The organism is Salinivibrio sharmensis (genome assembly GCF_001995985.1).
Taxonomy (GTDB): Bacteria; Pseudomonadota; Gammaproteobacteria; order Enterobacterales; family Vibrionaceae; genus Salinivibrio; species Salinivibrio sharmensis.
In genome coordinates, this window is sequence record NZ_MUFC01000007.1 from 1 (window position 1) to 57671 (window position 57671).

Genomic DNA, 57671 nt, shown 5'->3' on the forward strand with positions numbered 1-57671 from the left:
CCTGGATGTCAAGAGTAGGTAAGGTTCTTCGCGTTGCATCGAATTAAACCACATGCTCCACCGCTTGTGCGGGCCCCCGTCAATTCATTTGAGTTTTAACCTTGCGGCCGTACTCCCCAGGCGGTCTACTTAATGCGTTAGCGCCGAAAGCCAAAGTCTTAAACCTCAACCTCCAAGTAGACAGCGTTTACGGCGTGGACTACCAGGGTATCTAATCCTGTTTGCTACCCACGCTTTCGCATCTGAGCGTCAGTCTTTGTCCAGGGGGCCGCCTTCGCCACTGGTATTCCTTCAGATCTCTACGCATTTCACCGCTACACCTGAAATTCTACCCCCCTCTACAAGACTCTAGCCTGCCAGTTTCAAATGCGGTTCCGAGGTTGAGCCCCGGGCTTTCACATCTGACTTAACAAACCGCCTGCATGCGCTTTACGCCCAGTAATTCCGATTAACGCTCGCACCCTCCGTATTACCGCGGCTGCTGGCACGGAGTTAGCCGGTGCTTCTTCTGCAGCTAACGTCAAGCAATGCACGTATTAAGTACACCACCTTCCTCACTGCTGAAAGTGCTTTACAACCCGAAGGCCTTCTTCACACACGCGGCATGGCTGCATCAGGGTCTCCCCCATTGTGCAATATTCCCCACTGCTGCCTCCCGTAGGAGTCTGGGCCGTGTCTCAGTCCCAGTGTGGCTGATCATCCTCTCAAACCAGCTAAGGATCGTCGCCTTGGTAAGCCATTACCTTACCAACTAGCTAATCCTAACTGGGCCCATCCCAACGCGATAGCTTACATGTAGAGGCCACCTTTGGTCCGWAGACATTATGCGGTATTAGCCGTCGTTTCCAACGGTTATCCCCCTCGTCAGGGCAGGTTCCCAGCCGTTACTCACCCGTCCGCCGCTCGACGTCCAGCAAATCCACCGAAGCTTCAATGCTGCCGTTTCCGCTCGACTTGCATGTGTTAGGCCTGCCGCCAGCGTTCAATCTGAGCCATGATCAAACTCTTCAATTTAAGTTTGACTTCGTGGTCGGCATTTCGTGACTTGCGTCTCGCTGCCCCGTCAACAGGAAGCGCAGTATAGAGATCTCAGTTTTTACCGCAACCCCAAAATATAAAAAAATGCGCCTCGCTACCTATTTGCTCACAAAACAAGCAAAAGTAGACAAAAGGCGCTTTTCTTGGTGGAGAGCGCATAAGGTGGCTGGTTCTTATGCACACTCGTGTTCTCAATCGTTAGTGCGAGTGTGATTGCCGTTTTTCTTCCGCGCGCTCTTTAGCTCGGCAGTAGCGCACTGAGCCCCACGCCATAAGCAGAAGAACAAAAGGGATCGCACCGGCTGTCCATTGTGCCCACGTATAATAGGCGAGTGTTTCTATGATGATGACATGGCCAAGGATCAATAAAGCCGCGCAAATTATAGCAACGACCATCATACTGAGTTCTGATTTCATCCTTTCCCCCTATATATTGTGTGCGTACTGAGTTTATCGAGAGGGAGAGGGTGGGGATTAGCACAGATAGCTCAATATTCAGTTGTGACAGTTGAGTGCACAGATAAAGCTGAGAGCGAAGTCGCAATCTGTTTGAGCCCCTCCAAGCTTGGACGATTATCTAGCGCCCCTGTTTTTTGCCTACCCACAACCGACACATTAAGTCGAAAACAATGATTGAAACGTCCATCACTGGCAAACAACGCACCCGGTGCGATAGTGACACCATATGGCCTCAAAACGTGAAACAGTGCGAGCGTATCGATGCGCTTATCGAGCTCAACCCATAAAAAGTAACCACCTTTAGGCTGACTAATCCGTGTAGAGGCCGGTAGTAGTGCCTTAAGTTCTGCTCGAATCAACGCTTGACGGGCAAACAAGGTTTCGCGCAATCGCCGCAGATGCGAATCATAACCACCTTGCTTTAAATAGTCAGCAATCGCCAATTGGTTGGGCGCGCCAACAGCCAAACTCGAGACAGACTGACGCTTCTCTATTTGCATCGCATAACACCCTGCCGCTATCCAACCAACACGGAACCCTGGTGCCAGCTGTTTCGAAAACGAGCCACAGTGTAGTACGCCGCCCTGTGTATCATACGCTTTCAGTGGCATCGGCCTGATTTCGGCGAAGAAAAGCTCCCCATAGACGTCATCTTCTATTAACGGCACTTGATACGTTGCCAATAAGTTGACCACATCAGGCCTACGTTGGGCGGGTATCGATGCCCCGGTGGGATTGTGGAAGTTGCTCATCAACCAACACGCACTGATCGAGTGAGACGCAAGCGCATGTTCCAGTGCTTGGATATCAACCCCTGTTTCAGGTTCAACCGTAACGGGAACCGCTTCAAGCTGTAAACGTTCGAGTGTCTGCAGCACCCCGTAGAAGGCGGGGGCTTCAATAATTACCTTATCGCCTGGCTCGGTCACTGCCGCTAAAGACAGACTCAATGCCTCTATCGCCCCGTTAGTGATAATGATTTCATCAATACCGACTCTAATTCCCTGACGGAGGTAACGCTGAGCTATCAGTCGACGCAAACCACTATCGCCCGGCGGTAAAATGGTAAAGTGGTCAGGATGAGAGGACTGGCGTAGCACGCGTGCCATCGCACGACCCAGGGCTTGCATAGGAAATAGCAGAGGATCAGGAAAAGCGGAGCCAAATGGATAATACGCACCTTTATGGCTAGCACTGATCACATCAAACACATCTTGATGGGTGTCAAGCCATTGAGATTGCGCTTGTGGCCGCGCCAATGCGTCAACTGCGAGCTTGTTATAATGAGGCCGCACAAAAAAGCCAGAGCGCGGACGTGCCTCAACCCAGCCATCGGCCTCTAGCTGCTCATAAGCTCTCATTACCGTCATTGGGCTAACGTGTTGGAGTCGGCTCATCTCCCTCACCGAAGGGATCCGATCACCGACTTGCCAAACACGCTGCTGAATTTGTGCTTCTATCCAGCTGGCAATGTCTCGATAACGCATTTGCACACTGCTACTCCCTGTTGTTGCCTAGACGGCGATCATACCTTGGCACGTAGCAATTGGCGGGGTGGAATGTAGTGGAGTGTGACCTGATCAGCGCTAATCCTTACTCACAACGAAAAAAGCCCCAGTCTTTCGACTGGGGCTTTTTTGGGATTTGGTGCCGAGAGAGGGACTTGAACCCTCACACCCGTTAAGGCGGCGGATTTTGAATCCGCTGCGTCTACCAATTCCGCCATCTCGGCAAGTGGGGGCAATTATACGTACCGGCCTTTGGAGTGCAAGTAATAAAAATAAAAATCCGCTCGTTCGCACTATTTTTAACCAATTCAAGTCATTCAGCCACATTGATGCTGAATTTGTCCCCAAAAGACATCGCAAAACCGAGGTAGAAGCTTACTCACTGTCAGCCAGTCTATGCTAGGCTAGCTGCGAATTGAGTACTGGGATGTGAACAATCAAATGCAAACTTCTTCTATCGCTTGCCCAACCGCAGGGTTTTTTCGGCGTTTAGCCGCTTGGCTTTACGATCTTCTCGTCGTGGCAGCTTTGCTGATGCTCGCCGGAGGGGGAATGATGGCCATACTCGCTCTGGCGCAAGTGCTCGGCATGTCGGTTGCGCCTTACCAAGACATTAGTGACTTCTTAACCCATCACCCGATAGTCAATCCACTTTATACCGCGTATCTGGCTTGTGTCATCGGTGGTTTTTATGGCTACTTTTGGTGTAAAGCCGGACAAACACTGGGCATGCGCGCGTGGCGGCTTAGATTACAAAATACCGATGGCAGCAACATTCGTCCCACCCAAGCCATTATTCGTTTGGCCACTGCCTGCTTTGGTCTCGGCAATCTGGTTGTCATCTTTGATATCAATAACCGTGCCTTTCAAGACCACTTCGCCGAATGTGACATGATTGTGCTTCCCAAGCCGGTTAAGAACAAAAAAGACTAATCCTCCCTCTAGACTGGGCACCTGCTGCGTGCCCTCTCCTACCGACCAGCTCACCGTTATAAATTGACATAAGACAATAAATGGGTTGATTTCTACCTATTCATCTATCTGGTATTTTCTCGGTTTTATTCATCATACGTAAAGTGACTGATTGACTAAATAGTCAAAGCTTGCACATAAACTCATGATTGATTCAATCTTCAGTACCGTAAAAGAAGTGAATTCAACGTCATTTAATCAATAAAAATCCAAGCAGAAAAAAAAGAGAAAATGATAGCTACGCATAAATAACAGCACTGCATTCATTTTTATTAAAAAAGTCTATTTGTTCATCTATTAGCCACCTCGTCTTTTGTGAGATATCACTAAGAAGTAAAAAGGGAACCACTTTTACAATGAGTGCAAAGCCATGTACCACGGCATAAAAATAATAAATAACGTGAAATTAACGGAGTTACCTCAACACGTGTAGCGCACTTTAGATGCTAATAAGAGGTATGAGGAGAAAGTATGAGTACTCACAGTGTTCCCGAAAAAAAAGGCTGGTTCTCGAACTTAAAGTTCCCGTCCGCCTATACCATTCTATTCATTCTTATCGCTGTCGTCGCCGCCCTTAGCTGGGTGGTGCCCGCCGGTCAGTATGAACGAGAGTATAATGAAGAGCTCGGTAGAGACGTTCCCATCTCAGGAACTTACGAACAGGTTGACAGTAATCCTCAAGGCATCGTCGATGTCCTGCTGGCCCCCATCGACGGTTTTTATAATCATCAAACGTATGAAGCCGCAGCCATCGATGTCTCACTGTTTATTCTGATCATTGGTGGCTTTTTAGGACTGGTCACCAAAACCGGTGCCATCGATGCGGGAATTGAACGCGTCACCAAGCGCCTAGAGGGACGCGAAGAGTGGATGATCCCCATTTTGATGGGTTTATTTGCCGCCGGGGGCACCATTTATGGCATGGCGGAAGAGTCCTTGCCTTTTTATACGCTACTTGTGCCTGTGATGATGGCTGCGCGCTTTGACCCTGTGGTCGCAGCAGCCACGGTACTGCTTGGCGCTGGAATAGGTACCCTAGGCTCAACGATTAACCCCTTTGCGACGGTAATAGCGGCTAACGCAGCCGGGATCCCTTTCACTGATGGTATTCTGCTGCGCCTTGCCATCCTCGTGATCGGTTGGTTTATCTGCGTCGCTTATGTCATGCGCTATGCGCGCAAAGTACAAGCCGATCAGAGCCAATCTATTGTTTATGACCAGTATGAAAGCAATAAAAAGCACTTCCTGGGTGAGCACGACGACAACCAAAGCCTTGACTTTACAGCCACACGCAAAGTGATACTGGCTATCTTTGCCGGCGCCTTTGCAGTGATGATCTATGGTGTTTCATCTCTTGATTGGTGGATGGCAGAGATCTCAGCCGTTTTCCTCGGTGCCGCTATCATCATTGGCCTGATTGCACGCATGAGCGAAGAGGAAATCACCACCAGCTTTATTGATGGGGCAAGAGACCTACTCGGTGTGGCGCTAATCATCGGCATTGCCCGCGGGATCGTGGTGATTATGGATAAAGGCATGATTACCGACACCATCCTTAATAGTGCCGAGAGCTTAGTCAGCGGTTTATCTTCTTTCGTCTTTATTAACGTAATGTATTGGCTGGAAGTGTTACTGTCATTCTTGGTGCCTTCTTCATCTGGCTTGGCAGTGCTCACTATGCCAATTATGGCGCCGTTGGCGGACTTTGCGAACGTTGGGCGTGAATTGGTGGTAACGGCCTATCAATCGGCTTCAGGGCTCGTCAATCTCGTTACACCTACCTCCGGCGTAGTGATGGGTGGCTTGGCCATTGCCCGCGTGCCTTATGCGAAATGGATAAAATGGGTCGCGCCCTTGCTTGGCATTTTGACTATTATGATCATGGCCATGCTTAGCCTTGGCGTCATGTTGTAATACCAGTCATCACTGAGCGTAGAGCGCATTGCTATCAGCAGTGCGCTTTTTTATTTCTCACACGTCCCCTGCTATAACTGCACACTTCTCTACTCCATTCACACCTCTATTACATTGTTAACACAAAGCGATTTAATACCGATCGTCATCACAAATAGAAACAAAAACCGCCCAGCATTTGTTAAAAACTAAGAACAACAAAGATAACCATTCATTTAATCCGCATAAGGCGAAAAACATTCAAAAATAAAAAGGAATAAAAATAAGAACAGCACCGCTAAATGCCCAGCTTTAACAAAATAATCGTGTTAAGCACTCAATAAAAGTGACTAACTATTAAATCTCCATCATAAACACATTCATAAATACCATTAACACAGGGTAAAAAGAGAAAAAGGCAATGTTTTAATTCAATGTGATCTAACTTCAAGTTCAATCAACGCACCACGTTAGAATAAATCTGTACCCAATAATAAACCTGCACTTTTTATTTCCCTTCCGATAAAAAGCCAAGCAGAGATATACGGAGAAAGAAAGATGAACAACTTCTATGTCGGCTCTGAAATTGGTCAATTACGCACCGTGATGTTGCACCGCCCCGAGCGTGCTTTAACCCACCTGACCCCTTCAAACTGTCATGACTTGCTTTTCGACGATGTTCTGTCAGTTGAACGTGCGGGTGAAGAGCATGACAAATTCGCTCAAACCCTACGTGATCAGGGCGTTGAGGTGCTATTGCTGCAAAACCTGCTTGCCGAGACCCTGGATGTTCCCGAAGCCAAAGCCTGGCTGATGAACCTAAAGATCTCGGACTATACCTTTGGCCCGTCATTTGCGAACGATATTCGCTGCTACCTCAATGATCTCCCTCACCACGAGCTCGCATCAATGTTCTTAGGTGGGCTGGCGTACTCCGAGCTACCGATTACCACGACCTCGATGTTGCAAGCGATGCATGCCCCATCGGACTTTATCATTGACCCCTTGCCTAACCACTTATTCACACGCGATACCTCGTGCTGGCTATATGGTGGTGTGTCAATAAACCCAATGGCCAAACCGGCACGTAAGCGTGAAACCAACCACTTGCGCGCGATCTACAAATGGCACCCTCGCTTTGCGAACGGCGACTTTATTACCTACTTCGGTGCGCAAAACATCGACTATGACAATGCCACGATTGAAGGCGGTGACGTCACTGTTTTAGGTAAAGGTGTTGTATTGATTGGCATGTCTGAACGCACCACGCCACAAGGGGTGGAAAACCTCGCGTCCAGCCTGTTCAAACATGGACAAGCCAAGCAAGTGATTGCCATGGAGCTGCCAAAACATCGTTCCTGCATGCACCTCGATACCGTGATGACCCATATGCGGGAAGATACCTTCTCGGTGTACCCCGAAGTGATTCGCAAAGACATCAAATGTTGGAGCCTGACCGGCGACCGCAGCGGCCATCTCAATGTGCGCGAAGAAGATTACTTCCTCACCGCCATCGAAAAGGCCCTCGATGTTGGCCCACTGAACCTTATCACCACGGGCGGCGATAGCTTTGAAGCGGAACGTGAACAGTGGAATGACGCCAACAACGTCTTGACCGTGCGCCCAGGTGTGGTGGTCGGCTACGAGCGTAACACCTATACCAACGAGAAATACGACAAAGCCGGGATCACTGTTTTGTCCATTCCGGGTGATGAGCTAGGTCGCGGCCGCGGTGGCGCACGCTGCATGAGCTGCCCGATTCATCGTGATGGTATTTAATCCTCGTATGGGCTGAGCGCCTGGCTCAGCCCCCACCGACTGTAGAGAGTAAAACTATGAAAAAACCCACTGTCGTCGTGGCACTCGGAGGCAACGCCCTACTCCGTCGAGGCGAACCCTTAGAAGCCGACATTCAACGTGCCAATATCGCCAAAGCGGCCAAAACCATTGCCGCTATCGGCGAACAATACAACGTGGTGCTCGTCCACGGTAATGGCCCTCAAGTTGGCTTACTGGCCCTGCAGGGGCTCGAATACAAATCCGTGACACCTTATCCTTTGGACGTCCTCGGTTCAGAAACCCAAGGCATGATTGGCTATATGCTGATGCAAGAGTTGCATAACTTAGCGCCAGAGCAACACGTGTCTTGCATGCTGACCCAGATGACGGTCGATCCTAACGATCCTGCATTTGCAAATCCCACCAAGCCAATAGGCCCGGTATATGACCAACAAGAGGCCGCCCAGCTGGCCGAAAAGTATGGCTGGGATATTAAGCCGGACGGCCAATATTATCGCCGTGTTGTGCCCAGCCCACAACCTACAGGGATTGTCGAAGACGACGCTATCGCGAGCCTCATCGACCAAGGACACTTAGTGATTTGTACTGGAGGGGGCGGTATCCCTGTGATCCAAGAAGGCACCCAGCTAAAAGGCATCGAGGCTGTGATTGATAAAGATATGTCAGCGGCCTTTCTCGCCCGTCAACTCAATGCCGACGCGCTGCTTATTTTGACCGATGCCGAAGCGGTTTACCTAGATTATGGAGAGCCCAATCAACGCGCACTTGCCGACACAACGCCCGATGATCTCAGCCAATATACCTTCGATGCTGGCTCTATGGGGCCAAAAATCGATGCCTCCTGCGAGTTTATTCGCCAAGGCGGCAAGCTAGTAGGTATTGGTGCCCTCGAAGATGGCCTTGCTATCTTAGCAGGCCAAGCTGGCACACGGATCCGTCCACACTCAGTCAATAACAACAATATTTCTCACGGCCAGCCTAGCCCTGCACAGGCCTGAAACCAATAACAAAGAGGATTACCCACTATGGCTTTTAATCTACGCAACCGTAACTTCCTAAAATTACTGGACTTCACTCCTCGTGAGATCCAACACTTTATCGATATGGCCATCGAGTTGAAAAAAGCCAAATACAATGGCTATGAAACCCCCCGCCTAAAAGGCAAAAACATCGCTCTTATCTTTGAAAAAGCGTCAACACGCACCCGCTGTGCCTTTGAAACCGCCGTCTTTGATCAAGGCGGCCAGGTCAGCTACATCGGCCCAACTGGGTCACAAATTGGCCATAAGGAGTCGATGAAGGACACCGCTCGCGTATTGGGCCGGATGTATGACGGCATTGAGTACCGTGGCTTCGGCCAGGATATTGTCGAAGAGCTGGGTGAGTTCGCAGGGGTACCTGTCTGGAATGGCTTAACCACTGAGTTCCACCCCACCCAAATTTTGGCTGACTTAATGACCATGCTCGAGCACGGACGTGGCAAGCAGTTGCACGAAATGCGCTTTGCATACCTCGGTGATGCCCGCAACAACATGGGCAACTCTCTGATGGTGGGTGCCGCTAAAATGGGGATGGACATCCGCTTAGTGGCTCCCAAAGCATTCTGGCCGGAAGAAGATCTCGTCGCACAATGCCGCGCTATCGCTGAAAAAACCGGCGCACGCATTACCCTGACAGAAGACGTACAAGAAGGTGTGAAAGATTGTGACTTCTTGTACACCGATGTCTGGGTCTCGATGGGGGAATCCAAAGAAGCGTGGGATGAACGCGTTGCGCTCATGAAGCCCTATCAAGTCAATATGGATGTCGTGAAAGCCACTGGCAACCCGCACGTGAAATTCATGCACTGTCTCCCTGCCTTCCACAATAACGAGACCACAGTGGGTGCAGAAATCGAAGAAAAGTATGGGTTAAAAGGCCTAGAAGTCACAGAAGATGTGTTTGAGTCGGACTGCTCAATTGTGTTTGATGAAGCAGAAAACCGCCTCCACACCATCAAAGCGGTGATGGTCGCCACCCTTGGCGATTAACGCCACCGGAGCGAGGGCGCCGAGTGGCGCCCTACTTCTTAATATTGATACCACCCAGTGACACCCATCAAAGTTTCATTTAAAAGCAACTGATAGCATATGCGATTGAATCACGCATTATTAGCTTTATGCGCTGATAATGACGTGAAATGCCGTTTATTATAAGGGGTTGCCCGTGGTTAATGATGCAATTCTATCGGTAGAAACGACCACACCGGAGGACGATATCCTCTCTGCGTGTCGACACCTGCTGCAAACGCAAAGCTTTACCACCCAAGATGCAGTTCGCCAGCAATTGGTTGAACTCGGCTATCTTGATGTCAGCCAGTCGACCGTTTCACGCCTATTATCCAAGCTCGGGGTCGCCAAAGTACCCAATGCGCATGGGCAAAAGGTCTACGCGCTCAGCGGAGACATGGAGCCTGTGTACGCGGTGTCTTCTGTCGGCTCTCAAATCGATGACATCACCTGTAGCCAAGCCATGGTGGTAGTGAAAACCCACCCAGGCGGCGCACAGTTGATCGCTCGCTTATTAGACTTACACCGACATCCTTTAATTTTAGGAACGGTAGGCGGGAACGATACTGTCCTGGTCGCACCACGCCAGCTCAATGAGCTTGCCGCCTGCGAACAAGTGGTTCGAGACCGCCTTGCCCCTGAGTAAACGGCTTTACGTGGCAAGCTAACCGTTGCAGACTATAGGTGTCGCTTTTTTATAACAAAGGAACAGACAATGACCCAAGTACTGCAAACCGAGCAGGCGCCAGAAGCTATCGGTCCGTATTCGCAAGGCGTTGACCTTGGCAACATGGTGCTGACCTCAGGCCAAATTCCTGTTAACCCAGTGACTGGCCAGATCTCTCCTGAAATCACCGCACAAACACGTCAGTCTCTCGACAACGTCAAAGCGGTGGTAGAAGCTGCTGGGCTTAAAGTGAATGACATCGTTAAACTCACCGTGTTTGTCAAAAACATGGAAGACTTTGCGGATGTCAACAAAGTGTATGGTGCGTTCTTTGATGAACACGGTGTGGAAAGCTACCCTGCTCGCTCATGCGTTGAGGTCGCACGCCTGCCCAAAGACGTTGATATCGAAATTGAAGCGATTGCGGTGCGCCAAGCCTAATTGGTAAGCGACGGCAACGAAAAGCTAATGCAAAAGCGGCGCCTCCAGGCGCCGCTTTTTTATGTCTTGATGGCATAGCGCACGCTTATCAACAGCGCACCATCACATCGATACGTGATAAAACGTCAGCAAACCAAGCGGTGAAGCGCTCGGGGGCGTCCACCATCGCCTGCTTGACTTCATCTTCAGACCACCAGCGGCAGTCTGCTACCTCATCTGGATTAGGGATCATCTCGACATGGTTGACTTCACAGGCGATGACTTGATCCAATTCATGCTCTATCAACCCGTTATCCAACTCGGCACGGTATTCAAACCAAGGTCCCATGGTAAAATCAAGTGGGCGCGCTATTCCTAACTCTTCATACAGGCGCCTTTTTGCCGCCGCCGCAACCGGCTCGTCTTGTTTGGGATGCGAGCAGCACGTATTGGTCCATAATCCACCACTATGATACTTATCGAACGCGCGACGCTGTAGCAAGTACTCACGCTCACCCTGCTCATTGCAACGAAACAACATTACTGAGAAGGCCATGTGCCGCCATCCTTGCTGATGAGCCTCCAACTTTTCAGCGATCCCTTGAGGTTCACCGCTCGGTGAGACCAAAACCACATGGTGGCGCTGGGTTGAAGTCATAAGCCTATCCTCAATTAGCGAACGCCTTGGTTGCGTTCCGCGACTTCTGCATCAAGCTGCTCGAGCTTGCTTTTCATTACCTGATGGCAATGCTTAGCCAAGTCACGGACATTATCTTTATCGTAGCCCTCGGGTGAAATCGGCGCCATCACTTCAACAATCACATGGCCGTTGTTCCAGCGATTCGCTTTTAGATGATGCGTCGAGCTACAAACCACAGGGATTAAGGGTACGCCTGCGCCGATAGCAGCATGAAACGCCCCGGTTTTGAAAGGTAACAAACCACGTCCACGTGAGCGTGTCCCTTCTGGGAATAACCATACGCACAGCTGCTTCTCTCGGATCTTTTCTGTCACCTGCGCAATGGTTCCCATGGCTTTACTGCGATTGGCACGATCAATCAATACATTGCCCGTGAGCCAATAAAGCTGACCAAAAATGGGGATCCATAGCAGGCTTTTTTTCCCCACGGTGACCGCGCCAGGCATCAACGCATTCGATAAGGTCACCATATCCCAATTACTTTGGTGGTTAGCGATACACACGCTAGCACCAGGCTCACGAGGTGCCCCTTCAGCGAAGCGCAGTTCAAGGCTAATCCCGAATAAACCAGAGAGGCGTCCAAACCACTTACTGATATGGTAGCAATTACGAGGATTGCGAGGGCTTAACAAGCAATACAAACCACCAAAAATAAACAGCAAAATAGCGACAATCAATAAAGCCAGCAGTCGCACGACAAAAATCATTTCTCTCTCCAAAGAGCAGGCGTGAAAGGCGAGACAGTATACGGATTCAGGGCAAAAATGCACCTACTCCGCCCCTGCGAACAGGGGCGGTGGTGATTTAGCTTTCCGTCAGAATTTCGATTTGATCCACGCGTTGTAGTCCACGTGGTAGCATACTCCCGCGCCGACCTCGTTCACCGCGATAGTGAGCCAGATCATCCGGTTTTAAGGTCAGCTTACGTTTACCTGCATGCAGGGTCACGCCCACATCGGCCGGTACAACGTAGAGCTGGCTTAACACTTCCTCGCGCGACTTGGCGCGTGCGCCGGGAATATTGATGATCTTATTACCTTTTCCTTTACTTAGTTGCGGCAATTCATGCACCGGGAATACCAACATGCGGCCTTCATTGGAAATCGCGACAATCAAATCGCTTTCCAAGTCACCCACCTGGCGCGGTGGCATCACTTCCGCCTGATCAGGCACCGTCAGCAAGGCCTTACCGCTGCGGTTTTTGGAGAGCATATCCGCTTGCTTGCAGACAAAACCATAACCGGCGTCCGAGGCCACCAAGGTAAGCTGCCCCTCATCAGCCATTAATACATGACGAATCGACGAGCCTGGGGTGATATTAATTCGCCCGGTAATCGGCTCACCTTGGCTGCGCGCGGATGGCAAGGTGTGCGACTCTATTGCATAGCTGCGACCATCAGACCCCAGGAAAACCGCGGGTTGGTTACTTTTACCCGGCGCCGCGTCGAGGAACTTGTCGCCTGCTTTGTAGTTAAGGCCAGTAGCATCCACATCATGCCCTTTGGCATGGCGGATCCACCCTTTATCTGAGAGCACCACAGTGATGGGTTCGCTGGGCACCAAGTCACGCTCGGTTAACGCTTTGGCCTCCGCTCGCTCAACAAGCGGTGAACGGCGGTCGTCCCCGTATTTTTCCGCATCCGCGAGGATTTCTTTTTTGATTAAGGTGTTCAAGCGACGATCTGAGCCGAGCAGTTTCTCTAGCTTATCGCGCTCTTTGCTCAACTCATCTTGCTCACCACGGATCTTGATTTCTTCGAGCTTGGCTAACTGACGTAGTTTGATCTCAAGGATCGCTTCAGCCTGTTTCTCGCTCAAACCAAAGCGTGCAATCAGCTCGGCTTTGGGTTCATCCTCACTGCGGATGATTTCAATCACCTCGTCAATGTTCAGGTACGCGGTGAGTAAGCCCTCTAGAATATGCAGGCGAGCGAGGACTTTTTCCAACCGGTGCTCAAGGCGGCGTCTCACCGTCTGGCGGCGGAACGTTAACCACTCAGATAAAATCCCATGTAACCCCTTAACTTGTGGGCGTCCATCAAGGCCAATCATATTAAGGTTAACGCGGTAATTCTTCTCTAGATCGGTCGAGGCAAACAAGTGATCCATCAGTTGATCACAATCGACACGGTTAGAGCGCGGCACAATCACAATCCGGGTGGGATTTTCATGATCCGACTCATCACGTAAATCGTCCACCATCGGCAGCTTTTTCGCCCGCATTTGATTGGCGATTTGCTCTAGCAGCTTAGCGCCCGACACTTGGTGAGGCAGCGCAGTAATCACAATTTCATTGCTTTCTTTATGCCACAGCGCGCGCATTTTGATAGAGCCACGGCCGCTCGCATAGAGCTTTTTCAAATCTGACTTCGGCGTGATCACTTCCGCTTCGGTGGGGTAATCAGGTCCCTGCACATGCTCCAGTACACCGTCTAAGTCTAAGCTCGGCTTGTCGATCATTGCGGCCAAGGCATTGGCAAGCTCACGCGCATTATGTGGCGGAATATCCGTTGCCATCCCCACCGCAATACCAGTGATCCCATTGAGGAGAATATGCGGTAAGCGTGCTGGCAGGGTTTTCGGCTCTTTCATGGTGCCATCAAAATTTGGCCCCCAATCGACGGTCCCTAGTCCCAACTCTTGTAGCAACACTTCAGAAAAACGTGATAAGCGTGATTCGGTGTAACGCATCGCTGCAAACGATTTGGGATCGTCAGGCGCGCCCCAGTTGCCCTGACCATCCACCAGCGGATAACGATAGGAAAACGGCTGAGCCATCAATACCATGGCCTCGTAACATGCCGAGTCCCCATGAGGGTGGTACTTACCCAGTACATCCCCAACAGTACGCGCCGATTTTTTATATTTTGCCGTGGCGGATAGCCCCAGCTCTGACATCGCGTAAATGATCCGGCGCTGCACTGGCTTTAAGCCATCGCCGATAAACGGCAGTGCGCGATCCATGATGACGTACATCGAGTAATTGAGGTATGCGTCCTCAGTGAACTGGCGCAGAGCAAGCTGCTCTACCCCATCATAAGTCACCTCTGTCATGCGAATAAGATCCCGTTATAGTGATTTAGATATCGATAAGCTCGGCCATATCGCCTTTTTGCTGCAGCCAATGACGGCGGTCCTCTGCCCGTTTTTTACCCAGCAGCATGTCCATCAGTTGCTGCGTCTGCTCATCATCATCAATAGTGAGCTGAACCAGGCGACGGGTATTGGGATCCATGGTCGTTTCACGCAGCTGTAACGGGTTCATTTCCCCCAAACCTTTGAAGCGTTGCACATTGATTTTGCCGCGTTTATTACTCAAACGCTCAAGGATCCCTGCTTTTTCATCTTCATCCAAGGCATAAAAGACCTCCTTGCCACAATCAATGCGGTAAAGCGGCGGCATCGCCACATACACATGCCCAACCTGAACCAAGGCTCTAAAGTGTTGCATAAAGAGTGCACATAGCAAGGTCGCAATATGTAAGCCATCGGAGTCCGCATCGGCAAGGATACAGATTTTATCGTAGCGAAGGTTGCCCAAGTCTCCAGAATCAGGGTCAATACCCAGCGCCACTGAAATATCATGCACTTCTTGGGAGGCAAGCACTTGATCGGCAGAGACTTCCCATGTATTGAGGATCTTGCCTCTAAGCGGCATTACCGCTTGAAATTCACGATCTCGTGCCTGTTTAGCTGAGCCACCTGCCGAGTCCCCCTCGACCAAAAAGAGCTCGGTGCGACTCGAGTCTTGCATCGCACAATCTGTGAGTTTTCCAGGTAGCGCTGGGCCGGATGCCACTTTCTTACGCACCACCTTTTTCGCGGCACGCATGCGGCGATGGGCACTGGCAATACACACTTCCGCCAAACGCTCAGCAAGATGTGGGCGCTCATTAAGCCACAAACTAAAGGCATCTTTGACCACCCCAGACACAAACGCCGCACATTGGCGAGAGGACAAGCGTTCTTTGGTTTGCCCCGCAAACTGTGGATCTTGAATCTTGACCGACAGCACGTACGCACAGCGCTCCCAAATATCATCGGCGGTCAGCTTGACCCCGCGAGGAAGAAGGTTACGGAATTCACAGAATTCGCGCATCGCTTCTAGCATCCCTTGGCGCAAGCCATTCACATGCGTGCCACCTTGTGCCGTTGGGATCAGGTTGACATAGCTTTCTGTGGTTAGCTCGCCCCCTTCTGGCAACCAAATGACGGCCCAATCCGCCGCTTCGGTCTGGCCACTGAACTCACCGATAAAAGGTGTTTCCGGCAGGACTTCATAGCCTTTAACACTGTCAGCCAAGTAGTCTTTCAACCCATCTTGGTAACACCAAGACGAAGTCTCATTGGTGTTTTTATCGGTGAGATTGACCGTCAGTCCCGGGCACAGCACTGCCTTGGCTTTTAAAATGGTTTTAAGGCGAGAGAGCGAAAACTTGTCAGAATCAAAAAATTGGCCATCAGGCCAAAAGTGAACGCGCGTACCTCGGTTACGGCGACCACAGGTACCGGTCACGGTTAAGTCTTGAACCTTATCGCCATTTTCAAAGGCAATGTCGTAGACTTGACCATCGCGCTTTACGGTAATTTCAACCCGGTGAGACAATGCGTTGACCACGGAGATCCCCACCCCGTGTAAACCGCCGCTGAACTGGTAGCTTTTGTTGGAAAATTTACCACCTGCGTGCAGTTTGCATAAAATTAGTTCAACACCAGAGACACCCTCTTCAGGGTGAATATCAACTGGCATACCACGGCCATCGTCAATCACTTCCAGTGATTGATCAGCGTGGAGGATCACGTCGATTTTGCTGGCATGGCCGGCAAGGGCTTCATCGACACTGTTATCGATCACTTCCTGCCCGAGGTGATTGGGGCGGCTGGTATCTGTGTACATACCGGGGCGTCGGCGCACGGGCTCGAGCCCATTAAGGACTTCTATCGATCCTGCGTTATAGTTTTGTTCTGTCATAATCGATTGGCTTAATAAATGTGATGACATGGTCAGCAAGGGGGATCCGCTTGTCAAGCGCGGGGCCAGATTGCCACAAGTTTCTGTGAACTGCTATCCGTCTGGTATGACGTTGAAGCCAGAATAGCATGAGCTTGAGCAAGTATGCCCTGGTATTTATGCGTTTAGCGGGTGGAAAACTAGAGTTCGAGAAACTGAAGAATATCCGCGCAGTAACGCTCAAAGCCGACAAAGCTGTGGTCGCCGCCCGGCTCGACGGTCTGTTGACTAGCTCGGAACTTTTCCACCGCTTGGCGGTAGTCCAGCACTTCATCGCCTTCTTGCTGCAATAACCAAAATCGCTCAGGATGAGATAATATCGGCACATCAATCTCACGCAAGGCGTCGATATCGGCGGCCTCGAGGGTGTAGCGTTCCTGGGTGTAAGGATTAACCTGTTCCCCAACATAGTCTTGCAAGAGTTCGTAAGGGCGAACCGCGGGGTTAACCAATACAGCGGGTAGTTGATAACGTTCACTCAGCCAGGTGGCCAAAAAGCCCCCTAACGAACTTCCCACCAAGCCCAACTGATGGGTGTCGCTAAAGCGCATGATCAGTTCATCCAGTAACTGGACGGTGGGCTCAGGGTGACTGGGCAGTTGTGGCACCAACACCTCAATATCAGGACGATGCTGGGCGCAATAGGCTTGCATTTGTCTCGCTTTTAGCGATTGTGGCGAGCTGTTAAAGCCATGAAGATAAAGCAACGCTGATGGCATGATTAATACCCGCTGGAATCGAAGTCGGGCCGAAAATGCTRACCGGTTACACGCGCCACTTGCGTTTCTACGCGCCCGTCGGCATACAGCTCAAGCCAGCGCCAACCTGGATTCTGGTTATCGAGGGCAAAGTCGTGTGAGTCCGGCATAAACTGGATACAGGTGGAAGGCGCCGCTATCACACGGGCACCTTGATAACGCACATCCAATGCCTGATGGATATGCCCACACACCACAATTTTCGCTTGCGGGTGACGCGACATCACTTGCCAGAATGCCTCTCGGTTAGCCAGTTTGTGCTGATCTAACCACGTACTTCCTGCATCCAACGGGTGGTGGTGCAGTAACACCAACGCATGGCGCTCAGGATGCGCGCTTAAGTGGGTATCCAAAAGGTTCAGTTGCGCTTGTGATAATTCGCCGTGCGGTACACCAGCCACCTGACTGTCGAGCAGCACCATTTGCCAATGCTCCCCCAATAGGACTTGCGAGCAAGAGCGAAGGGTATTTGACTGTAATACCGCACTCATTTCTGGCTGATAGTCATGATTGCCCGGCAGCCAAAAGCAAGGTTGCTCCCATCGAGCGATACCGTCGACAAAACGGCGATATGACAAGGCGGAGTGATCTTGGGACAGATCCCCCGTTGCAATAATGGCATCGAAAGTCGGGTCGGTGGCACTGATGGCATCCAACACTGCATGATAGCTTTGCAGCGTATTCACACCCAGCAAGCTACCCTGCTCACTCGCGAACAGGTGTGTGTCGGTGATTTGCAAAAGACGAATACAATCGCCGTCGGCGTTATCTATCTGGCAAGACTGCAACGTTGAAAATACCTTTGCTGGTTTAGTTTAACGGTGATTTATACATGGGATCAGATGCCACCACGCCACGAAGCAGGCAGTGGCCAAGCCAATCCGATAAAAATGCATTAACCTGATGTTTTTCGTCGCGCTGATGCATGCGCGGATTCGGGTAATCATAACGTGGTTTTAAGCGTGAAATCTGCTGCGTGGTACACACTTCCGCGACCCGTGCATCGTGATACAAGCGCACTGTCAGGTTAGCACGTAAGTAATCTGGCGCTTCACCTTGGCTCAACTGCGCAATATCAAGCAGAGTGGTATAGCGGGTTGACTCACGCACGACCAAGGCATATTCCTGGCCTTGAATATCATATCGACACACCTGTCCCACCTCGTCGCGTTTAGGCATCAAACGGACAAGTTTGGCATAGTTGGTTTCATACAAGCGCATCATCGCTGGTAAGTCGACACGATATTCTGTTTTCACACACACCTACTGTCTATTCACTGTTTTGTTCATTATAGCTTTGACGTAACCGACTGGCATTGAGTTCCAACCATTGCAACGCAATGATTGAGGCGGCGTTTTCAATCTCGCCATCAACCACCTTTTGATAGGCGTGTTGGCGAGATAATCGATGCACCAAAATATCTTCATTTTCACTGTCGAGGCCGTGCACGCCTTCCGCTTCCGAGGCATCAACAATCGCGACAAACACATCCAACTGTTCAGAGCAGCCACCAGAGCTGGATAAGTAACGGGTAACACGCTCCATTTGATGCAGTAATAGTCCAGCTTCTTCTCGCGCCTCACGGTGGGCTACCTGCTCGGGGGATTGGCCTTTGTCTATCATCCCAGCCACAATTTCTAGTTGCCATGGTGTCGCGCCTGCTGCCATCGCCCCCACGCGGATTTGCTCAAGCATTACTACTTCATCACGTACGGGATCATAGGGCAAAACAGCCACCGCATGGCCACGTTCAAACAACTCCCGCACCACGGCGCCACTCCAGCCGCCTTCAAACAAGCGATGACGAAACTGATAGCGCTGAATGGAAAAGAAACCTTGATAAAGCGAAGAAATATCCTCGATCACAATATCGTCGCGATCGAATTGTCCGGGCGGATAGTCTGACATGCGGGCTCCTTATCCTCGATGACACGAGCTGACGAATTGAAGTGCTGAGTCACGCCTAGACCCGCTGGCCTGTGCCGAGCGGCAACGCGCGTCTTTCTAGCAAACCATAAACTTAACTTTTTTGATAAAAGTTACAACTATTTTTCAGTCCCATTTGCAAATTGGATAGTTTACACTCAATGTCCTAACAAATTGTCAGTTTCACGCAAGCATAATTGCGGTAAGCTAGTGGACGTCTATTTATCCAATCGCACAGATTCAGGGATTCCATCTATGAAAAAATTGCTCCCTTTGGCGTTAAGCTTGGCTCTCGGCAGCGTAAGCAGTGCAGCCCTTGCCGATGATCTCGCCCAAATTTATCAACAAGCGAAGCAAAGCGATCCCACTCTCAATCAAGCGGCCGCCGAGCGCGACGCAGCGTTTTCTGCTGTGGATGCAACTCGTGGCACCTTGCTACCACAAATTGCACTTAACGCCAGTTACACGATCCAACGTAATGACACTAAAGACAGCAACGATAATGATATCACCAGCGCCGATATCAGCTTAAGCCAACAGCTTTTCAAACGTGATAGCTGGGTCAACCTGGATATCAGTGAAATGCAGGCGCGCCAGCTAGATGCGACCTATGCTGCCCAGCAGCAAGGATTAATGCTGCGCGTGGCACAAGCCTATTTTGACGTGCTCCGCGCCATGGACAAGCTTGAGTTTATTCAGGCAGAAAAAGCAGCGGTGGGCCGTCAGCTTGAGCAAACCAAGCAACGTTTTGAAGTGGGTCTTTCTGCGATTACCGATGTACACGACGCTCAAGCGCAGTATGACGCGGTTCTCGCCGATGAGATTTTGGCTGAAAACGCGCTCACCAACAGCTATGAAGGCTTGCGTGAGATCACCGGCCAAGCCCCAAGAGACTTACGCGTACTCGACACTGAGCGCTTTAGTGCCAGTAACCCGCAGCAGCAACCGGCAGCACTGGTCAACGTCGCCGAAGAGAAAAACCTCGAGCTGCTCGCCAACCGCATTGCTCGCGATACCGCCAAAGAGCAGATTAGGCTGGCCAAAACCGGTCACCTCCCCACGCTGACCTTCAGCGCGCAATACGGGATGACGGATGTTGATAACCAACACACGCCAGGCTCTACTGATTCCAACGAGGGGACGGCTGCGCTCAACTTTAGCCTACCGCTCTTCACCGGCGGCAGCACCTCGGCCAATGTGGAAAAGGCGCAGCATGAGTATGTGGCTGCATCACAAAGCCTGGAAGCCAAATACCGCAGCACAGTGAAAGATGTGCGCGCTTTCTATAACGATATCAATGCCTCGATTGGCGCACTACGTGCTTATGAGCAAACCGTGGTCTCTGCACGCTCAGCGCTAGAAGCCACTGAAGCAGGTTTTGAAGTGGGTACTCGTACCATTGTCGATGTTTTGGATGCTACGCGTCGCCTTTACGATGCCAATCGCAACCTCTCCAATGCGCGCTACGACTATATTCTAAGCCGTTTACGTTTACACCAAGCCATGGGCACCTTGTCTGAGCAGGACTTGCTCGATATTAACCAAGGGCTGGTGAAACAAGAGTGATTCACGCTTGAGGCTCTAATATGCAAAAAGGTGCCAACAGGCACCTTTTTTATTGTCAGTTGAAAGGGCAAGGCGCTATTGACCACGCCGAATCGACTCAATGATTTCGGTGGTAGAGCAGCCATCTTCAAAATTAAGCACTTTGACCTCTCCCCCGTTGGCAAGCACCGCCTCGGCACCAGCAATCTCGTTGACCTGATAATCACCGCCTTTAACGAGCAAGTCGGGCAAGACTTCGCCAATCAGGCGCGCAGGCGTTTCTTCGCCAAAAGGAACCACCCAATCGACTGCGCCCAGTCCTGCTAGCACCGCCATCCGTCGATCAGTTGGATTGACAGGACGGCCAGGCCCTTTCAAAGCTTGTACCGATGCGTCGGTGTTAACGGCAACAATCAGGCGATCGCCTAGCTTGGCGGCCTCATTGAGGTACGCCACATGGCCTGCATGCAAAATATCAAAGCAGCCATTGGTCATCACCACTTTCTCTCCTCGCCCTTGGGCGACGTGCACCGCATCAATTAGCTGCGCTTCGGTGGTGACGCCAAAACCAGACTCGTGCGAGCCGTGTACCGCTTCGGTCAGCTCGATAGTAGAGAGGGTTGAAGTACCCAACTTGCCCACCACCACACCGGCAGCGGCATTAGCCAGCGCACAGGCTTGCTCGATCGGTTTGCCCGCGGCCAAGGATGCCGCCAGTACCGATATCACCGTATCCCCAGCCCCTGTGACGTCATACACTTCTTTGGCCAGCGTTGGTAAGTTCAGCGGCGCGGCATCCGGGCGTAGCAATGTCATTCCATGTTCACTACGGGTGACCAGCAGCGCACCAAGCTCGTATTGCTTGATCAGCGCTAAACCTTTTTCTTCCAAGCTTTGATCGTCCGTCACTGAGCCTGCCACCGCTTCAAACTCCGCCATGTTCGGCGTCAGTAAGCTCGCCCCTCGATATCGCTCAAAGTCTGTGCCTTTAGGGTCAACCAAGGTGGTGACATCCGCTTGTTTGGCGGCCTGAATCAATGTTTGTACCTCGGCCAGCGCGCCCTTGGCATAGTCCGATAAGATCATCGCCTGCGTCTTGGGCAATGCCGCTTCGACTTTGGCCAGCATGGGTGCCACATCCACCCCCGCAAATCCCTCTTCAAAATCCAGACGAATCAACTGCTGGTTACGGCTCATGACTCGAAGCTTAGTAATGGTGGGATGCGAGTCTAACGCCACAAAATCACAGCTAACATTTAACGAGTCGAGGGTTTGCGTGAGCGCGTCAGCTTGCTCATCCTTGCCCGTCAGGCCAATCAGCTGAGTCTGTCCACCCAAGGCTGCGATATTCATCGCCACGTTCGCGGCGCCACCTGGGCGTTCTTCCGTTTGATTGATTTTCACTACAGGCACGGGCGCTTCCGGGGAAATACGTCCGGTCGGCCCATACCAGTAGCGATCGAGCATCACATCACCGACGACCAGAACATTGGCTTGGCTGTAGTCAGGAAGGCTGAGTTTCATCTGGATCTCCGAATACTGTCGTTACCGAGCGATAGTAGCATAGCCATAGGCTAAATGGGGCGCTCTCAGGCGTGTGCTGCGCACAATCTCAACACTCACTGCGCACACTCGCGCAGGACAGCGCCAAGAATTTACTCTACAATGGCGCGGGCCGTACGGCTCTTTCTGGTTTGGTTTTCATGAGTCATTAACGCTATGAGCGATTTTTCAGCCCCCACTTTTCGCATTGGGTTTCTTCACCCTCGCTATCTTCATACCTGGCTCGGCGTCGGGTTAATGTATCTGGCTAGCTGGCTGCCTTATCGCGTCCAATTCTATTTAGGCCGCGGTTTAGGTCACTTGATGCATACACTAATGAAACGCCGCGTTAAAATTGCCGATCGTAACCTAGCGCTGTGCTTTCCAGAGATGACGCCCGCTAACCGCGCTGCGATGGTGAAAGAAAATTTTGCCAACGCTGGCCTTGCCTTGTTCGAGACTGGTATGGCGTGGTTTTGGCCCAAATGGCGAATCAACAAGCATGTCACCATTGAGGGACTAGACACCCTGCTTGAGCTTGAACAACAAGGCAAAGGCGTGCTGTTGATTGCTGTGCACTCACTGAACTTAGAGATTGGCGCGCGCGGCTTAAGCGAACAAACGCCTGGCGTGGGTGTATACCGCCCCAACACCAACCCTGTGTATGACTGGTTTCAATTCCGTGGCCGAATGAAGCGTAATATTGGGGTTGATCGCAAAGACGTCAAATCGATGATCCACTACCTCAAAGAAGGCCATCGAATGTGGTATGCGCCCGATCACGACTATGGTCGCCGCCGCTCAACCTTTGCTCCGCTGTTTGCGGTCAAACAAGCTTGCACCACCACAGGCACCAGTTTGCTGACTCATGCCGGTCACGCCACCGTGGTACCTTTTTCTGTAGTGAGAGAACGGCGGCTAGGCCAATACCGCGTTAAAATCGACCCACCGATAACGGATTTCCCTAAAGAGGCGCATGCCGCAGCCGTGGTCACTAACCAAGCGGTTGAGCGTTTGATCCTGCGCGCCCCTGAGCAATATATGTGGTTGCATCGCCGTTTTAAAACCCGCCCAGAGGGTGAACCTTCCTTATATGAGGGAATCTAGCCCCATATAGGCCGCCAATCGCGGCCTCATTATTGCGCCTTACGCTGCTAGTCTGCTTGCCCATCAAACCACTGTTGCCAGGCTTGCTGCACGATTTCACGCTCATCGATAAAGGCATCAGCCTCCACCTTACCACTCTCACCCGCCAAATGGCTGCGATGAAGCGCATTGCGCATCCGCGTATAGGCCGACTTTAACCCCGCCGCCTGCGCCAGTGGCATCACTCCCAGCTCTCCGGCTTGCTCAAAAATGCGCGCATTGTCGCTGTAACGGGTAAGCGCCGGTTGACTGGCACTGTTGCCGAGCACTAAGTATTGCGCCAAGAACTCGATATCAGTGATCCCACCAGCGTCTTCCTTGATGGAGAAGGTATCTTTTTGTCCTGTCGCTTTATGCTGACGCATTTTTTCACGCATGCCACTGACTTGCTCTCTCAAAGTCTCCCTTTCTCGTGGGGCAGCAAGAATATGATGACGCACCTCGGTAAACGCGGACTCAAGCTGAGGGTCACCGTATATCATGCGCGCACGCACCAGCGCCTGATGCTCCCATGTCCAGGCTTCGTTTTGTTGGTAATCCGCGTAAGCCTCCAGTGTACTGACTAGCATTCCAGAGGTGCCAGAAGGGCGAAGGCGTGTGTCTATTTCATAGAGTACCCCAGAAGGTGTACGCGTAGAGAAAAGGTGGACGATTCGCTGGGCCAGACGCAGATAAAACTGCCGACCATCAATCACTTTGCGACCGTCAGTCTCGATATCCGCGGGGCAGTCATGCAGAAAAACCACGTCGAGATCGGAGTTATAACCCAGCTCCCATCCGCCTAACTTGCCGTAGCCAATCACCGCAAAACCACGCCCCTCGCGCTCGCCTAAGTGTGTCGGTTGGCCATATTTTTCCACCATTTGGTGCCAGGCCTGATTGACCACCGCCTCCACAATCGCTTCGGCCAAGTAAGTCAAATGATCACTGACGCGCATCACGGGCAGCACACCGGCGATATCCGCCGCGGCAATTTTTAATAACTGAACTTGCTTAAATTGACGCACCGCTTCCATTTGTTGCTCCATATCCTCAACCGGGATACGGGCAAGATAATCGCGTAATTCGCTGCGATAGGCATCGGGCGCTAAAGGTTGGTACAAATGGGTTAAATCGAGCAGCTCATCCAGTAGCAAAGGATAACGTGCTAACTTCTCTGCTACCATCGGGCTCGCCGTACAAAGCCGCAACAGCTGATCGATCGCCCCGGGGTGCTCATCCAACAGCTCTAAGTAGGTAGTCCGTGTCGAGATATTGAGTAACAGGTGGGTGATATGTGGCAACACCTGCTGTGGTTGCGGTAACGTCAGTAGCTTGCTTAACATCACCGGCATCAGACGGTTGAGCACCTCACGTCCTCGCGGCCCCACAGTGCGCTTGGCGAGCTCTTGTTTAAACGCCAATAACTGCTCAGCAATATTGGTGTCCGGTAGATCTATACCCGCTAAGATCAAGTGGGCGTTTTCTACATCTCGCGCCATCGCCCATAGATCATGATACTCAGTGTCGACATCCGTGTCTGTTTCTTGCTCATCTTCGCCAATCAAGCCAGAAAAAACCTGATTAACCGCTTGCATATGCTGGGTGATATCGGCCTGTAAGCGCGCCCAGTCGTTGACTCCCATAGCGTGACAAAGCCGCTCACGATCCAGGTCGTTATCGGGCAAGGTCTGCGTTTGGTTGTCATCAATGGCTTGCAGGAGGTTTTCGACCCGGCGCAAATAGCAATACGCGGCCTTTAATTGGCTTACCTCAGCGGTAGGCAATAATTCCAGTTCCGCAATCGCATCTAAAGTGTCGAGTAAGCCACGCTGGCGCAAGCTGGGCTCACGGCCGCCGCGAATAAGCTGAAACGACTGAGCAATAAATTCAATTTCCCGAATGCCTCCTGCACCGAGTTTAATATTGTCTGTCAACCCACGCCGGCGTACTTCACGTTGGATAAGCTGCTTCATCCGCCGCAGCGCTTGAATGGCACTAAAGTCAATATAGCGACGAAACACAAACGGGCGTAACATTTGGCGAAGGGTCTGATAGCACTCATATTGCTCTTTACCCATCACGCGCGCTTTCACCATCGCATAGCGCTCCCAATCACGCCCTTGCTCTTGGTAGTAATCCTCCAATGCCGAGAAGCTCATTACCAAAGGACCGCTATCGCCAAAGGGACGAAGACGCATATCAACCCGATAACAAAAACCGTCCACCGTGGGTTGGTCGAGCGCTTTGATCAGGCGCTGCCCTAGCCGGGTAAAGAATTGCGCGTTGGCGATACTTTTTCTTGCCCCCTGCGTCTCTCCAGACTCCGGGTACGTGAAAATTAAATCAATGTCGGAGGAAAAATTGAGCTCGCCGCCACCAAGTTTGCCCATGCCCAAAATCAGCATAGGTTGCGGCTCCCCCTCCGGGCTCATAGGTGTGCCCCAGTCTTGGCAGCCGCGATGATAAAGCCATTGATAGGCAGATAAGATTTGCGCTTCCGCAAGGGCTGACAGGTGCTGTAAACCTTGCTCAACCGGCCACCGGTCGTGGATTTCTTGCCACGCTATCCATACGAGCTCACGCTGGCGATGCCGACGGAGTTGGCGGTGAAACTCGCCCTCATCGGACACCGATTCCAGCGCCTGACTCAGCTCAGTTTGGTATGTTTGCTCACGCGAGGTTTGCTGATGATGCTGATACAGCCAATCGAGTAGCCCAGGAGTTTGGACTAATGCTTTGGCGATAAACTCACTACAGACCAAGGCCTGCTCGAGTTGCTCTCGCGCAGCCCCCTGCCACTGCGGCAAAGCATTAGGGGCAAATTCGTTTAATCGTGTCCAGTGCTGGTGCAAACAAGCGGCAAGCGAGTCAGAGAGTACCATGGGCAGTCCTTTTGCTGTCGTCCTGCTTCGACACTAACAAAAACGGCCCACCGATGCAGCGAGCCGTTGTTGGTTACGCCGTAAAACCTCAAACTTAGACCTTAAAGGCCTCAATTTTATCTTTGAGAGATTGCGCACTTTGTTCAACCATCTCTGCCGTTTCATGCAGCTCAGACGCTACCGTTACCGAGGCTTGAACCAAATCTTTAACATTGGTGAGGTTTTGGTTCATCTCACCGGCCACTGACGCTTGCTGCTCAGCCGAGGAGGCAATTTGGAAGTTCATGTCATTGAGCGATTGGATTTGCGTGACGATTTGCTCAAGCTCTCCGCCAGCCTGGCTCACTGACTCGACACCAGTGTTGGCCTCGGAAACACTGCGATCCATCAACCCCACCGCTTTTTGCGCACTTTGCTGCAACTGGGTGATCATGTCTTGAATTTCTACCGTGGCTTCTTGGGTGTGTTGCGCCAGCTTGCGTACTTCATCAGCCACCACCGCAAAGCCACGCCCCGTATCGCCCGCTCGCGCGGCTTCAATCGCCGCATTGAGTGCCAGTAGATTGGTTTGCTCTGAAATTCCCTGAATGGTGACCACGACGGTACCGATTTTCTCCACCTGGGCATCGACCTGCCCCACGACCTGGGATGACTCGCTGATGTCGTTGGACAGCTCATTGATGGTTTGGATGGTACTGCTCACGTGCTCTTGGCCACTGTTCGCCTGTTGGCTAGAGGTTTCCGTCGCTTTAGCCGCCTCTCGCGTATGCTCAGCGACGGTTTGCACGGTTGCACTCATCTCACTCATCGCCGAGGCGAGCTGATCCATCTCAGAGAACTGTTCTTGCGATGACTCTTTGGTTTCCGACATGCTGATCGTCATAATCTCAGCCAGAGAAGAAAGATCATCCGACGCTTGGCGCTGGGCGTTAATCACATCCACCAATTGCTGACGCGATCTTTCCAGCTCACGAGCTAAATCACCGAACTCGTCTCGGCTATTCATTTCAATCGGCTCACTGAGGTCACGGTTGGCGAGAGCCCGAATTCTGTCGGTGAGATAATTAATTTGGCGCAGCATAATATTGGAGCCGCCCAGCAAAATAACCATAAAAGAGACAATCATCAGCGCGGTTTGCCAGGCTACCTGAATCATATAATCTTGGTAATATGCCTGCGCCTCCGACGTCGGTTGTGATGCCACCAGCCACCAATCACTGCCGCCTACGGGCACGGCATAGCCATGACGGCCACCGTCATAAACGGTATAGCTAAACGCGCCTGATTGGTTGAGAAATAAGTCAGCGACATCGGTTCCGGTGCTGTCATCCGGTACGCGTAACGCGTCAAACTGGCGCATTGAAGGGTGAGACCAGACCTGGCGAGTGGTGCCATTGACCAAATATAAATAAGCCCCTTCGCTGAATTCGGCGTTCATGGTATCCACCGCCTCTCGCATCAAGCGCTCCCCATCAGGCTGATCGATGAGGGTGCCGGTCATGGCCGCACTGGATTGTGCAAGCTCTTGGGTCTGATTCAGAGTAAAATCAATCACGGACTGGCGAAACGTGTTCGCATCCCACATCTGCTTACCGACCAGAATAATGGTACTAAAGACCATGAGAATCACGAGTTTTGGGATCAAGCGCAGATTGGTAACGGGTTTTTCCCACGCATAGAAGGTATGTTTAGCCATAATCCTGAAAGCTCCATGTCCGTTATTAAGCAACTGACTGCGAAACGGGCGATAATGAATACTGAGTAACTTTATATCGGCAAACCTCACTCTCACTGAATCCTTGTTTACCGTATTTGTGAAATTTGCCCATAAACAATGCCCATAATGATAAGTTAATCAAATTATCATCACGCACCTTGCCTTTTTATAACGTAAAAAAGCGCCAAATATATTGATCCTAGAGACGGTTTTATCGAATCGCCTCAGACATTGCGACTGGATACTCAAGCAAGGTAACCGCATAAATGCACACATAAAAAAAGCAACCACCAGGTTGCTTTTTATCACTCTCGTTCGCTTAGTCTTGCCAATAAGGAGTAAGACGCAATCCCGTTTGACGGCTTTGCGTCATCGCATGAAACAGTGACTCTTCTTTACGTGCCAACCATTTCTCTGCCTGTTTTTTATCCTCTTCATCGTCAATCTCAACCACTCGCTCACGTACTGGTTCGAGCAAGCGCAACTCTTCAATACCTTGCAACATATCGAGCCAAGGCAAGCGAAAGGCTTTACGCCGACTTTTGTCATACAAAGAGGCCAAGCAGGTGCCTAGCAACAAATTGCGTTGCAAGCGAGGGTACTGGTCAAAGTAATCATGCCGCGTCAGTGGCTTAGTTTCATCAAATGCATCAAGCAATTCGTGCCAAGACTCTGGCAGTGCTTTATCGGCCAAACGTTGAATCGGTTGGGCGAGCTTATCTGCCGCTTTGTCATCGAGAAACGGCTGCCAACCTTTGGAGAGGATCCAGCGGCTTAAATCGAGCAGCAAGTTGCAATAGCGCGATGTATGCAGCAGCGCGACAATGTCCTCACGTTCAGGCAACCTCGCTTGTTCGGCCTTCAAGTTTTTCACCAAGGTTTTTCGCGCGTTTAGTTTGCGCAGATATTGGCCTTTGTCTTCACACAACCGAGCATTGATCCGCGCATCATCAAGCCATGCTAACTCACCTTCAAACCACTGAAGTTCTTGGCGGAGTAAACTGCTTGCTCGGCGCGGCACTACCCCGCCGAATAACACAAACGCCTGTCGGATCAACAAAACGGCATAACGAATTTCTTGCAATGCCTCGAGAGACTCGCGCTCAATGTAAATCTGCTCGTGATAATGCCAGTGATTCAACGCATGCTCGAGGATTCGAATCAGGGCTTTTTCTTGGCTATCATCCGCACCGAGTTTAACGATGGATAAGGCTTTAACCGGATCGCCCTGATAGTCGGTTGCCAGGCGGTAGCCACGCGCCGCCTTACTCAGGTTACCAAGGCGCAATCCGCCATCATCCGCCAGGCTGCGCGCTAACGAAAACAAGGCGTCGGTTTGCCCGGAAATCAGCTCCAGCTCCACCTCAGAAATCACATCTTTGTCACCGGCTTCGGTGGACACTTCACCCTGATCGCTCGCCAATTCAATCTGACTGCCATCATCGGTCGCCAACAGCCATTGCTGGCGCACAAAGTCGGTGGAAAACAACGGCTGAAGAGCCTGACTCAATGCATCAACATCAAGGTCATCGGGCCATGCGTCGACTGGGATCAAAGAAAGATCAGGTTCAGGTCCGTTAAGCTCGGCATTGTACTCTGGGCGCTGATGTAGCCCAGCGACGACCCGACCCGCGGTTTTGAGGGTTTGAATGTAAACGCCATCAAAACGACGTACCCGCAAACCGATATCATGGTTGCGTAGGGTAAAATCTGGCGTATCGAAGTAGATGTTTCCCAGCTCACGCTGGCTTTGCTGTAGCTGTTTTACACTGACAATTTTATCGCGAAGGCGATGAGAAAAGTCAGAAGAGACAAAAAATTTGAGCTCTATCTCAGTGTCCATACGGTTACCTATAGCCAATTGCCTGACAAGGATATGAACAATTGATCCTGTCGGCAAGCGCTATCACTACCAGGCTTGATCACGCGCACTGAGGCAGAGATCACAAAAGCTATTTCTTTAGCCTATGTTCTGCGCTACCATCGCCGCTCCGATATACCATCGTTGAACTTTTCGCCTCTCTTTTTGCCCTCTGGGCTCGAGGCAACCAGGTAGATTACGGCTATGCCAGTCAATACAATTGTTGGGCTATTTGCAAAAAGCCCTATTAAACCACTGCAGCGTCACGTAAATCGTGTAAACGATTGTTGTGAGTTATTGATCCCCTTCTTTCATGCTTGCGAGCAACAGGACTGGGACAAAGCAAACCAACTCCGTCAGCAAATCTCAGATATTGAAAAGGATGCTGATACCCTAAAGCGCAATATCCGGCTTAAGTTACCACGAGGCCTCTTTATGCCCGTCGATCGCACGGACATGCTCGAGCTCCTCACCCAGCAAGACAAGCTGGCAAACTTAGCCAAAGATATTGCCGGCCGCGTGATTGGCCGTCAGCTTCGTATGCCCCCCTCAATGAATGATGCCTTTATCGCCTATGTGCAGCGATGCTTAGATGCTGCCGCGCAAGCACGCCGCGTGATCAACGAGCTTGAAGAGCTACTTGAGACTGGCTTTAAAGGACGCGAAGTCACCTTAGTCGCCGAAATGATTCATCAGTTGGATGTGATTGAAGACGATACCGACTCTATGCAAATCCAACTGCGCCAAGCATTAATGGCCGTTGAGCAGGAGTACAACCCTGTTGACGTCATGTTCTTGTACAAAATCCTCGAGTGGGTCGGTGAAATTGCTGACCAGGCGCAACGTGTGGGTGCGCGCTTAGAGGTCATGCTTTCCCGTTCCTAACCGAGTGATGTAACAACAAGGTATTACAATGGAAATCCTGATGAATCACGGGACCATATTGATCATGGTCGCCGCGGCTTTTGGTTTTTTGATGGCGATTGGTATTGGTGCCAACGACGTCGCGAACGCGATGGGCACCTCAGTGGGCTCAAAAGCACTCACCGTCAAGCAAGCCATCATTGTAGCAATGATCTTTGAATTCGCCGGTGCGTATTTAGCCGGAGGTGAGGTCACAGACACCATTCGCAAAGGTGTGATTGACACCAGTTTTTATGCTGACCAACCGTTAGAATTAGTTTTTGGCATGATGTCCGCGCTACTGGCGGCAGGCTCTTGGCTATTACTTGCCTCATTCATGGGTTGGCCCGTCTCCACCACCCATTCCATTATTGGTGCGATTATTGGCTTTGCCTGCCTATCGGTTGGCGCTGATGCGGTCGACTGGCATACGGTGCAAGGCATCGTTGGCAGTTGGATTATCACCCCTTTTATCTCTGGTTTGTTCGCTTACTTTATATTTTTAAGTGCACAACGACTGATTTTTGATACCGACCGCCCCGTTCTCAACGCCAAACGCTTTGTACCGCTTTATATGTTTCTCACCGCGTTTATTATCGCGATGGTCACCATCAAAAAAGGCCTCAAACACGTTGGTTTGCACCTGACAACCCTAGAGTCGGTAAGCGCCTCCATCGTGCTCTCTGCCATGGTGATGTTTTTTGGTGTTTATTACATTTCTAGAAAGTATCGCGGCGAGGAAAACCAAGGTTTTCAGGGAGTTGAGCGGATATTTAGCCTATTAATGGTGGTCACCGCCTGTGCAATGGCCTTTGCACACGGCTCCAATGATGTGGCCAATGCGATAGGCCCACTGTCCGCTATCGTCGCGACCGTGCAAAATCTCGGTACCGTCGCCGAAAAAGCACAAATCGCCTGGTGGATTTTACCGATGGGCGGCGCAGGGATTGTACTCGGCCTTGCCACCATGGGGCACAGAGTCATGGCGACCGTGGGCTCGGGGATTACTGAGCTTACCCCTAGCCGTGGTTTTGCCGCGCAACTGGCGACTGCAAGTACGGTTGTGCTCGCCTCAGGCACAGGTCTCCCTATTTCGACCACCCAAACCTTAGTCGGCGGCGTCTTAGGCGTTGGCTTTGCCCGCGGCATTGCCGCACTCAATTTGGGTGTGGTGCGCAATATTGTCGCCTCGTGGCTGATTACCTTGCCCGCTGGCGCCTTGTTGGCTGTGATCTTTTACCAAGTGATGACCTCGCTATTTGCGTAACAAGCGCCGGTGATGTCAAATCACAGTCAAAAAAAGGGGGGCATGGCTCCCCTTTCTTTTACGCCTATGGCACTATGCCCAGCAAAGCCGATGTGTCCCACACTGAAATTATGCAAAGGACCCCAGACGTGAAACACCTGTATTCTGCTCTCGTATTGCTGTTCGTTCTCGTTGCCGCGCCTCGAGCGATGGCAGAAAACTATATTTCTGATGATTTGTTCACTTATATGCACGCTGGCCCGGGTACGCAATATCGCATTATTGGCAGTGTCGATGCGGGTGATAAAGTCACTGTGCTAAAACGTAACCGCGACGAGGGCTACACCCAAGTGGTTGATAGCCGTGGCCGTAAAGGCTGGGTAAAAAGTGACTACGTGACCACGCAACCTGGCTTAAAAGAGCGTGTGCCCGCCTTGGAAGCCGAGCTGAAAAAGGTGAAATCTGCGCTCGCCAGTGCAAAAGATGATGCCAAAGCACAACAAAAAGGCTTGGCTGAGTCGCTTAAACAACGCAACGCGCAGATTGAGAAGCTAGAAGCACACAGTAGCGAACTCAACAAAAAACTGATTGATGCACAAAGCGAAATCCGTGCACTACGTGCTAAAATTGACACACAAAAAGATGATCTTTTGATGCGTTGGTTTACCTACGGTGGCATGGTAGCTGGCGGGGGCTTGCTGTTTGGCCTGATTCTCCCTCACCTTATCCCACGCAAAAAGCGTCGCCGCGACGGCTGGGCATAATCGTGAATGAAAGGCTGCATTGGCAGCCTTTTTTATTGCAACCGCCACGCCAGTTTTCAGGCACAAAATATCCGTGCTGCATTTCAATATGTATACTTGGGAAATAAATCGGAATCAGCATGGTCGCCATGCCGGATTCCAAGGTTAATCCAAACAAGGAGTCTCGTGTGAAACATTATCTTGTCGGCGGAGCAGTACGTGATGAGCTATTAGGCTTGCCGGTCACAGATAAAGATTGGGTGGTCGTGGGCGCGACCGTCGAGCAAATGCAAGCGGCCGGTTACCAGCAAGTCGGCCAAGACTTCCCGGTATTCTTACACCCGACCACACACGAAGAGCACGCCCTCGCCCGTACCGAGCGTAAATCAGGCCAAGGCTACACCGGGTTTATTTGCGACTTCTCGCCAGATATCTCACTGGAAGCGGATCTTCAGCGCCGCGATCTCACCATCAACGCCATCGCCCAAGACGAAGAGGGCAGCTTGATTGACCCGTATGGCGGTCAGCAAGATTTGCACAACCGCATTCTGCGCCATGTCTCACCCGCCTTTAGCGAAGACCCATTGCGGGTACTTAGAGTGGCACGGTTTGCCGCCCGTTTTGCGCCGCTCGGCTTTACCCTTGCCGATGACACCCTCGCACTGATGAAAATGATGGTCGCCAAGGGCGAACTCGCCCACCTCACCCCTGAGCGGGTTTGGCGAGAATGGGAGAAAGCGCTTGGCTGTGATTGTCCCGATGTGTTTCTTGCTGTGCTGCGCGATTGCGGTGCCCTAGCGGTAGTGCTTCCAGAAATCGACGCCCTGTACGGTGTGCCGAATCCAGCCAACTGGCACCCTGAAATCGACACCGGCATCCACACGGAAATGGTCAGCCGTTATGCCGCCTCATTGACCGATGACAAAAGCATCCGCTTTGCCGCACAAGTCCATGATCTCGGTAAGGCCCTCACCCCAGCCTCTATTTTGCCCGGCCATCGCGGACACGGCAATCGCGGGCTGCCCGTGATTAAAGATCTGTGCGAGCGACTACGTATCCCCAACGCTTATCGGGATTTGGCCTTGGTGGTCAGTGCGCATCATTCCAAAATTCATAAGTGCGATCAACTCAGCCCTGAGCATTGGGTAGCGCTGTTTAATCAGATTGATGCGTGGCGCAAACCCGAACGGGTCGAGCAATTGGCCTTGGCGTGTTTAGCTGATGTGCGTGGCCGCAAGGGGCGTGAAAACTATCACTACCCACAAGCCGATGCCTTACGCGAGCGCTTTGCTTGCGCGCAACAGGTAGAAGTTAAGCCGATTGTCGACGCGGGCTTCAAAGGCGCGGCGATTCGTGATGAGCTGCATCGCCAGCGTATTCAAGCGGTGGCCGCGTGTCCGGCGCCACCACGCCCAGAAGCGGTGAGTCCCTCGCGTTAACGGAATTCACGCGCGGCCACCGACAAGGTGGTGAGCGTCGGGGTCAGGTCAATCAACTTACCGGCAATCACGTGCACCACCTCGCCCTGTCGCTCGACAATGCCATGCACTTTCAACACCTTGGCTTGCATAAAAGCACGGGATTGCGCCCGTGCCGTCCCCGCCCAAACCACCACATTGATATTGCCCGTATCGTCTTCCAAGGTGACAAAGGTTACACCACTGGCCGTACCCGGGGATTGCTTGCCCGTCACCACCCCCGCTACCGCGACCCAGCTTTGCGATGCACACTGTGATAACTCAACACCACGAGTAAAACGGCCCAGCGTGCCGGCTTGCGCCATCAAACGAATGGGATGATCGGTGAGCGACAGCCCCAAGGCCGCGTAATCTTCAATCACGTTCTGCCACTGGGAAGGCGAATGAGGCAACGCCACCTCATCGTCACTGGCGGCCAGTAGTGGCAGTTGCCGCTGCTGATCCATCAGCGCCCAGCGCGCCTGATAGCGGTTACCAGCCAGCGCCGCCAATGCGCCACTGCTGGCTAAGGCTTGATAAGCATCGCGGTCAAGGTTAATTTCTTGCAGTGACGACAAAGACGCAAACCCTGCCTCTGGACGATGGGCCAGCAACCGGTCTATTGCCGCCACGCTTAATCCTTTGACTAACCGCAACCCCAGTCGCACGCCCCACCGATCGCCGACCTTTTCTAAGCAATGATCCGCTCCCGAGTGTTGCACACAAACCGGCAACACAGGCACCTGATGGCGCGTGGCGTCTTGCATCAATTGTGACGGTGAGTAAAACCCCATCGGCTGGCTATTAAGCAAGCCAGTGTAAAACGCGGCGGGGTAATAATGCTTTAACCACGCTGATACATAGGCCAAAACCGCAAACGAAGCCGAGTGGCTCTCTGGAAAGCCATAATCACCAAACCCACAGATTTGCCGGTAAAGCTGCTCGGCAAAGTCAGCGCGATAACCTCGCGCAGTCATCCCTGCGATCAATTTGTCGCGAAACGGCGCCAGCCCGCCTTTTTTCTTCCAGGCCGCCATCGCGCGGCGCAGCTGATCCGCTTCCCCACCGGAAAAGCCAGCCGCTACCATCGCCAATTTGATCACTTGCTCTTGAAAAATGGGCACCCCGAGCGTGCGCGCCAGCACTTGCTCAACCGCTTTGGACGGGTAGCTCACCGCTTCTTCCCCGTCGCGTCGCTTTAGATACGGATGCACCATGTCACCTTGAATCGGACCGGGGCGGACAATGGCAATTTGAATCACCAAATCATAATAACAAGCCGGTTTGAGCCGCGGCAGCATACTCATTTGTGCTCGCGACTCAATTTGAAACACTCCCACGGTATCGGCGTGCTGAATGCGTGCAAACACCGCCGGATCGTCGCCTTGTTGGGTGATCGCCGCCAAACTCAAGCGAGGGCCACCGGTTTGGGCAATCAAATCAAAGGTGCGGCGAATCGCGGTGAGCATGCCCAGTGCAAGTACGTCGACTTTCATCAGATGCAGTGTTTCCAGATCGTCTTTATCCCACTGGATCACCGTCCGCTCTGCCATCGCCGCATTTTCCACCGGCACCAACTCATACAAAGGCCCATCTGCAATCACAAAGCCACCAACATGCTGAGAAAGGTGGCGTGGAAAGCCGATCAATGTCTGGGTCAGCGACAGCCATTGTTGGCTTTTCGCGCTTTTAGGATCCAGGCCCAACTGCTGAAGTTGCTGCGTCCAAGGCTGGGTTTTATCGCGTCGATTGAGGTTTTGAATAAAAAAATCGATCTGGCTAGCGGGGATCGCCAACGCTTTGCCCACATCGCGCAATGCACTTTTAAGCCGATAACGGATCACAGTTGCCGCTAAGGCGGTCCGCTCACGGCCATATTTTTGATACAAATACTGGATCACTTCTTCACGGCGCTGGTGCTCAAAGTCGACATCAATATCCGGCGGCTCGTCGCGCTCTTTGCTAATAAAGCGCTCAAACAGCACATCGACTTTGCACGGATCCACCGCGGTGATCCCTAAGCAATAACACACCACCGAGTTCGCCGCCGAGCCGCGCCCTTGATATAAGATCCCACGCGATTGAGCAAAGCGCACCAGATCGTAAATGGTCAAAAAGTAATACGGGTAATCCAACGCCTCGATAAGCGCGAGCTCTTTTTCAATGATGGCTCCCACGTCACGGGGAACCCCTTGTGGGAAGCGCTGCTGTGCGCCCTGCTTGACCGCCTCACGCAGATACGCCATCGCAGACTCGCCAGTCGGCACCACTTCTTTGGGGTAGCTGTATTTAAGGCTCGCCAAGGAAAACTGACACTGGGCGGCAATCTTGGCACTTTCCGCCAGCCACTCAGGGGGAAACAAAGCGTGTAATTTAGGCAACGGGCGTAAGGCGCGCTCTGCATTGGGCAATAATGTCCGCCCCAACGCCGCCACCGGCTGACGATTCCGAATCGCCGTTAAGGTATGATGTAACGCCAGCCGCTCAGGGTGATGCATCAGCACATCACCACACGCTGTCACACGAAGCTCATACTGGCTTGCCAGCATGCGACAGTGCGCCAGATACGGATGGTCGTTATCCGCTAGATCGCGCCGCACAGCCAGATACAAGCGCTCAGCATGATAACGCAGCAGCCACGTCGCCCAATGATGATCGCTCTCCGCGCCACTGGGTAGCCATAGCACTATGCCATGACGCACCGACATCAGATCCCACTCGCTCAGCTGGTAATCGCCTTTGTGACTGCGCCGCCGCGCATTGGTGATAATCCGACACAGCTCTTGGTAAGCCGCTTGGGTGGGACACAGTAAAACAACATCTAACGCCTGCAGGCGAAAGCGACTGCCAATGATCAGCGAAAGCTGCGGATAATCACGCTGAGCTTGATACGCACGCACCACCCCTACGACCGAGCATTCATCGGTGATCGCGAGCGCTTGATAGCCCAATGTTGCCGCTTGCGCCACCAGCTCTTCCGGGTGTGAGGCGCCCTCAAGAAAGGAAAAGTTGCTGCAACATACCAGCTCGGCATACGTACTCATCGCTTCACCGTCTAACTAAACCAACCGTGTAAAAACCAAGTTTGCTCCGGCGTGCGAAACACCCACAACCATTGTTGCTGGGCGTTTTGGGCAATAAAGTAATCACGCTGGATAGGCGCACCTTCCCACCAACCCGTGACAATCCGCTCCGGCCCTTCACGTAAGGTGATCTTACCCACCAGTGGTGTGGGTTGCGGCAGCAATAAACTTGGGCGTGGGCGCGTGGGTGCCAAGGCCGTCGGTGTCGCACTATGGTGATGGGGGACATGTTGGCTGGCCGTCTCGGGACGGTGATGATCTACATACGCTAACCGCATAACCGCCTCCTCCCCGAGTCGGGCAGCCAGTGTCGCGACCAACTCATCACGATTTTGCTCACCTTGCTGGGCGCTAAAAAGATCGGTTTGTCCGGGCTGGTAGCAATCGATTTGCGAAGCCGTCACACTGACCTCGGTCACCGGCTGGCTCACTTGCCATGACGCCAGCCGTAAACGCACCAACGCCATCCAGCGCTCGACGTCTTTCTCGCCATGCGCGGCCATTACCGGCAGGGTTTCTTCACATCCATCACGCAAGCTAAAATCCAACGTCAGCGCAGGCGTACAGGCACTACGCTGCTCAAGAAAACGGCACAGTGCCGAGACGAGATTCTCGATAATGGGCAATAAGTGGGCTTGCTCACTAAGCTCAAACAACAAGACCCGCTGCTGAAAAAATTGCAGCGGTGGCTGAAAATAACGCAGTGGCGTCGACTGGGCGCCACGCACTTCAGCAAGGTAATCCACCACAGTGCGCGGAAAACGTCGCGTCAGCGAAGCGGTGGGCAAGGCGATAAGATCACCTAACTGAGAGAGGCCCAGACGCGTAAACTGAGTTTTCACCGTCTCCGGTAAAGGGGCTGCAGCCAACGGCAATTGCTGCAATGCTGCCTGCAAATGCTCGGGGTCGGTACTGATCTTGCCCACGTGTCCATACGCCATAAGCTCGGCGGCACGCGGCGTTTGGCCCACCCCAGCCTGATAACGGATACCACTTTCCACCAGCGTTTGAGTCACCGCCTGCCATAGCGGAGTAAACCCTTGATATAGCGCCAACATCGGTGAAACGTGTAGCCATAAACCTTTAGGGGGATTAAGGCTGATTTCCGCGACCAGCGGATAAAGCTGTGTGGCGAGCTGCTCAAGCGCGGACTGCTCTTTCACCGCGCAATAAGGGTAGACCGCGAGCTGATGACAAATAAGCGCTGCAGCCCCTAATCCCATACCGGTATTCAGACCGTGCGTGTTAGCCGCCACAGAGAGCTGCACTAAACGGCCTTCTTGCTCGCAAACCAGCCCCACCGCTTGCACCGACGACGGTGCATAAAGGCTATCTAACAGCAAGTTTGGGCAGTGCAGATACAGCCACAATGACATCACGCTTGCTCCCGCTGTTGCCGTGAGGGAAAGGCAAGTAAATTCTCTGAATTGCTCGGCCAGGTCACCAACGCGGGCCATTGCGTGCGCCAATCGAGAGTAAACGGGGCCGGAGGCCATTGGCCGCGACAATAGCGCACCGTGACCGTCACACCACATGCAGAAGGGGCCAGCGCAACGCTTAAATCGACCGGCAAGGTCAATGAATACGTCTGCTGGCGGCGTAACAGTACCACCGCACATTGGCCATGTTCGGCCGCCAGTTTTAGGCGTTTTACTTGTCCCACCGTGAGCGAAGATGGCCATAACACGACCGCCTGACACGCGCCACTGCGCGCCGCTTGCTCGGCGGCCCACAGCGCATCCTGATCGCTTTTGGGAGACACCAACAAGGAGTTGTCGGTTAAATAGCCTTGCTGATGTAGCATCGCTGCGTTGAGTCCAACCGGTGGACGGATCCACGCTACCTGCTGACCGCTGGCGTGATACAACGCCGGTAACACCAGCCGCAACTCACCGACACCATAGTCACTGATGATATCTGTCACACCTGGAGACGGGAGCCCGCCTAGACGCTGATCAAAGGCGCTGTAACCGGTCGCTTTTTTATCGGGTAATTCCGCCATTAACGGCCGCTGACTAGCGCGCCATAGGCCGTGTTGCTGGGCTAATTGGTCGAGTGTTTTCATCATCAAAATACCTGTATATATGTACAGTATATTTAATGAAGGCACAGCTGCAAGGAAAGAAAACGAAAAAAGCAGAAAAGAGAAGATGGTGCATTATAGGAAAGAAAGGTGAATCACTGCAGCACACCTCTGGGCGGATGGCGTGCCATCATCAATCATTGCGGCTAAAGAATACGCAGGGCAACTCTCATTAGAGCACAATACTGCCCCGCTTTACCCGACAGCAAACGGTATTATATTTCGGCGATGGGGGTATTGACGGATTGCGAAGAAGCGAGCATCACTTGGTTACGTCCACGGTCTTTCGCGCGATACATGAGAAGATCAGCGGCATGGATCAACGCATCTAGCTCTAGCTGCTTCATCTCCTCCACCACATCGCTAGAAACAATCGCGCCGATACTCACGGTGACACGAATATCGGCGCCGCCAAATTCAAACACCGTCTCCGCAATATCGCAGCGAATGTGGTTGGCAATTTCAATTAAGGCATCTAAATCTTGGGTTGGGCATAAGATGCAAAACTCTTCTCCGCCTAAACGCGCCGCGGCCCCTTTTTTAACACATCGCTTTAAATAGCTCGCCAGATGTACCAGCACCTTATCGCCTTGCATATGTCCATAGGTATCGTTGACCTGCTTGAAATGGTCAAGGTCAATCAAAATTAATCCTACTTCCTGCTGGCGGCTCAGCTTGGGTTTTAAGCGGGTAAAGTAGGTTTCGAGCCCACGGCGATTTAATAACTGCGTCAAAGGATCGGTATTAGCAAACTCTCGCAAGCGTGCATTCGCTCGGCGTAATGAGACCGTGCGTTTATACACCATGCGTTTCAGAATAAAGATATAGGTCACCGCGCCTAACAGCATCACCAGTACAATGCTAGGAATAAGCCAAGCTGGATAAGCCTCGACGCGCTCGGTATTGACCCACTTTTGCTTGATGCGTAACAGCTCTTCCGCCGGTATGTTATTCATGCCGTCACGAACCTGGTCGAGCAAGGCTTGGTTGCCTTTAGGCACCGCCGCATAAATCGGGCGTGTGTAGAGGATTTGCTCTGCCACAAACGTCAATGGCTTATCAAACGTGAGCATATAAAAGTTGGCGACCTGACTATCCGCCACCAGTGCATCCACCTCACCACTGAAAGCGGCATCAAATAACCGCTCATTATTGGCGTAAGTCTGTTGTGCTACGTCCGGGTAATGCTTAGATAGGTAGTTTGACTCATAACTGCCTGCGACGACACCAACTGTCTTACCGCCAACAAGCGTGTCTGTTTTCGTTCCGCGCGCGTCATTGCGGATATATAACGAACCATCAATATTAAAAATAGGCGCAACAAAATCGAGATAGGTCTCGCGCTCGGCGGATTTTAACAGTCCGGCATGCACACGGTTACCGCCTTCTTTCATATAAGCGAGCGTGTCGGCCCAGTCGAGTAACACAAATTGTACGGGCTCATGATTATATTGAGCGTAGGCTTGCCAGAAGTCGACCAACAAGCCTTTGGGTTGGCCATTATCAGACAAGTAGCTGTAAGGCTTCCAGACAGAAGAATGGGTGGCGACTAAAATGTCTTTTTCTTCTGACAGATAGGCGTCGTCAGCCCATGCAAACGTACTCATATACGTGCAGGCCAGGAGCAGCATCCCTGCCAAAAGTCGAAAAGTGCGCGCAAACATTGTTAGACAGTCCATTCAAAGAGTCTTGATGGTAGATAAATTCTAAGGGAACGCAAAAGACTTAATAAAAAAGCATGATCCAGTTCAAATTGGAAGACAGATCACATCATAAAGTGCGCAAATAGCCACTGATGGCCGATAAAAGCAGCAAAAAGGAATACGTCGTATGGTAAAGCCTGATCATCAACAGAAAGCGTAATCATGATAAAAATATCTTGCTTCATACCTGTGCTGTCACTTGGTTGTAATGATTTAAATCATCAGCTGTGGTAAATTTACGCCCCCCAAAAGAAGGGAGAATGCATGAGACACGCGCACTATTGAGTGTTTTGTTGTCAATGAAGCCTTTATTGCCCGTGATCAACACAGATCACTGCAGACAATCTATACTCACGATCGATAAACAGTGACGTCACCACAGCCACCCTAGCTGCGGTAACGTCATTGCAAAATGCAAAAAATTCGCTTTCCCAGCCACTTAAGTAGTAAAAGTGCGTGGTAAAATTACACTTTTCGGTGTGTTGTGAGAAAGCATCAGGCTTATGTTTCAATTTTTGACCGGAGAAATGTGTCGATGAAAAAGACCAAAATCGTATGTACGATTGGCCCAAAAACCGAATCTGAAGAGATGCTTACTCAGCTTGTTGAAGCTGGCATGAATGTCATGCGTCTTAACTTCTCACACGGTGATTACCAAGAGCACGGCACACGTATTGCCAACTTGCGTAATGTGATGAAGCAAACCGGCAAACAAGCCGCTATCTTGCTTGATACTAAGGGTCCTGAGATCCGTACGGTAAAACTAGAAGGTGGCGACGACGTACTACTGGAAGCAGGTCAAACCTTTACCTTCACCACAGATACGTCTGTCGTGGGCAATAAAGAGCGCGTTGCCGTCACCTACGCCGGTCTGCCGCAAGACTTGAAAGCCGGTGATACGGTACTGGTTGATGATGGTCTGCTTGAGATGGAAGTACTAGAAACGACTGAAACTGACGTCGTATGTAAAGTACTGAACAACGGTGAGCTTGGTGAAAACAAAGGCGTTAACCTGCCAGGCGTTTCAGTAAGCCTGCCGGCGCTGGCTGAAAAAGATAAATCAGATCTGAAATTTGGTTGCGAGCAAGGCGTTGACTTTGTTGCCGCCTCGTTTATTCGTAAAAAAGAAGACGTGGAAGAAATCCGCGAGCTATTGGCGCAAAACGGCGGTAGCGACATCAAGATCATCTCTAAAATTGAGAACCAAGAAGGTGTCGATAACTTTGACGCTATCTTGGAGGCCTCTGACGGCATCATGGTTGCCCGTGGTGACCTAGGGGTAGAAATCCCAGTTGAAGAAGTGATCTTCGCGCAGAAGATGATGATCGAGAAATGTAACCGTGCACGCAAAATGGTTATCACAGCAACACAAATGCTGGATTCGATGATCAAAAACCCACGTCCAACTCGCGCAGAAGCCGGTGACGTGGCCAACGCCATCATGGACGGCACCGATGCGGTGATGTTGTCTGGTGAATCGGCGAAAGGGAAATACCCATTAGAAGCAGTGAGCATCATGGCACAAATCTGTGAGCGCACAGACCGTCAAATGTCTCCAGCTCTAGGCTCTCGTCTCGATAGCGATCGCCTACGTATCACCGAAGCAGTGTGTAAAGGCGCGGTCGATACCTCTCAAAAGCTCAGCGCGCCTTTGATTGTGGTAGCCACAGAAGCGGGTAAATCAGCACGCTCAGTGCGTAAGTACTTCCCAACCGCGAACATTGTTGCCGTAACCACTAATCCGAAAACTGCCGCTCACCTGTGTCTGACTAAAGGTGTAACCCCTGTGATGATCGAAAGCATCGACAGCACCGATGAGTTCTACCGTCGCGGTAAAACTATCGCGCTAGAATCAGGCTTGGCAAACAAGGGCGATATTGTGGTCATGGTTTCAGGTGCGCTCGTGCCTTCTGGCACCACCAACACCGCCTCCGTGCACGTGCTGTAATTTAAGCACCCATAGTAACGCCTACGCCCCGACTCGTTCGGGGCGTTTTTTTATCACCCGTTCAGTGGCATGATAAAAGAAAGCACGGCAGGAAGCGCAATGAGACCAACCAAAGCACAAGAAGCCATGGCGCAGATTTGGGGCGCAATACTCACCCGGCAGCTCACACTGACAACCAATGCGCACGGCAATTATTCACTCACCGTCGCCAACTTATGCACGCAACTTGATTTAACCACAGCAACAGCGCGTGATGGCTTACATTTACTCGCCATGGAAAGACGCATCAGCTACCAACCCCACCTCGGGTACCAGTTAATCCCATTGAGTCAAACTGATTGGGCATCGGTCACAGCCGGCATACAAGGCGTGATTGGCGCATTGCTGGATAGGCTGCCCCCGAGGATGGATGAACACACCTCGCTCACAATACTTGGCCTGCTGCACAGCATCCAGCACCTACCTACCAAAGACTACCGTGACGTCGCTGCGATGGCACATTGGCATAAACAGCTTCATCACACACTCTTTGCTGGGGTCAATCCTTATTTGCAGGAAGCCGTACAACCGCTTGTCGCTCAGCATCTACGCTATCTTACGCATCCGGATGTCGGCTTTGAGTTTGCAGCCAGTTGGCAGCGCTTAATGCCAGTATTGCGCGGGCTTGTCTCTGCGCGACCGCAAGCTCACAGCCGCGCTTATCAACACTATTGGCAGGAGATCAATACCTTGATCTCGCAAAGGCTCAACGCCCTTACCAGTGGACAATTTCTTTGAAGTGGGTTTTTATCAATACCGCTAACGGTACCAAATAGATGGCACTAAACTTGACGGCCATCACCGCCAAGGTCAGGGTGGTAACGCGTACTAGGCACTTATTGATTGTTTGTAGTAAAGGGTGACTCATCATCATTTCAGTCTAAAGCGGGAAGTCTGTTCAAAAATCAGGCAATAGTTTACAAATTAATCAATAAATCGCAAGCGCCAATCACGCCTGTTATTATCACCCCCCAACAGGCGGCGACTAAGCTGCTGATTTAGTGTGACTGCAGAGAGCAAGATGACAAAAGCATTGACCATTTTGGATATCGCCCGCTTAGCCGGGGTGGGAAAATCGACCGTATCTCGTGTGTTAAACGATGATCCACGGGTCAAAGATAGTACGCGCGAGAAAGTACAAGCCGTGATCGATCAACATGGCTTTATGCCCTCCAAATCCGCACGTGCAATGCGCGCCCAGCGCAGTGGTGTAGTGGGCGTGATCGTGGCCAAGCTCAGTTCCAACTCTGAAAACACTGCGTTGACGGGTCTGCTCAATACCTTGTATGCCAGAGGCTATGACGCCGCCATTATGGAAAGCCAGTTCTCACAACAAAAAGCACAAGCGCACCTGGATGTGCTGAAACGCCGCAATGTGGATGGGATTATCTTTTTTGGTTTTTCTGGCTGTGATCTTAGCGCACTCGCACCCTTCGCCCCTAACTGTGTCGTGCTTGCCGTTGACAGTGATCAATACATTAGCGTCAGCTATGACAACCAAGGCGCGGTCACACAAGTGATGGATCACTTTTATCATCAAGGGTGCCGTCATATTGCATTTTTGGGGATTGATGAACGCGATGAAACCACAGGCCTCGCCCGCTCTGGTGCCTATCAGCGTTTTTGCCAAACCCACCAACTCTCGCCACAGTTACATCGCTGTGAGATGAGCTTACATGCCGCCTATGACGCCACGGATGCGCTTATTCAGCCACATACTGATGCCATTGTTTGTGCATCAGACACCCTGGCGTTGGGTGTTGCCAAGCGACTACAAACGCTACACCGTGAAGACATTGCCATTGGCGGCATTGGCAACCATGACATGCTCCGTTTTATGTTCCCGCGCGCCGTGAGTGTAGAGCTAGGCTACCACCAAGCAGGACAAAATGCCGCTGACTTGTTGCTCAAACAGCTGAATGACGACGCCCCTGAGGTAAGCCACTGGACACAACCTTGCCACCTAGTTACTCCCTAAGCAGCAACTCATACCAATAATCAGGCAGTTACAAATTTCTATGTGATGGTTTTCAAACAATGGGAACGATTCCACTGATAAATTCGATAGTAGGATCCATAATAAGTGGGAACGTTACCAATGAATACCCTACAGCAATACAGGATTGCTTATGAGCCAGATAGATAAAAAAGCCATTGACCAATTGGTCACTCATATTGGCGGCAAAGATAACATCGCAACCGTTAGCCACTGCCTCACGCGTTTACGTTTCGTACTAAATGATCCAGAAAAAGCGGATGTGGCCGCGATTGAAGCGCTCCCCATGGTCAAGGGTTGCTTTACCAGCGCCGGTCAATTTCAGGTGGTGATCGGCACCAATGTCGACCAAGTGTATGCACTACTAGAGGAACAAACCGGGGTGGAAGGCCAGTCAAAAGACGAGGCCAAACAAGCTGCGCGCCAAAATATGAGCCTGACTGAGCGTGCCATCTCACACCTCGCGGAAATTTTTGTTCCCCTTTTACCCGCGATTATCACCGGTGGTCTGATCCTCGGCTTCCGTAATGTGATCGGCGATATCCGCATGTTCGATGGCAAAACCCTGACCGAAATCAGTGAGTTTTGGGCCACCGCTCACGGCTTTTTATGGCTGCTTGGCGAAGCCATCTTCCACTTCCTGCCTGTCGGTGTATGTTGGGCGACGGTGAGAAAAATGGGCGGCACACCCATTTTGGGTATCGTGCTAGGTATTACCCTAGTGTCGCCACAGTTGATGAACGCTTACCTGATTGGTAAAGAAATGCCTGAAGTGTGGGACTTTGGCTGGTTCTCAATTGAAAAAGTCGGCTATCAAGCACAGGTGATCCCAGCGATGTTCGCCGGTATGGCGTTGGCATTTATTGAAACCCAGTTAAAACGCATTATTCCGGATTACCTCTACTTGGTGGTGGTGCCGTTTGTCGCGTTGCTTACCTCAGTCGTCTTGGCGCACACTCTTATCGGTCCCTTTGGGCGTGAAATCGGCAACGGCGTTGCCTTCTTGGCTCGCACGGCGATGACCGGTGATTTCGCCTTTATTGGCGCAGCGCTGTTTGGCTTCCTCTATGCACCTTTGGTGATTACCGGTGTGCACCATACCACCAACGCGGTGGACTTGCAGCTGATGCAGGAAATGGGTGGCACGCCTATTTGGCCACTGATTGCCCTGTCTAACATTGCACAAGCCTCGGCGGTGGTTGGCATTATTTGGGTCAGCAAGAAAGAAAACGAACGTGAAATCTCTGTGCCAGCTGCAATCTCCGCCTACCTTGGCGTAACAGAGCCGGCCATGTACGGGATCAACCTACGTTACAAATTCCCAATGCTGTGCGCGATGGTTGGCTCGGCGCTGGCCGCCATTGTGTGTGGCCTTTCCGGTGTGATGGCCAACGGCATTGGTGTAGGTGGCCTACCGGGCATCTTATCTATCCAACCACAATTCTGGGGTGTTTACGCGGTCGCGATGTTAATCGCCATCTTAGTACCAATCGCACTCACCGCCTTTATGTATCGCCGCCACGCCAGCAAAGGCAAATTAGCGGTCGTCTAATTCCATTCCGTCCGCGGGGAGTACGCTCCCCGCTTTTTTAGCGTTAAGAGAGACATTATGCACGCACATCCCTGGTGGAAAACGGCCACCATTTATCAGATTTACCCAAAGAGCTTCCGTGATACCACACAAACAGGGACAGGTGATCTGCCAGGCATTATCGAAAAGCTGGACTACTTTTCGGCCTTGGGCATCGACGCGTTATGGCTAACCCCCATTTATGTATCACCACAAGTCGATAATGGCTACGACATTGCTGACTATTACGCGATTGACCCTAGCCTAGGCACCATGGACGACTTCGACACCTTGCTCGCCGAGGCGCACAAGCGCGATATCCGCATCATCATGGATATTGTGATTAACCACACCTCAACCGAGCACCCTTGGTTTCAATCAGCGCTTGCCAGCAAAGACAGCCCCTATCGCGATTACTACATCTGGAAAGATCCGGTTAACGGCGGCGTTCCTAACAACTGGCAATCAAAATTTGGTGGTAGCGCGTGGCAATGGCATGAACCGACCGGCCAGTATTACCTCCACCTATTTGCCACCGAACAGGCCGATCTTAACTGGGAAAATCCTGAGGTGCGGGCAGCCGTCAAAGACGTAATGGCCTTTTGGGCTGAGAAAGGCGTGGATGGCTTTCGCCTCGATGTGATCAATTTGATCTCCAAAGATCAGTCGTTCCCTGATGATCATCAAGGCGATGGTCGCCGTTTTTATACCGACGGTCCGCGCGTTCACGAATACTTGCAAGAGATCAGCCGCGACATTTTCCAGCGTTACGGCAGCGTCACTGTGGGCGAGATGTCTTCGACCACCTTGGAGCACTGTCAGCAGTATTCCGCGCCAGATGGCAAAGAGCTCTCCATGGTGTTTAACTTTCACCACTTAAAAGTCGACTATCCGGGCGGCGAGAAGTGGCGACTGGCGCCGTTTGATTTCTTGGCCCTAAAACAGCTTTTCCGTACTTGGCAGCACGGCCTACATAATCAAGGTTGGGGCGCACTGTTTTGGTGTAACCACGACCAACCGCGTGTTGTCAGCCGCTTTGGTGATGATCGCCACCATCGGGTCGCGTCCGCTAAAATGCTCGCCACCGCGATTCATATGCAGCAAGGCACGCCTTACGTGTATCAAGGTGAGGAAATTGGCATGACCAACCCGGGCTACCAGCGTATTGATGACTATCAAGACGTCGAAAGCCGTAACATGCACCGCCTGCTTTGCGAACAAGGCATGCCTGAAGGAGAAGTGTTGGCCATTCTTGCTGCGCGCTCACGCGACAACTCGCGTACCCCCATGCAGTGGGACAGTTCAGCAAACGCCGGTTTTACCACAGGCACACCGTGGCTAAAGCCAGCGCCCAACTATGTTAACGTCAATGTCGACACCGCACTGGCGGATAAAGACTCGGTGTTCTATCACTACAAACAGCTGATTTCCCTGCGTAAAACCTTACCCGTGATCCGTGAAGGGGATTATCAGGACTTGCTGCCTGACCACCCACAGCTGCTCGCGTATCGTCGCGACAATGGAGACAGCCAACTGGTGGTAGTGTGTAACTTTTATGGCGAACCGGTCACAGCGGCCTTGCCTGTCGCCCCTGCCCCGAACGCAGACTTGGTGAGCCATAATTACCCAGAAGCCAAGCCCTTGATGCCAGAAATGCAACTGGCACCCTATGAAGCCTTGGTGTATTTGATTAATCCCACTTAATCGGCACAAAAATGGCACGCCTTGGCGTGCCATTTTATCAATACACATTACCAACTAAAAAACAAAAAGGGTGTTCAAAGAAAAGTATAGATTTAAGTGATGAAGGATACTATAAGAGTTTGTTTCCAATTCGGTGCGGTAACACACACCAAAACATGAACAAAGATTTGATAAAAGTGATTTGCACTGTGTATGCAGCGACCCGAATTGCAGTCACAGCTTTGTGCAAGCGGTAGGCTATAAACACACGCTGCAGCATAGCAAATTAGAGTTAGAGCAGGGCGCTTTTGTGAAACAGAAGCGCATTTTTTGTGGCTGCGGCTCCCGTGCGCGGATCACCAAAACCAATCGACTCTCGCAAAACTGTGCTGATTTGTACTGCCAGTGCACGAACGCTGAATGCGGCCACCAGTTCGTGGCGTTCTCCCACTACCACAGCCCACTTTCCCCAAGCGCGAAAACCACCGATGAACTCGCCAGCGCGCTAATCAAATCACTCACGCCAGAGCGCCGCAAAGACTTGCATAATCAGTTGTCGTTGTTTTGAGATTTTATATTATTTCTTGGAAACTCTCATATGTTTTGGGGCTTGATGCAATATCCTCAAGTACCTCAAAGAACCCCTCAGTCGAGTTAACCGTGTATTTTGAGTTTCCAACCTTTACAATTAAAGGGAAAAACGATTTTGATCGTTTTATTGAAAACAACTTTACTTTTCTTTTGTTATTATTGTTTTTTGCTATGAAAGCATAGTAACTGTCAATTTTTTCACCTGTATTTTTTGCTTTCATTATGTCTTTAGCCATCCTTTGTTGTGCCAGTTTTGCCAGTTGTGTTGATGATTGGTTTATGAGTGACTGGTGTGAGGCTAATGCTTTTAAAGCATACTCGTGTGTCGATAAGTAAGTTGCGTTTTTTTCTTCATCAAAGGTTTCTTCTTTCTCTTCTTCATAATCAATGTTTGTCTCAAAAAAATCGCCAGCGTCATTTATGAACTTTCTAATGTAACTTTGTATTTCTAGTTCATTTTTTTCTAGTTCTTTACTAGATTCTTTGCCCTTTTCAAAGAGTGCTTTAAAGTCGCTCATAGTTTCATGCCCTTTGTATTTCACAGACTACGGGGAGGTGGTCAATAAAACAATTTTTATCGTCAAAGTGATTTAGTAATTCTTGATACTCTATTGGCCTAGTTTGATTCTCATGAAGATGCCAGTCTTTGTTCTGGAGAAAGCTACCAGATACAATTATTTGGTCGAAGGAATTCCACATTGAATCATTGTTGGGTTTGCCTTTAATGGTTCCGGATCTAAACGGCTCCTCAGAATTTGTATAGTGATACGTTCTCTTTGGTATCATACTTCTCCAAAAAGGATTGTAAAACAATTCATCATGGTACTTTTTGACAGTCTCATGGCATCTTGTGGCTTTTAATGTGACGTTCATTTCATCATGATATGGATTACTATTGAAATCCCCCATAACAATGACATGCTCACCATTTTCCATGAGTTTTTTTGCACTGTGAGAAACAATTTTTGCTGCTTCTCTTCTCTTTTCTCTATTTTCATCAAGTAGCCTACTTGGCCAGTGGCACAGGAAAATGTTTACTTCTTCACCGTCATCTAGGTTGGTTAACTTTACATGCTGAGCAGCTTTTATGTAATTCCCTTGCTGTTTTTCAATTAATCTATCTTTATGTTCAATACTGACCCTTGAATGGTTATAGGCCACCCCAATATCAAACCGGCTTCTCCCCACTGCATCAGCAAGAGATAGCCACTTAATATTTTCTTCTGGGAATTTTTTCTCAATATTAGCCATGTCATAGTCTGAAACTTCACATAGGGCTAAAAAGTCAATGGAGTATGTGAAAAGTAATCTTTTTATATGCTCACATACTATGGCTAGGTTTTCTTCATTTGCTCTTGTTTTAGCTTTCGGTGCCGCAGGAGAAAGGGCGGTATTCCACCATCCAAACCTCAAATTATAGAGCAACATTAACATTATAGTACCTTATCGTATGAAATCTTCTCAAGTATATTAACTGTCTTATCAAATATTTGTACTTTGTGCGTAAATTGAGAGTAGTACCGAAGACTTACGCTACGGATCCTCGTTGCTACTCAATTCTATCGTCTAGATCGCCATAAATATACCGATACACTTCGCAAAAATGCTTAGTCAGAAAGCTACGAACCATCGCCATCGCACCAGGTGGTGCGTTGGTCCTCGTTGTCTTTTGCTATCAATCGATAGAGATAGGCTGCAATTGCGGTTTTGTAGGTATCCGTGTTGCATGTGTCTTGCGATAACGCACAATCCAACCACACTACCGTTTGCGTTTTAATATCAGATATTTAGCCTCCTTACCCCCTATACGCTGTATATTAAGTGATTACAACTGTATGTTTTTGATTAACCTATCAAATACAAACATCCAGCTTCGCGAGAAGGGCGTTAAAGCCGCGCCTTATGCGTTAAACATCACTAGGCTAAACCCACTTTTTAGAATGCAAGGGCATTTAGGGGATAAATTTAAAAAAATGGGAAAAATTTTATGAGGCTAGTTATCCCCTCCTCTTTGCGTAGTGATTGCTTGGTGAGGATGTGGGTCCAGACTTGTAGTCTTCAATGCTTTGATGTCTTCCACCCAAGCGGCGCATACTGTGGTTATGTTTCGGGATCCCTGCATCGCCATACAGCTTTATGTATTGGAAGTAGCCGCGGGCAAACTCCTCATGCTTATCTGTGTTTGCAGGGTAAGGGTTGGTGTAGCGGTGTTTTTGTGCTGCATGGGCGTAGCCTTCGTTAAATGAATCCGTCCGCATTGTCGTCTTCCTCAAAGTTACTGGGTGATGCCTTTAACGCTTTAGTGATCATGATGCCTTTGACGCTCTGCCCATCTTCCCCCTCTGCATGATCAAGAACCTTTTCGCATGACTCGCAGCAAGCTAACACGATCATGGCTGCCTTGCTTTCGTGGTGCATCATGTTGTTGATCAAAAATGGCACGCCAAGGCGTGCCATTTTTCTTACCACGACCAAGTGCTATGATCACTGGCGCAACGCTCGCTCGCCGCGTGCGATGCCAACCACACCGCTGCGCGCCACCTCAATGATCTCGGTAATTTCACCCACCGCGCGAATAAAGGCATCCAGTTTGTCACTGTCACCGGTCAACTGCACGGTGTAGAGCGAGTTCGTGACATCTACTATCTGCCCGCGAAAAATGTCGGCGGTGCGTTTTACTTCCGCGCGAGCAAAGCCGCTGGCCTTCACTTTCACCAACGCCAGCTCGCGCTCAATATGATCGCTTTCAGTCACATTGCTCACTTTCAGCACATCAATCAGCTTGTGCAGATGCTTTTCGATTTGCTCGCGATCCGCGTCGCTCACCACCGAGGTGGTGATGTTCAAGCGCGATAAGGTCGCGTCATCGGTCGGTGACACCGTGAGTGATTCAATGTTGTAGCCACGCTGAGAGAATAAGCCCACCACGCGCGACAAGGCACCTGGTTCGTTTTCCATTAAAACCGATACAATACTGCGCATTAGGTTCTCTCCGTTTTGCTCAACCACATCTCATTCATCGCTCCACCGCGTACCTGCATCGGATACACGTGCTCGGTTTCATCGACATTGATATCGACAAACACCAAGCGATCTTTCATCGCCAGCGCCTTTTCTAAGCCCGCTTCCAGCTCGGAAGGATGATTGATGCACATCCCCACATGACCATAAGCCTCTGTGATCGCAGCAAAGTCCGGCACCGAGTCCATATAAGAGTGCGAATGGCGGCCTTGATAAATCATGTCCTGCCATTGTTTGACCATCCCGAGGAAACGGTTGTTAAGGTTAACGATCACCACCGGGATATCATATTGCAGTGCCGTCGACAGCTCCTGAATATTCATTTGAATACTGCCATCACCGGTAACACACACCACCTGCGCGTCCGGCAGTGCGAACTTCACCCCCATGGCGGCGGGTAGCCCAAAGCCCATGGTGCCCAAGCCGCCGGAGTTAATCCAACGACGTGGTTTATCAAACGGATAATAGAGTGCGGCAAACATTTGATGCTGGCCAACGTCTGAGGTCACATACGCCTCGCCATGGGTGAGACGATACAAGGTTTCAATCACTTGCTGCGGTTTAATCCGTTCAGGATCGGCGACATACTGCAAACACTGGCGCTCTCGCCAAATCTGAATATTGTGCCACCAGGTGCTGAGCGCATCGCTGTCGTTATTGCCACCTTGCTCCACCAGCAATTTGAGCATGCTATTTAATACCGCATCCGCCGAGCCAACGATGGGAATATCCGCCGCCACGGTTTTAGAGATGCTGGAAGGATCCACATCAATGTGCATGATGGTGGCATCGGGGCAGTATTTTTCTAGATTGTTGGTGGTACGATCGTCAAACCGGACACCAATACCAAAAATCAAATCGGCTTGGTGCATCGCCATGTTCGCTTCGTAGGTGCCATGCATGCCCAGCATCCCTAGCGCGTGATCATGGGTGCCGGGAAATGCGCCTAGGCCCATCAAGGTGCTGACGACGGGGATGTTTAGACTTTCTGACAACTGGCGAATTTGCTCGCCGCAGTCGGCCATGATGGCCCCACCACCGACGTATAGCACCGGCTTTTTCGCTGCCAGTAGCGCTTTTAAGCCACGTTTGATCTGGCCTTTGTGCCCTGACGTGGTCGGATTATAAGAGCGCATACGCACACTATCAGGGTACTGATATGGGTGCTTTTGCGCCGGATTCAGCATGTCTTTTGGAATGTCCACCACCACAGGGCCGGGACGTCCCGTTGCGGCAAGATAAAAAGCTTTTTTTACAATATTGGGAATATCTTCGGCGCGCTGGACTAAAAAGCTGTGTTTGACCACCGGGCGGGAGATCCCCACCATATCGCACTCTTGGAAGGCATCATTGCCAATCAGGCCGCTCATGACTTGGCCAGAAAACACCACCATGGGGATCGAGTCCATATACGCGGTGGCAATGCCGGTAATGGCATTGGTTGCCCCTGGCCCTGACGTGACCAGAACCACGCCCACTTCCCCCGTGGCACGCGCGTAACCATCGGCCATGTGTACCGCGGCTTGTTCGTGGCGCACCAACACATGGTCGATATCACTTTTTTCGTGTAATGCGTCGTAAATATCCAGTACCGACCCGCCTGGATAGCCAAAAATATGTTTTACGCCTTGATCGATCATGGAGCGCACGATCATTTCGGCACCGGATAACATTTCCACTCTACGCCTCCCTGTTTGCATAGTTAGGACTTACTTTTAGCCTAATCCTGCCCCTTACTCTTGGATGTACTGATGGTCACTCACCACGCGGACATCTGAACCAAATACTGGCGGTAAGGCGGCGTTAGATTGTCACTTGGCCTGCTTCGGATGAAGCTGCAATCAATGTAACGTTTTATTTGCAAAACTGTCTATTAGCTAATCAGTATTTACATTTTTAATCTAAATGTTGAGTTAATGTTGCTGGTTTACGCTGACCACGGGGGAGGAAATTGGAAACATCCACTATAAAGTCGACACTTTGCCAGATTTGCTATTTAGGCGTGGGGAGGAAAAAGGGGGAAAAGGCATACAAATAACGAAAACAAAGGAAGATTCTCAGCCATGAGAAACCTTCCCCCGCTTTGATGCACCAGGACTAACGTTGATACATGGTGTCAATGTGGTGTTGGTAACGTGAAAGGATCACTTTGCGGCGCAGTTTCATGGTCGGCGTGAGCTCGCCGCTGTGCATGCAAAAGCCCTGTGGCAACAAGGTAAAGCGTTTCACTTGCTCAAATTTGGCTAACTCGTGTTGCAAGCTCTGCAAACGCTTTTCAAACAAGGCTACCACATCGGCGTGTTTTAGCAGCTCTTTGCGATTTTGATATTCGATATTGGCCGCCCGCGCCCACTCTTCTAAGGCGTCGAAGCAAGGCACAATCAAGGCCGATACAAAATGACGCGCCTCGGCCACCACCGCTATCTGATCGATAAAATGATCGCGCACCAAAGCGCCTTCCACCCGCTGTGGTGCGATGTACTTACCGCCTGAGGTTTTCATCAACTCTTTGATTCGGTCAGTGATAAATACGTTGCCCTTGGCATCAAGATACCCAGCATCACCGGTTTTCAAAAAGCCATCCTCGGTAAAGGTGGTGGCAGTCGCATCAGGCTGATTAAAGTAACCCCGCATGACCATCGGCCCACGGACTTGAATTTCATCGTCCGTCCCAATTCGCACCTCTGCCCCTGGCATCGGATGGCCAATCGATTGGGGATCAAAACGGGTATCATTCCAGCAAGAAACCGTGGCGGTGGTTTCGGTCATGCCATAACCGAGCTTGACGTTAATGCCTATCGCGTGGAAAAACGCGCCGATGTCAGGGTCAAGACGCGCCCCACCGCATGGCATCAAGCGCATCTTGCCACCCAATAGCGCACGCAACTTACTCAGTACCAGCTTGTCGGCCAACGCTACTTGCCATTGCTGAAACCAAGACGGAGACTGGCCGGTGCGTAATTGCGCAGCATGACGCTCACCTTGGCGCAGTGCCCATCGGAATAAATGTGGTTTAACACCGGTGGCCCGACTGAGTTTGTCGTGGATAGCGCCATGGATTTTTTCATAAAAACGCGGTACCGCACACATTACCGTCGGTTTGACCTCGGCCAATGCATCACGCACCTGAAGCGGGTTGGAGAGATAGCAATTGACCGCCCCACGATGAAGGACGTAATAACTCCATGCGCGCTCAAACACATGAGAAAGCGGCAAAAAGGCCAAGGACACATCATCGGGGCTTAATGCCAAGACTTGATCGTGCACCTCCAACTGCGCCGCGATGTTGGCATAATCCAGCATCACCCCTTTCGGATCGCCCGTGGTGCCGGAGGTGTAAATCAAGGTGGTTAAATCGTCCATGCATCGTGCATCAATGCGCGCATCTAACTCAGCTTGATAGCTGCGATCGTCTTGCAATAGCCAGCTGGCCCAATCCCACACCTTGGGATGTACGGGAACCGCCGTCTCTTGACTTAGGGCAACCACCCCTTTGACGTTGGGGCAGTGTTCAAGGGCAGTAACCGCGCTCTCCAGTTGTTCGTCACCGGCAAAAATCCACTGCACGTCTGCATCATTGATAATGTGTGCGGCTTGCTGGGCGGTGCTAGTTGCGTAAATCGGCACAGGTACGGCGCGAATTTGCAACGCGGCATAGTCCAACATTGCCCATTTTTCGCTGTTCGGCGCAAAAATGGCGACGGTTTGCTGCACCTGACAGTCAGCGTTGAGTAAGCAGCGTGACAGCTGATCGATGCGTTCGCCTAGCTGGCGCCAACTAATACTTATCCATTGCCCGTCTTGTTGGAAGCGGATTGCTTCGCGTTCATTTTGGGCGGCAATCTGATCGCGAATGCGCGTGACGATATGGTTTTGGGTGTTCACGGAATCTCTCTTGGTCCGCCGTTTTGGCGAACACATGTACGCTCAATAATGACAGCGAGTTTACCGAGCGCACTGCCAAACTCAAGAGAAATTGAGTGAATGCTCTAGCGAAAGTGTAAAAACGTGATTCAGCCTTGTGGAAGCGACTGCTCGACGCGTGCGCCGCACAGGGCGCTATCGAATCAAGCGTTGCAACCTAAGTGGGTGTAGATCCATGCGCATTGATGAGCGATTAAAGTCCAAAATCGACTCCTCAACCGTTTCTGGATAATCCACCTGAGCCCATAGATGGTGAAACAGGCTACGTGTCTGACTTAACTCTCCTTTTACCAACCATTCCGCTAATGCTTGGGCAACATCTGGGTACCCAATCGCGCCCACCGCCGGTGCCTGCAACCATTCACGTACCGCGCTCGCATTCAAGCTATCCATACTGTGTGCTAGCCCAAGCTGAGAAAGTGTTGCGACATTACTTAACTGCTCAAACTGACCAGACAATGGTTTTAAAAGGAGCTTTTTCCCTAAACTTAATGCCTCCGATGGAAGCTCAAATCCCCCATTGGCGATCACGCCCTGGCACTGATGCAGCGCCGTGTGAAAGCTTTCTTTGCCTAAGGGCATGAGCGTAAGGTTTTCACGTTGGTAGGGGGCGTTAACCTCGGGGTGAAAGCAGATAAAAGGTTGGCTAAAGCGTAACAGCAGCTCACTGACTGCAGATAAAGATTCAAAGGGGAGATACACCAGCACTGCCCTCTCCGAATCGGGCGATGCCACCGTTTTATCCACCGGAGTGCTATCAATAATCGGGGGTAAAATCGGTTGGTTAAAGTGATACCAATGCAAGCCAATGGCATAGTCGGTTGGCGCAAAATAACGCATGATAATGCGGTTGATCAGCGTTTCCCCATGTTTAGGCACCGCGTGAGAAAACGCCGCTTGGTGGCTGATGGCCACCGATGGCACCCCTTGCCGGCGCGCCGCCCACGCACTGATGGGTTCAAAATCAGAGATAACCTTATCGTAGCCTGATACATCAAGCTGGCGAATATCGCGTCGTAGCTGTGTAAAACGATTGTGTCGCGCGGTGGCGAGCATATCAATTTTGCCATCACGGCTGACAAAGCTCATGCCGGTAAACGTGCGATAGTCACCAAATGGCGACATATCAAAATAACGCTCGGCTGGCCGCCCAGAAAAAACAAAATCGACCTCGACATCATATCCTGCCAAGGCACGAGCCATGGCGCGGGCTCGCGATATATGCCCGTTACCGGTTCCCTGAACACCGTATAAAAGCTTCATTAAATACCTGTTATTCCGTAAAGATCGAAAGTGATACTGTGTGCCAACGTCGCGCACAGCAGCCCTAACCCAGCGCCAACCACGATATCGCTCACAAAGTGCACGCCCAGTAACACGCGCGAAATACCGATTAGGCTGGCCCAGATGAACACCAAAAGGGTTAACGAAGGAAAAAAGGTGCTTAGCAATGAGGCCATGAGAAAAGCGGCGGCGGTGTGGCCTGATGGCATACTGTAAAGATCGGAAGGCGTGATAAAGGCCGGCAACTGCGAGGGACGTGCGCGCCGAAAGCTACGCTTAAGTACCCAATAGATCGGAAGTTCGATGGCAAAAGCCGTCAGTCCTGTAAGCAAAAACCAGAGCCCGACCGCCTCATGAAGCCACCATGCAGTCAAGCCAATCACCAGATAGAGAGGTCCGTCACCTGAACGGGAAACAGCACGGGCTATTTTCGCTGTGTCAGCGCTAAAGCGGTGAGATAAACACAGTGTCGACACCGTGTGGTCGAAGCGTTGAATCGCGGTAAAGCTTCTCATCCTGCC

47 protein-coding genes, 1 tRNA gene and 1 rRNA gene are annotated in these 57671 nt (G+C 51.2%); 19 read left to right on the forward strand and 30 right to left on the reverse strand.

All coding sequences use genetic code 11. The features are described from left to right. From BZG74_RS08355 to BZG74_RS08370, 4 genes are all read right to left on the reverse strand, one after another. Positions 1-1014 (reverse strand): 16S ribosomal RNA (locus BZG74_RS08355); the annotation flags it as partial. A gap of 222 nt (positions 1015-1236) precedes the next feature. Further along, the gene (locus BZG74_RS08360) at positions 1237-1455 is read right to left on the reverse strand and encodes a hypothetical protein (RefSeq protein WP_077772181.1); all 219 of its coding nucleotides are present in this window, start codon (positions 1453-1455) and stop codon (positions 1237-1239) included. A gap of 71 nt (positions 1456-1526) precedes the next feature. Next, entirely contained in the window at positions 1527-2984 is a 1458-nt protein-coding gene (locus BZG74_RS08365) for an aminotransferase-like domain-containing protein (protein ID WP_077772298.1), read from the reverse strand. 158 nt (positions 2985-3142) lie between these two features. Further along, a tRNA-Leu gene (locus tag BZG74_RS08370) sits at positions 3143-3229 on the reverse strand. A 217-nt stretch (positions 3230-3446) separates the two neighbouring features. Between BZG74_RS08370 and BZG74_RS08375 the strand changes: the two genes are divergently transcribed. From BZG74_RS08375 to BZG74_RS08405, 7 genes are all read left to right on the forward strand, one after another. After that, positions 3447-3938 carry an RDD family protein gene (locus BZG74_RS08375; protein ID WP_077772299.1) on the forward strand — a complete coding sequence of 164 codons (492 nt, stop codon included), beginning with the start codon at positions 3447-3449 and terminating at the stop codon, positions 3936-3938. A 510-nt stretch (positions 3939-4448) separates the two neighbouring features. Continuing rightward, positions 4449-5891 carry a YfcC family protein gene (locus BZG74_RS08380; RefSeq protein ID WP_077772182.1) on the forward strand — a complete coding sequence of 481 codons (1443 nt, stop codon included), beginning with the start codon at positions 4449-4451 and terminating at the stop codon, positions 5889-5891. Between the two features lie 537 nt (positions 5892-6428). Beyond that, positions 6429-7649: an arginine deiminase gene (arcA, locus tag BZG74_RS08385; protein ID WP_046074228.1), complete on the forward strand. Its 1221-nt coding sequence runs from the start codon at positions 6429-6431 to the stop codon at positions 7647-7649. Positions 7650-7705: 56 nt separating this feature from the next. Then, on the forward strand, positions 7706-8668 hold the full coding sequence (gene arcC / locus BZG74_RS08390) for a carbamate kinase (protein ID WP_077772183.1): 963 nt from the start codon (positions 7706-7708) through the stop codon (positions 8666-8668). Between the two features lie 27 nt (positions 8669-8695). Further along, positions 8696-9700: an ornithine carbamoyltransferase gene (gene argF / locus BZG74_RS08395; RefSeq protein WP_077772184.1), complete on the forward strand. Its 1005-nt coding sequence runs from the start codon at positions 8696-8698 to the stop codon at positions 9698-9700. Between the two features lie 175 nt (positions 9701-9875). After that, a complete protein-coding gene (locus BZG74_RS08400) occupies positions 9876-10364 on the forward strand; it encodes an arginine repressor (RefSeq protein WP_077772185.1) in 489 nt (162 codons plus the stop codon). A 69-nt stretch (positions 10365-10433) separates the two neighbouring features. Beyond that, positions 10434-10826, forward strand: a complete 393-nt coding sequence (locus tag BZG74_RS08405; protein WP_069361728.1) for a RidA family protein — start codon at positions 10434-10436, stop codon at positions 10824-10826. Positions 10827-10914: 88 nt separating this feature from the next. On the opposite strand, the gene idi is transcribed toward BZG74_RS08405, so the two are convergent. The 8 genes from idi to nudF all read right to left on the reverse strand — a co-directional run bounded on the left by idi (position 10915) and on the right by nudF (position 19183). Continuing rightward, a complete protein-coding gene (gene idi, locus BZG74_RS08410) occupies positions 10915-11463 on the reverse strand; it encodes an isopentenyl-diphosphate Delta-isomerase (RefSeq protein WP_077772186.1) in 549 nt (182 codons plus the stop codon). Positions 11464-11477: 14 nt separating this feature from the next. After that, positions 11478-12212 carry a 1-acylglycerol-3-phosphate O-acyltransferase gene (locus BZG74_RS08415; protein ID WP_077772187.1) on the reverse strand — a complete coding sequence of 245 codons (735 nt, stop codon included), beginning with the start codon at positions 12210-12212 and terminating at the stop codon, positions 11478-11480. A gap of 97 nt (positions 12213-12309) precedes the next feature. Continuing rightward, complete coding sequence (gene parC, locus BZG74_RS08420; protein WP_077772188.1) at positions 12310-14559, reverse strand: DNA topoisomerase IV subunit A; 2250 nt, start codon at positions 14557-14559, stop codon at positions 12310-12312. A 25-nt stretch (positions 14560-14584) separates the two neighbouring features. Next, the gene (parE, locus tag BZG74_RS08425) at positions 14585-16477 is read right to left on the reverse strand and encodes a DNA topoisomerase IV subunit B (protein ID WP_077772300.1); all 1893 of its coding nucleotides are present in this window, start codon (positions 16475-16477) and stop codon (positions 14585-14587) included. 179 nt (positions 16478-16656) lie between these two features. Beyond that, complete coding sequence (gene yqiA, locus BZG74_RS08430; RefSeq protein ID WP_077772189.1) at positions 16657-17235, reverse strand: esterase YqiA; 579 nt, start codon at positions 17233-17235, stop codon at positions 16657-16659. 2 nt (positions 17236-17237) lie between these two features. After that, positions 17238-18062: a 3',5'-cyclic-AMP phosphodiesterase gene (gene cpdA, locus BZG74_RS08435; protein ID WP_077772190.1), complete on the reverse strand. Its 825-nt coding sequence runs from the start codon at positions 18060-18062 to the stop codon at positions 17238-17240. A gap of 22 nt (positions 18063-18084) precedes the next feature. After that, the gene (locus tag BZG74_RS08440; RefSeq protein ID WP_108744075.1) at positions 18085-18531 is read right to left on the reverse strand and encodes a DUF1249 family protein; all 447 of its coding nucleotides are present in this window, start codon (positions 18529-18531) and stop codon (positions 18085-18087) included. Between the two features lie 13 nt (positions 18532-18544). Next, positions 18545-19183 carry an ADP-ribose diphosphatase gene (gene nudF / locus BZG74_RS08445; protein ID WP_077772191.1) on the reverse strand — a complete coding sequence of 213 codons (639 nt, stop codon included), beginning with the start codon at positions 19181-19183 and terminating at the stop codon, positions 18545-18547. 273 nt (positions 19184-19456) lie between these two features. Here nudF and tolC point away from each other — a divergent pair, with 273 nt between their 5' ends. Continuing rightward, positions 19457-20767, forward strand: a complete 1311-nt coding sequence (gene tolC, locus BZG74_RS08450; RefSeq protein WP_077772192.1) for an outer membrane channel protein TolC — start codon at positions 19457-19459, stop codon at positions 20765-20767. Between the two features lie 75 nt (positions 20768-20842). On the opposite strand, the gene hldE is transcribed toward tolC, so the two are convergent. Beyond that, entirely contained in the window at positions 20843-22270 is a 1428-nt protein-coding gene (hldE, locus tag BZG74_RS08455; protein WP_077772193.1) for a bifunctional D-glycero-beta-D-manno-heptose-7-phosphate kinase/D-glycero-beta-D-manno-heptose 1-phosphate adenylyltransferase HldE, read from the reverse strand. Positions 22271-22465: 195 nt separating this feature from the next. Between hldE and lpxL the strand changes: the two genes are divergently transcribed. Further along, positions 22466-23395, forward strand: a complete 930-nt coding sequence (gene lpxL, locus BZG74_RS08460; RefSeq protein ID WP_077772194.1) for an LpxL/LpxP family Kdo(2)-lipid IV(A) lauroyl/palmitoleoyl acyltransferase — start codon at positions 22466-22468, stop codon at positions 23393-23395. 47 nt (positions 23396-23442) lie between these two features. On the opposite strand, the gene glnE is transcribed toward lpxL, so the two are convergent. From glnE to BZG74_RS08475, 3 genes are all read right to left on the reverse strand, one after another. Continuing rightward, complete coding sequence (gene glnE, locus BZG74_RS08465; RefSeq protein WP_077772195.1) at positions 23443-26298, reverse strand: bifunctional [glutamate--ammonia ligase]-adenylyl-L-tyrosine phosphorylase/[glutamate--ammonia-ligase] adenylyltransferase; 2856 nt, start codon at positions 26296-26298, stop codon at positions 23443-23445. 94 nt (positions 26299-26392) lie between these two features. Further along, positions 26393-27994 carry a methyl-accepting chemotaxis protein gene (locus BZG74_RS08470; protein ID WP_077772196.1) on the reverse strand — a complete coding sequence of 534 codons (1602 nt, stop codon included), beginning with the start codon at positions 27992-27994 and terminating at the stop codon, positions 26393-26395. 340 nt (positions 27995-28334) lie between these two features. Then, positions 28335-29858, reverse strand: a complete 1524-nt coding sequence (locus tag BZG74_RS08475; protein ID WP_077772197.1) for a CYTH and CHAD domain-containing protein — start codon at positions 29856-29858, stop codon at positions 28335-28337. Positions 29859-30080: 222 nt separating this feature from the next. Here BZG74_RS08475 and BZG74_RS08480 point away from each other — a divergent pair, with 222 nt between their 5' ends. The 4 genes from BZG74_RS08480 to BZG74_RS08495 all read left to right on the forward strand — a co-directional run bounded on the left by BZG74_RS08480 (position 30081) and on the right by BZG74_RS08495 (position 34207). Beyond that, on the forward strand, positions 30081-30761 hold the full coding sequence (locus BZG74_RS08480) for a TIGR00153 family protein (RefSeq protein ID WP_046074245.1): 681 nt from the start codon (positions 30081-30083) through the stop codon (positions 30759-30761). A 28-nt stretch (positions 30762-30789) separates the two neighbouring features. After that, entirely contained in the window at positions 30790-32046 is a 1257-nt protein-coding gene (locus BZG74_RS08485; RefSeq protein ID WP_077772198.1) for an inorganic phosphate transporter, read from the forward strand. 110 nt (positions 32047-32156) lie between these two features. After that, entirely contained in the window at positions 32157-32789 is a 633-nt protein-coding gene (locus BZG74_RS08490) for a TIGR04211 family SH3 domain-containing protein (RefSeq protein WP_268794292.1), read from the forward strand. 167 nt (positions 32790-32956) lie between these two features. Further along, positions 32957-34207 carry a multifunctional CCA addition/repair protein gene (locus BZG74_RS08495; RefSeq protein WP_077772200.1) on the forward strand — a complete coding sequence of 417 codons (1251 nt, stop codon included), beginning with the start codon at positions 32957-32959 and terminating at the stop codon, positions 34205-34207. Here BZG74_RS08495 and BZG74_RS08500 read toward each other — a convergent pair. From BZG74_RS08500 to BZG74_RS08515, 4 genes are all read right to left on the reverse strand, one after another. Next, the gene (locus BZG74_RS08500; protein ID WP_077772201.1) at positions 34204-37269 is read right to left on the reverse strand and encodes an error-prone DNA polymerase; all 3066 of its coding nucleotides are present in this window, start codon (positions 37267-37269) and stop codon (positions 34204-34206) included. The genes BZG74_RS08495 and BZG74_RS08500 overlap by 4 nt on opposite strands. A gap of 11 nt (positions 37270-37280) precedes the next feature. Next, positions 37281-38684 (reverse strand): Y-family DNA polymerase, encoded by a 1404-nt coding sequence (locus BZG74_RS08505; protein WP_077772202.1) that lies wholly within the window; start codon positions 38682-38684, stop codon positions 37281-37283. After that, entirely contained in the window at positions 38684-39376 is a 693-nt protein-coding gene (gene imuA / locus BZG74_RS08510; RefSeq protein ID WP_077772203.1) for a translesion DNA synthesis-associated protein ImuA, read from the reverse strand. The genes BZG74_RS08505 and imuA overlap by 1 nt, the downstream gene beginning before the upstream one ends. A 230-nt stretch (positions 39377-39606) precedes the next feature. Then, complete coding sequence (locus BZG74_RS08515; protein ID WP_162274010.1) at positions 39607-40998, reverse strand: transporter substrate-binding domain-containing diguanylate cyclase; 1392 nt, start codon at positions 40996-40998, stop codon at positions 39607-39609. Between the two features lie 631 nt (positions 40999-41629). Here BZG74_RS08515 and pykF point away from each other — a divergent pair. Together pykF and BZG74_RS08525 are read left to right on the forward strand one after the other, a co-directional pair. Then, on the forward strand, positions 41630-43042 hold the full coding sequence (gene pykF, locus BZG74_RS08520) for a pyruvate kinase PykF (RefSeq protein WP_077772205.1): 1413 nt from the start codon (positions 41630-41632) through the stop codon (positions 43040-43042). 99 nt (positions 43043-43141) lie between these two features. Beyond that, a complete protein-coding gene (locus BZG74_RS08525) occupies positions 43142-43819 on the forward strand; it encodes a hypothetical protein (RefSeq protein WP_077772206.1) in 678 nt (225 codons plus the stop codon). On the opposite strand, the gene BZG74_RS15700 is transcribed toward BZG74_RS08525, so the two are convergent. Further along, the gene (locus BZG74_RS15700; RefSeq protein ID WP_167369486.1) at positions 43797-43949 is read right to left on the reverse strand and encodes a hypothetical protein; all 153 of its coding nucleotides are present in this window, start codon (positions 43947-43949) and stop codon (positions 43797-43799) included. The genes BZG74_RS08525 and BZG74_RS15700 overlap by 23 nt on opposite strands. A 153-nt stretch (positions 43950-44102) precedes the next feature. Here BZG74_RS15700 and treR point away from each other — a divergent pair, with 153 nt between their 5' ends. The 4 genes from treR to BZG74_RS08545 all read left to right on the forward strand — a co-directional run bounded on the left by treR (position 44103) and on the right by BZG74_RS08545 (position 48898). After that, positions 44103-45059, forward strand: coding sequence for a trehalose operon repressor TreR (gene treR / locus BZG74_RS08530; protein ID WP_077772207.1), 957 nt, complete (start codon positions 44103-44105; stop codon positions 45057-45059). Positions 45060-45210: 151 nt separating this feature from the next. After that, on the forward strand, positions 45211-46629 hold the full coding sequence (gene treB / locus BZG74_RS08535) for a PTS trehalose transporter subunit IIBC (protein WP_077772208.1): 1419 nt from the start codon (positions 45211-45213) through the stop codon (positions 46627-46629). 57 nt (positions 46630-46686) lie between these two features. Beyond that, positions 46687-48351, forward strand: a complete 1665-nt coding sequence (gene treC, locus BZG74_RS08540; protein WP_077772209.1) for an alpha,alpha-phosphotrehalase — start codon at positions 46687-46689, stop codon at positions 48349-48351. Positions 48352-48640: 289 nt separating this feature from the next. Further along, complete coding sequence (locus BZG74_RS08545; RefSeq protein WP_235605732.1) at positions 48641-48898, forward strand: ogr/Delta-like zinc finger family protein; 258 nt, start codon at positions 48641-48643, stop codon at positions 48896-48898. Positions 48899-48902: 4 nt separating this feature from the next. Here BZG74_RS08545 and BZG74_RS08550 read toward each other — a convergent pair whose 3' ends face one another. From BZG74_RS08550 to BZG74_RS08585, 9 genes are all read right to left on the reverse strand, one after another. Beyond that, positions 48903-49439, reverse strand: coding sequence for a hypothetical protein (locus BZG74_RS08550; protein WP_077772210.1), 537 nt, complete (start codon positions 49437-49439; stop codon positions 48903-48905). Positions 49440-49443: 4 nt separating this feature from the next. After that, positions 49444-50355 (reverse strand): endonuclease/exonuclease/phosphatase family protein, encoded by a 912-nt coding sequence (locus tag BZG74_RS08555; protein WP_077772211.1) that lies wholly within the window; start codon positions 50353-50355, stop codon positions 49444-49446. Between the two features lie 563 nt (positions 50356-50918). Then, complete coding sequence (locus BZG74_RS15580) at positions 50919-51179, reverse strand: hypothetical protein (RefSeq protein WP_131825628.1); 261 nt, start codon at positions 51177-51179, stop codon at positions 50919-50921. Further along, on the reverse strand, positions 51160-51378 hold the full coding sequence (locus BZG74_RS08560; RefSeq protein WP_077772212.1) for a hypothetical protein: 219 nt from the start codon (positions 51376-51378) through the stop codon (positions 51160-51162). The genes BZG74_RS15580 and BZG74_RS08560 overlap by 20 nt, the downstream gene beginning before the upstream one ends. Positions 51379-51405: 27 nt before the next feature. Next, the gene (gene ilvN, locus BZG74_RS08565) at positions 51406-51903 is read right to left on the reverse strand and encodes an acetolactate synthase small subunit (protein ID WP_021023377.1); all 498 of its coding nucleotides are present in this window, start codon (positions 51901-51903) and stop codon (positions 51406-51408) included. Further along, positions 51903-53621 (reverse strand): acetolactate synthase 3 large subunit, encoded by a 1719-nt coding sequence (locus BZG74_RS08570; RefSeq protein WP_077772213.1) that lies wholly within the window; start codon positions 53619-53621, stop codon positions 51903-51905. Before BZG74_RS08570 ends, ilvN begins: the two co-directional genes overlap by 1 nt. A gap of 418 nt (positions 53622-54039) precedes the next feature. Then, positions 54040-55863, reverse strand: a complete 1824-nt coding sequence (locus BZG74_RS08575) for an AMP-dependent synthetase/ligase (protein WP_077772214.1) — start codon at positions 55861-55863, stop codon at positions 54040-54042. Between the two features lie 138 nt (positions 55864-56001). Next, positions 56002-57129 carry an MJ1255/VC2487 family glycosyltransferase gene (locus BZG74_RS08580; RefSeq protein ID WP_077772215.1) on the reverse strand — a complete coding sequence of 376 codons (1128 nt, stop codon included), beginning with the start codon at positions 57127-57129 and terminating at the stop codon, positions 56002-56004. After that, the gene (locus BZG74_RS08585; protein ID WP_077772216.1) at positions 57129-57665 is read right to left on the reverse strand and encodes a phosphatase PAP2 family protein; all 537 of its coding nucleotides are present in this window, start codon (positions 57663-57665) and stop codon (positions 57129-57131) included. The genes BZG74_RS08580 and BZG74_RS08585 overlap by 1 nt, the downstream gene beginning before the upstream one ends. Positions 57666-57671: the final 6 nt, after the last annotated feature.

Coding starts and splice junctions, on each gene's coding strand:
- BZG74_RS08360 (WP_077772181.1), bottom strand. CDS start 1,455: ATGAAATCAGAACTCAGTATGATGGTCGTTGCTATAATTTGCGCGGCT.
- BZG74_RS08365 (WP_077772298.1), bottom strand. CDS start 2,984: ATGCGTTATCGAGACATTGCCAGCTGGATAGAAGCACAAATTCAGCAG.
- BZG74_RS08375 (WP_077772299.1), top strand. CDS start 3,447: ATGCAAACTTCTTCTATCGCTTGCCCAACCGCAGGGTTTTTTCGGCGT.
- BZG74_RS08380 (WP_077772182.1), top strand. CDS start 4,449: ATGAGTACTCACAGTGTTCCCGAAAAAAAAGGCTGGTTCTCGAACTTA.
- arcA (WP_046074228.1), top strand. CDS start 6,429: ATGAACAACTTCTATGTCGGCTCTGAAATTGGTCAATTACGCACCGTG.
- arcC (WP_077772183.1), top strand. CDS start 7,706: ATGAAAAAACCCACTGTCGTCGTGGCACTCGGAGGCAACGCCCTACTC.
- argF (WP_077772184.1), top strand. CDS start 8,696: ATGGCTTTTAATCTACGCAACCGTAACTTCCTAAAATTACTGGACTTC.
- BZG74_RS08405 (WP_069361728.1), top strand. CDS start 10,434: ATGACCCAAGTACTGCAAACCGAGCAGGCGCCAGAAGCTATCGGTCCG.
- idi (WP_077772186.1), bottom strand. CDS start 11,463: ATGACTTCAACCCAGCGCCACCATGTGGTTTTGGTCTCACCGAGCGGT.
- BZG74_RS08415 (WP_077772187.1), bottom strand. CDS start 12,212: ATGATTTTTGTCGTGCGACTGCTGGCTTTATTGATTGTCGCTATTTTG.
- parC (WP_077772188.1), bottom strand. CDS start 14,559: ATGACAGAGGTGACTTATGATGGGGTAGAGCAGCTTGCTCTGCGCCAG.
- parE (WP_077772300.1), bottom strand. CDS start 16,477: ATGACAGAACAAAACTATAACGCAGGATCGATAGAAGTCCTTAATGGG.
- yqiA (WP_077772189.1), bottom strand. CDS start 17,235: ATGCCATCAGCGTTGCTTTATCTTCATGGCTTTAACAGCTCGCCACAA.
- nudF (WP_077772191.1), bottom strand. CDS start 19,183: ATGTCAGACTATCCGCCCGGACAATTCGATCGCGACGATATTGTGATC.
- tolC (WP_077772192.1), top strand. CDS start 19,457: ATGAAAAAATTGCTCCCTTTGGCGTTAAGCTTGGCTCTCGGCAGCGTA.
- hldE (WP_077772193.1), bottom strand. CDS start 22,270: ATGAAACTCAGCCTTCCTGACTACAGCCAAGCCAATGTTCTGGTCGTC.
- lpxL (WP_077772194.1), top strand. CDS start 22,466: ATGAGCGATTTTTCAGCCCCCACTTTTCGCATTGGGTTTCTTCACCCT.
- glnE (WP_077772195.1), bottom strand. CDS start 26,298: ATGGTACTCTCTGACTCGCTTGCCGCTTGTTTGCACCAGCACTGGACA.
- BZG74_RS08470 (WP_077772196.1), bottom strand. CDS start 27,994: ATGGCTAAACATACCTTCTATGCGTGGGAAAAACCCGTTACCAATCTG.
- BZG74_RS08475 (WP_077772197.1), bottom strand. CDS start 29,858: ATGGACACTGAGATAGAGCTCAAATTTTTTGTCTCTTCTGACTTTTCT.
- BZG74_RS08480 (WP_046074245.1), top strand. CDS start 30,081: ATGCCAGTCAATACAATTGTTGGGCTATTTGCAAAAAGCCCTATTAAA.
- BZG74_RS08485 (WP_077772198.1), top strand. CDS start 30,790: ATGGAAATCCTGATGAATCACGGGACCATATTGATCATGGTCGCCGCG.
- BZG74_RS08490 (WP_268794292.1), top strand. CDS start 32,157: ATGCAAAGGACCCCAGACGTGAAACACCTGTATTCTGCTCTCGTATTG.
- BZG74_RS08500 (WP_077772201.1), bottom strand. CDS start 37,269: ATGAGTACGTATGCCGAGCTGGTATGTTGCAGCAACTTTTCCTTTCTT.
- BZG74_RS08505 (WP_077772202.1), bottom strand. CDS start 38,684: ATGTCATTGTGGCTGTATCTGCACTGCCCAAACTTGCTGTTAGATAGC.
- imuA (WP_077772203.1), bottom strand. CDS start 39,376: ATGATGAAAACACTCGACCAATTAGCCCAGCAACACGGCCTATGGCGC.
- BZG74_RS08515 (WP_162274010.1), bottom strand. CDS start 40,998: ATGAGTACGTTTGCATGGGCTGACGACGCCTATCTGTCAGAAGAAAAA.
- pykF (WP_077772205.1), top strand. CDS start 41,630: ATGAAAAAGACCAAAATCGTATGTACGATTGGCCCAAAAACCGAATCT.
- BZG74_RS08525 (WP_077772206.1), top strand. CDS start 43,142: ATGAGACCAACCAAAGCACAAGAAGCCATGGCGCAGATTTGGGGCGCA.
- BZG74_RS15700 (WP_167369486.1), bottom strand. CDS start 43,949: ATGAGTCACCCTTTACTACAAACAATCAATAAGTGCCTAGTACGCGTT.
- treR (WP_077772207.1), top strand. CDS start 44,103: ATGACAAAAGCATTGACCATTTTGGATATCGCCCGCTTAGCCGGGGTG.
- treB (WP_077772208.1), top strand. CDS start 45,211: ATGAGCCAGATAGATAAAAAAGCCATTGACCAATTGGTCACTCATATT.
- treC (WP_077772209.1), top strand. CDS start 46,687: ATGCACGCACATCCCTGGTGGAAAACGGCCACCATTTATCAGATTTAC.
- BZG74_RS08550 (WP_077772210.1), bottom strand. CDS start 49,439: ATGAGCGACTTTAAAGCACTCTTTGAAAAGGGCAAAGAATCTAGTAAA.
- BZG74_RS08555 (WP_077772211.1), bottom strand. CDS start 50,355: ATGTTAATGTTGCTCTATAATTTGAGGTTTGGATGGTGGAATACCGCC.
- BZG74_RS15580 (WP_131825628.1), bottom strand. CDS start 51,179: ATGCGGACGGATTCATTTAACGAAGGCTACGCCCATGCAGCACAAAAA.
- BZG74_RS08560 (WP_077772212.1), bottom strand. CDS start 51,378: ATGGCACGCCTTGGCGTGCCATTTTTGATCAACAACATGATGCACCAC.
- ilvN (WP_021023377.1), bottom strand. CDS start 51,903: ATGCGCAGTATTGTATCGGTTTTAATGGAAAACGAACCAGGTGCCTTG.
- BZG74_RS08575 (WP_077772214.1), bottom strand. CDS start 55,863: ATGTGTTCGCCAAAACGGCGGACCAAGAGAGATTCCGTGAACACCCAA.
- BZG74_RS08580 (WP_077772215.1), bottom strand. CDS start 57,129: ATGAAGCTTTTATACGGTGTTCAGGGAACCGGTAACGGGCATATATCG.
- BZG74_RS08585 (WP_077772216.1), bottom strand. CDS start 57,665: ATGAGAAGCTTTACCGCGATTCAACGCTTCGACCACACGGTGTCGACA.